The sequence below is a fragment of the Selenomonas sp. oral taxon 149 str. 67H29BP genome, assembly GCF_000146365.1.
Classification (GTDB): domain Bacteria; phylum Bacillota; class Negativicutes; order Selenomonadales; family Selenomonadaceae; genus Centipeda; species Centipeda felix.
The window spans coordinates 756,108-813,090 of record NZ_GL397087.1; the positions used below are offsets into that span (position 1 = coordinate 756,108).

Annotated in this window: 58 protein-coding genes and 1 pseudogene (2 of these 59 only partly in view); 1 reads left to right on the forward strand and 58 read right to left on the reverse strand. The window is 58.5% G+C overall.

Features of this window, described 5'->3' with window-relative positions; all coding sequences use genetic code 11:
- The 8 genes from HMPREF9166_RS03640 to HMPREF9166_RS03670 all read right to left on the reverse strand — a co-directional run.
- A protein-coding gene (locus HMPREF9166_RS03640; protein WP_009442705.1) for a flagellar hook assembly protein FlgD crosses the window boundary here: on the reverse strand, positions 1-336 show its 5' portion. It extends 189 nt beyond the left edge of the window; 336 of the gene's 525 nt are visible here — the first part of the coding sequence; it begins with the start codon at positions 334-336; its stop codon lies beyond the left edge, outside the window.
- A 20-nt stretch (positions 337-356) separates the two neighbouring features.
- Positions 357-2,063: a flagellar hook-length control protein FliK gene (locus HMPREF9166_RS03645; RefSeq protein WP_009442706.1), complete on the reverse strand. Its 1,707-nt coding sequence runs from the start codon at positions 2,061-2,063 to the stop codon at positions 357-359.
- Between the two features lie 48 nt (positions 2,064-2,111).
- A complete protein-coding gene (gene radA / locus HMPREF9166_RS03650; protein ID WP_009442707.1) occupies positions 2,112-3,485 on the reverse strand; it encodes a DNA repair protein RadA in 1,374 nt (457 codons plus the stop codon).
- Positions 3,486-3,808: 323 nt separating this feature from the next.
- Complete coding sequence (locus tag HMPREF9166_RS13240) at positions 3,809-3,940, reverse strand: hypothetical protein (RefSeq protein WP_009442708.1); 132 nt, start codon at positions 3,938-3,940, stop codon at positions 3,809-3,811.
- A complete protein-coding gene (locus HMPREF9166_RS03655; protein WP_009442709.1) occupies positions 3,930-6,434 on the reverse strand; it encodes an ATP-dependent Clp protease ATP-binding subunit in 2,505 nt (834 codons plus the stop codon). The genes HMPREF9166_RS13240 and HMPREF9166_RS03655 overlap by 11 nt, the downstream gene beginning before the upstream one ends.
- 13 nt (positions 6,435-6,447) lie before the next feature.
- Positions 6,448-7,518 (reverse strand): ATP--guanido phosphotransferase, encoded by a 1,071-nt coding sequence (locus tag HMPREF9166_RS03660; protein WP_009442710.1) that lies wholly within the window; start codon positions 7,516-7,518, stop codon positions 6,448-6,450.
- Positions 7,508-8,038: a UvrB/UvrC motif-containing protein gene (locus HMPREF9166_RS03665; protein ID WP_009442711.1), complete on the reverse strand. Its 531-nt coding sequence runs from the start codon at positions 8,036-8,038 to the stop codon at positions 7,508-7,510. The genes HMPREF9166_RS03660 and HMPREF9166_RS03665 overlap by 11 nt, the downstream gene beginning before the upstream one ends.
- A gap of 53 nt (positions 8,039-8,091) precedes the next feature.
- Complete coding sequence (locus HMPREF9166_RS03670) at positions 8,092-8,544, reverse strand: CtsR family transcriptional regulator (RefSeq protein WP_039980962.1); 453 nt, start codon at positions 8,542-8,544, stop codon at positions 8,092-8,094.
- A 76-nt stretch (positions 8,545-8,620) separates the two neighbouring features.
- On the opposite strand from HMPREF9166_RS03670, the gene HMPREF9166_RS12860 reads away from it, so the two are divergent.
- Positions 8,621-8,785, forward strand: coding sequence for a secretion protein HlyD (locus HMPREF9166_RS12860; protein WP_071586072.1), 165 nt, complete (start codon positions 8,621-8,623; stop codon positions 8,783-8,785).
- A 68-nt stretch (positions 8,786-8,853) separates the two neighbouring features.
- On the opposite strand, the gene HMPREF9166_RS12865 is transcribed toward HMPREF9166_RS12860, so the two are convergent.
- From HMPREF9166_RS12865 to ftsH, 50 genes and pseudogenes are all read right to left on the reverse strand, one after another.
- Positions 8,854-9,378 carry a hypothetical protein gene (locus HMPREF9166_RS12865; protein WP_009442713.1) on the reverse strand — a complete coding sequence of 175 codons (525 nt, stop codon included), beginning with the start codon at positions 9,376-9,378 and terminating at the stop codon, positions 8,854-8,856.
- 39 nt (positions 9,379-9,417) lie between these two features.
- Positions 9,418-9,513, reverse strand: a pseudogene (locus tag HMPREF9166_RS13275) (hypothetical protein); the annotation flags it as partial.
- Entirely contained in the window at positions 9,498-10,076 is a 579-nt protein-coding gene (locus HMPREF9166_RS12875) for a cache domain-containing protein (protein WP_039980964.1), read from the reverse strand. The gene HMPREF9166_RS12875 and the pseudogene HMPREF9166_RS13275, both read right to left, overlap by 16 nt.
- A gap of 410 nt (positions 10,077-10,486) precedes the next feature.
- A complete protein-coding gene (locus tag HMPREF9166_RS03685; RefSeq protein WP_009442715.1) occupies positions 10,487-11,467 on the reverse strand; it encodes a lysylphosphatidylglycerol synthase transmembrane domain-containing protein in 981 nt (326 codons plus the stop codon).
- Between the two features lie 24 nt (positions 11,468-11,491).
- Entirely contained in the window at positions 11,492-12,280 is a 789-nt protein-coding gene (folE2, locus tag HMPREF9166_RS03690; RefSeq protein ID WP_009442716.1) for a GTP cyclohydrolase FolE2, read from the reverse strand.
- The gene (gene queC, locus HMPREF9166_RS03695; protein ID WP_009442717.1) at positions 12,280-12,966 is read right to left on the reverse strand and encodes a 7-cyano-7-deazaguanine synthase QueC; all 687 of its coding nucleotides are present in this window, start codon (positions 12,964-12,966) and stop codon (positions 12,280-12,282) included. The genes folE2 and queC overlap by 1 nt, the downstream gene beginning before the upstream one ends.
- Before the next feature lie 18 nt (positions 12,967-12,984).
- A complete protein-coding gene (gene rpe, locus HMPREF9166_RS03700) occupies positions 12,985-13,695 on the reverse strand; it encodes a ribulose-phosphate 3-epimerase (protein WP_009442718.1) in 711 nt (236 codons plus the stop codon).
- Between the two features lie 11 nt (positions 13,696-13,706).
- Positions 13,707-14,576 (reverse strand): ribosome small subunit-dependent GTPase A, encoded by an 870-nt coding sequence (gene rsgA, locus HMPREF9166_RS03705; RefSeq protein WP_039980966.1) that lies wholly within the window; start codon positions 14,574-14,576, stop codon positions 13,707-13,709.
- 10 nt (positions 14,577-14,586) lie between these two features.
- Complete coding sequence (gene pknB, locus HMPREF9166_RS03710) at positions 14,587-16,344, reverse strand: Stk1 family PASTA domain-containing Ser/Thr kinase (RefSeq protein ID WP_009442720.1); 1,758 nt, start codon at positions 16,342-16,344, stop codon at positions 14,587-14,589.
- Between the two features lie 54 nt (positions 16,345-16,398).
- The gene (locus HMPREF9166_RS03715) at positions 16,399-17,802 is read right to left on the reverse strand and encodes a penicillin-binding protein 2 (RefSeq protein WP_009442721.1); all 1,404 of its coding nucleotides are present in this window, start codon (positions 17,800-17,802) and stop codon (positions 16,399-16,401) included.
- On the reverse strand, positions 17,799-19,070 hold the full coding sequence (locus tag HMPREF9166_RS03720) for an FtsW/RodA/SpoVE family cell cycle protein (protein WP_009442722.1): 1,272 nt from the start codon (positions 19,068-19,070) through the stop codon (positions 17,799-17,801). The genes HMPREF9166_RS03715 and HMPREF9166_RS03720 overlap by 4 nt, the downstream gene beginning before the upstream one ends.
- Positions 19,067-19,780 (reverse strand): Stp1/IreP family PP2C-type Ser/Thr phosphatase, encoded by a 714-nt coding sequence (locus tag HMPREF9166_RS03725; protein WP_009442723.1) that lies wholly within the window; start codon positions 19,778-19,780, stop codon positions 19,067-19,069. The genes HMPREF9166_RS03720 and HMPREF9166_RS03725 overlap by 4 nt, the downstream gene beginning before the upstream one ends.
- A gap of 4 nt (positions 19,781-19,784) precedes the next feature.
- The gene (locus HMPREF9166_RS03730; RefSeq protein WP_009442724.1) at positions 19,785-20,222 is read right to left on the reverse strand and encodes an FHA domain-containing protein; all 438 of its coding nucleotides are present in this window, start codon (positions 20,220-20,222) and stop codon (positions 19,785-19,787) included.
- A complete protein-coding gene (locus HMPREF9166_RS03735) occupies positions 20,222-20,965 on the reverse strand; it encodes an FhaA domain-containing protein (protein WP_039981583.1) in 744 nt (247 codons plus the stop codon). The genes HMPREF9166_RS03730 and HMPREF9166_RS03735 overlap by 1 nt, the downstream gene beginning before the upstream one ends.
- A 98-nt stretch (positions 20,966-21,063) precedes the next feature.
- A complete protein-coding gene (rlmN, locus tag HMPREF9166_RS03740) occupies positions 21,064-22,104 on the reverse strand; it encodes a 23S rRNA (adenine(2503)-C(2))-methyltransferase RlmN (protein WP_009442726.1) in 1,041 nt (346 codons plus the stop codon).
- On the reverse strand, positions 22,101-23,450 hold the full coding sequence (gene rsmB / locus HMPREF9166_RS03745; RefSeq protein ID WP_009442727.1) for a 16S rRNA (cytosine(967)-C(5))-methyltransferase RsmB: 1,350 nt from the start codon (positions 23,448-23,450) through the stop codon (positions 22,101-22,103). The genes rlmN and rsmB overlap by 4 nt, the downstream gene beginning before the upstream one ends.
- Complete coding sequence (locus HMPREF9166_RS03750; protein WP_009442728.1) at positions 23,451-24,281, reverse strand: DUF116 domain-containing protein; 831 nt, start codon at positions 24,279-24,281, stop codon at positions 23,451-23,453.
- Positions 24,278-25,216, reverse strand: coding sequence for a methionyl-tRNA formyltransferase (gene fmt / locus HMPREF9166_RS03755; protein WP_175279247.1), 939 nt, complete (start codon positions 25,214-25,216; stop codon positions 24,278-24,280). Before fmt ends, HMPREF9166_RS03750 begins: the two co-directional genes overlap by 4 nt.
- A 5-nt stretch (positions 25,217-25,221) precedes the next feature.
- Entirely contained in the window at positions 25,222-25,692 is a 471-nt protein-coding gene (def, locus tag HMPREF9166_RS03760) for a peptide deformylase (RefSeq protein ID WP_039980968.1), read from the reverse strand.
- An 8-nt stretch (positions 25,693-25,700) separates the two neighbouring features.
- Positions 25,701-26,528, reverse strand: a complete 828-nt coding sequence (locus tag HMPREF9166_RS03765) for an amidohydrolase family protein (RefSeq protein ID WP_009442731.1) — start codon at positions 26,526-26,528, stop codon at positions 25,701-25,703.
- A gap of 138 nt (positions 26,529-26,666) precedes the next feature.
- A complete protein-coding gene (locus HMPREF9166_RS03770; RefSeq protein WP_039980970.1) occupies positions 26,667-27,398 on the reverse strand; it encodes a 7-carboxy-7-deazaguanine synthase QueE in 732 nt (243 codons plus the stop codon).
- Position 27,399: 1 nt separating this feature from the next.
- Positions 27,400-27,780: a 6-carboxytetrahydropterin synthase QueD gene (gene queD, locus HMPREF9166_RS03775; protein ID WP_009442733.1), complete on the reverse strand. Its 381-nt coding sequence runs from the start codon at positions 27,778-27,780 to the stop codon at positions 27,400-27,402.
- A 338-nt stretch (positions 27,781-28,118) separates the two neighbouring features.
- Positions 28,119-29,393 carry a glycosyltransferase family 2 protein gene (locus tag HMPREF9166_RS03780; protein WP_009442734.1) on the reverse strand — a complete coding sequence of 425 codons (1,275 nt, stop codon included), beginning with the start codon at positions 29,391-29,393 and terminating at the stop codon, positions 28,119-28,121.
- 1 nt (position 29,394) lies between these two features.
- The gene (gene pssA / locus HMPREF9166_RS03785) at positions 29,395-30,108 is read right to left on the reverse strand and encodes a CDP-diacylglycerol--serine O-phosphatidyltransferase (protein WP_009442735.1); all 714 of its coding nucleotides are present in this window, start codon (positions 30,106-30,108) and stop codon (positions 29,395-29,397) included.
- A complete protein-coding gene (locus HMPREF9166_RS03790) occupies positions 30,105-30,737 on the reverse strand; it encodes a phosphatidylserine decarboxylase (protein WP_009442736.1) in 633 nt (210 codons plus the stop codon). The genes pssA and HMPREF9166_RS03790 overlap by 4 nt, the downstream gene beginning before the upstream one ends.
- Positions 30,738-30,804: 67 nt before the next feature.
- Positions 30,805-31,530 carry a WecB/TagA/CpsF family glycosyltransferase gene (locus HMPREF9166_RS03795; RefSeq protein ID WP_009442737.1) on the reverse strand — a complete coding sequence of 242 codons (726 nt, stop codon included), beginning with the start codon at positions 31,528-31,530 and terminating at the stop codon, positions 30,805-30,807.
- Positions 31,531-31,605: 75 nt separating this feature from the next.
- The gene (aspS, locus tag HMPREF9166_RS03800; RefSeq protein ID WP_009442738.1) at positions 31,606-33,414 is read right to left on the reverse strand and encodes an aspartate--tRNA ligase; all 1,809 of its coding nucleotides are present in this window, start codon (positions 33,412-33,414) and stop codon (positions 31,606-31,608) included.
- A gap of 1 nt (position 33,415) precedes the next feature.
- Positions 33,416-34,681, reverse strand: coding sequence for a histidine--tRNA ligase (hisS, locus tag HMPREF9166_RS03805; RefSeq protein ID WP_009442739.1), 1,266 nt, complete (start codon positions 34,679-34,681; stop codon positions 33,416-33,418).
- A complete protein-coding gene (gene hemZ, locus HMPREF9166_RS03810) occupies positions 34,681-36,186 on the reverse strand; it encodes a coproporphyrinogen dehydrogenase HemZ (RefSeq protein WP_009442740.1) in 1,506 nt (501 codons plus the stop codon). Before hemZ ends, hisS begins: the two co-directional genes overlap by 1 nt.
- A complete protein-coding gene (locus tag HMPREF9166_RS03815) occupies positions 36,183-36,665 on the reverse strand; it encodes a Fur family transcriptional regulator (protein WP_006691428.1) in 483 nt (160 codons plus the stop codon). Before HMPREF9166_RS03815 ends, hemZ begins: the two co-directional genes overlap by 4 nt.
- A gap of 166 nt (positions 36,666-36,831) precedes the next feature.
- Positions 36,832-38,277 (reverse strand): beta-Ala-His dipeptidase, encoded by a 1,446-nt coding sequence (gene pepD / locus HMPREF9166_RS03820; RefSeq protein ID WP_009442741.1) that lies wholly within the window; start codon positions 38,275-38,277, stop codon positions 36,832-36,834.
- 111 nt (positions 38,278-38,388) lie between these two features.
- Positions 38,389-38,850 carry an FMN-binding protein gene (locus tag HMPREF9166_RS03825; protein ID WP_009442742.1) on the reverse strand — a complete coding sequence of 154 codons (462 nt, stop codon included), beginning with the start codon at positions 38,848-38,850 and terminating at the stop codon, positions 38,389-38,391.
- A gap of 2 nt (positions 38,851-38,852) precedes the next feature.
- Complete coding sequence (locus HMPREF9166_RS03830; protein WP_006691431.1) at positions 38,853-39,512, reverse strand: ABC transporter ATP-binding protein; 660 nt, start codon at positions 39,510-39,512, stop codon at positions 38,853-38,855.
- 15 nt (positions 39,513-39,527) lie between these two features.
- Positions 39,528-40,661, reverse strand: a complete 1,134-nt coding sequence (locus HMPREF9166_RS03835) for an FtsX-like permease family protein (protein WP_009442743.1) — start codon at positions 40,659-40,661, stop codon at positions 39,528-39,530.
- A gap of 3 nt (positions 40,662-40,664) precedes the next feature.
- Positions 40,665-41,948, reverse strand: coding sequence for an ABC transporter permease (locus tag HMPREF9166_RS03840; RefSeq protein WP_006691433.1), 1,284 nt, complete (start codon positions 41,946-41,948; stop codon positions 40,665-40,667).
- Between the two features lie 30 nt (positions 41,949-41,978).
- Positions 41,979-43,244 carry a DUF2318 domain-containing protein gene (locus HMPREF9166_RS03845; protein ID WP_039980974.1) on the reverse strand — a complete coding sequence of 422 codons (1,266 nt, stop codon included), beginning with the start codon at positions 43,242-43,244 and terminating at the stop codon, positions 41,979-41,981.
- A 114-nt stretch (positions 43,245-43,358) separates the two neighbouring features.
- Entirely contained in the window at positions 43,359-43,928 is a 570-nt protein-coding gene (locus tag HMPREF9166_RS03850; protein WP_009442745.1) for an iron transporter, read from the reverse strand.
- Between the two features lie 32 nt (positions 43,929-43,960).
- Positions 43,961-45,157: an FTR1 family protein gene (locus HMPREF9166_RS03855; RefSeq protein ID WP_009442746.1), complete on the reverse strand. Its 1,197-nt coding sequence runs from the start codon at positions 45,155-45,157 to the stop codon at positions 43,961-43,963.
- Between the two features lie 28 nt (positions 45,158-45,185).
- Positions 45,186-45,839, reverse strand: a complete 654-nt coding sequence (locus HMPREF9166_RS03860) for an energy transducer TonB (protein ID WP_009442747.1) — start codon at positions 45,837-45,839, stop codon at positions 45,186-45,188.
- Positions 45,839-46,249, reverse strand: coding sequence for a biopolymer transporter ExbD (locus tag HMPREF9166_RS03865; protein WP_009442748.1), 411 nt, complete (start codon positions 46,247-46,249; stop codon positions 45,839-45,841). Before HMPREF9166_RS03865 ends, HMPREF9166_RS03860 begins: the two co-directional genes overlap by 1 nt.
- Complete coding sequence (locus HMPREF9166_RS03870) at positions 46,239-46,826, reverse strand: MotA/TolQ/ExbB proton channel family protein (RefSeq protein ID WP_039981586.1); 588 nt, start codon at positions 46,824-46,826, stop codon at positions 46,239-46,241. The genes HMPREF9166_RS03865 and HMPREF9166_RS03870 overlap by 11 nt, the downstream gene beginning before the upstream one ends.
- A gap of 194 nt (positions 46,827-47,020) precedes the next feature.
- Positions 47,021-48,217 (reverse strand): pyridoxal phosphate-dependent aminotransferase, encoded by a 1,197-nt coding sequence (locus HMPREF9166_RS03875; RefSeq protein WP_009442750.1) that lies wholly within the window; start codon positions 48,215-48,217, stop codon positions 47,021-47,023.
- Positions 48,218-48,376: 159 nt separating this feature from the next.
- Positions 48,377-49,765, reverse strand: a complete 1,389-nt coding sequence (locus tag HMPREF9166_RS03880) for an aminopeptidase (RefSeq protein ID WP_009442751.1) — start codon at positions 49,763-49,765, stop codon at positions 48,377-48,379.
- 16 nt (positions 49,766-49,781) lie between these two features.
- A complete protein-coding gene (dusB, locus tag HMPREF9166_RS03885) occupies positions 49,782-50,744 on the reverse strand; it encodes a tRNA dihydrouridine synthase DusB (protein ID WP_175279248.1) in 963 nt (320 codons plus the stop codon).
- 5 nt (positions 50,745-50,749) lie between these two features.
- Entirely contained in the window at positions 50,750-51,517 is a 768-nt protein-coding gene (locus HMPREF9166_RS03890) for a type III pantothenate kinase (protein WP_009442753.1), read from the reverse strand.
- Positions 51,518-51,575: 58 nt separating this feature from the next.
- Complete coding sequence (locus tag HMPREF9166_RS03895; protein WP_009442754.1) at positions 51,576-52,547, reverse strand: biotin--[acetyl-CoA-carboxylase] ligase; 972 nt, start codon at positions 52,545-52,547, stop codon at positions 51,576-51,578.
- Positions 52,548-52,637: 90 nt separating this feature from the next.
- Positions 52,638-53,993, reverse strand: a complete 1,356-nt coding sequence (locus tag HMPREF9166_RS03900) for a bifunctional glycosyltransferase/class I SAM-dependent methyltransferase (protein WP_009442755.1) — start codon at positions 53,991-53,993, stop codon at positions 52,638-52,640.
- A 21-nt stretch (positions 53,994-54,014) separates the two neighbouring features.
- Entirely contained in the window at positions 54,015-54,800 is a 786-nt protein-coding gene (gene rfbF, locus HMPREF9166_RS03905; RefSeq protein ID WP_009442756.1) for a glucose-1-phosphate cytidylyltransferase, read from the reverse strand.
- A gap of 147 nt (positions 54,801-54,947) precedes the next feature.
- A complete protein-coding gene (locus HMPREF9166_RS03910; protein ID WP_254655043.1) occupies positions 54,948-56,672 on the reverse strand; it encodes a glycosyltransferase family 2 protein in 1,725 nt (574 codons plus the stop codon).
- Between the two features lie 248 nt (positions 56,673-56,920).
- Positions 56,921-56,983, reverse strand: partial view of an ATP-dependent zinc metalloprotease FtsH gene (gene ftsH / locus HMPREF9166_RS03915; protein ID WP_009442758.1) — the 3' end only. Its footprint extends 1,932 nt past the window's final position; the window shows 63 of its 1,995 coding nt (coding positions 1,933-1,995); its start codon lies beyond the right edge, outside the window; it ends in the stop codon at positions 56,921-56,923.

Consider the following 56,983-nt stretch of genomic DNA (forward strand, 5'->3'; position numbering starts at 1 on the left):
TGGCTGTCCAATCATCGAACTGAGCTGTCCGATCAATACCGAAGAATCGATATTGTCAACAATCTTGCTGACCTTCTCCAGCCCCTTGGAGACATTCGTCATCTGCTCGAGCGCGGAGAACTGTGCCAGCTGCGAGAGATACTCCGCATTGTCCTGCGGATTAAGCGGATCCTGATAGCGCATCTGCGTTACGAGCAGCTGCAGAAACGCATCCTTGCCGAGAGCGCTGTTGTCCTTCTTTCCGGCCTTTGCCTGGTTCTGGGCCGCCTCATAGTCGGAGACCTTCTGGATGACGCCGCCGACATTGATGGTATTCAGTGGGTTTGTACTTGCCACTTTTTTTCCTCCTCACATGGTCAGACGCGATAGTCCACACCGTCTGCCGTTACGCCGCCAACGCTTTCCTGTATCGATGCGGGGGTAACGCCATCATCGACGATTTCCCCGTCGAGATAGTCGTCGGCATCACCGCGTGCGTAGACCTGTGTCTCACTGTGCCCTGCCTGCTGCTGCTGCCATGCTTCCTGCCCTTGTCCCTGGGGCATCTGCCCATCGGCAAGTCCCGTATAGACGCCGACGCGATCCACCTTGATCCCCTGCGTGTTCAGCTCCTGCCGCAGCTGGACGAGCGAGTTCTCGATCACGCTGCGCACGTGGGCGTTGTCGCTGTGGAAGGACGCCTGTACCGCACCGTCCGAGCCGACGGCAACACGCAGTGTCAGCTCGCCGAGATGCTCCGGCTTCAGGCGAATGATCATCTGCGTGTCGTTCAGGGTACGCAGAAGCCGTGCCTGCTCGACAATCTGACGCGGAATCTCGTAGTCGGTCTGCGGGCGCTGCGGCACTTCTGCGGCGGGTGCTACCTGCTCCGTCTGGACGGGAGGCGTCCCCGTCTGCACAGAGGCCAGCTGAACGGGCGTCTCCGCCGTGCGCACTGTCGTCTCAAAGGAGACGTTCTCATGCGTCGGTGCTGCCTGGGGGATGCCGCTCTGCATCGGCTGCTGGTTCTGCTCCGCGTTTTCTCCGCTCATATCACGCTGCATTGCATCGTGGCGCATCGTACGCTGTGCGAGAACATCGAGCGGGCTCGGTGCAGGCTGCGTTTCCTCGGTCAGATGCTCACCGACCAGCGCCGCCGCACTCTTCTCCCGCGGCAGAGTCTGTTGCTCCTGCATCGCGGAAACGGCCGCTGCCTGTACCGCGGGCTGCTGCACAACCGTCGGCTGCTCCGCAGGTGCTGCGGGAACGGGGTCCTCCTGCACGACGAGCTGCGATACAGGGGTCTCATCCGTCACCGCGGCCGGTACCGGCGCTGCATCCTCCGCAGACGGCAATGCTGCTGCCTGAAGTGCCGCACGCAGCTGTGCGGGCATCGCCGCATCGAGCGCTGCGAGACGCGCCGCCGCAGCGGCAGGTGCATCCGTCTGTGCCAGCATGACAGCGGTATTCGCCGTCTCCTGCGTCAGCGGTTCACCGGCTAGGGCGCGGAGAAGCGCGTTTCCCTTCTCATCGGTCTGCGGCATCTGCTGCAGCAGATGCTCGACCGCCGTCTGCAGCTTCGTATCACGCAGCTGCTCAGCGGTCAGCCCATAGCGTTCGAGAATATCCGCCAGAGCCGGCGGCAGCTCCCCCTCCGCCGGGGTGCTCTCCACGGGAACCTGCTCCACATCTGCCGGCAGGAGTGCTGTGAGCACGGTTGCCGCCGCTGCGGAGGCTATGGCTGTGTCCTCGGCGGACACGTCCTTCAAGGCGTCGCTTTGCCCTTTTGCCGCAGGCATGGACGCTGTTTTTTTCACATCCTGTGCGTTCTGCGCCATCCCGTCCGTCCCCGTCGCCGCAGGCTTATCCTGTACGGCAGACAGCGAGGAATCACCGGTCTGGATCTTGGTCGCATCTGCACTCATACCCTTTTTCTGCAGTGCGCCCATCGTATCGCTGAACGTATTCTTCCCTGAGGTTGTCTGCGTACGACTGCTCGCCGCTGCGCTGCGCGCTCCCTGCACGCCCGCTGCCGTCGATGCGCCGTCCGTGGTCGATACCGCCATAAGATTTCCGGCATTCATCTACACATCACCTCTTCAATCTCTTTATCGTGGAAATCTTATCTTTTCTTAAATATTTTTTGGCATCGCACACTTTAAGGCATCGCCAATCGTCTCTGCACCGAAGAGTTCCATCCCTGCGAACTTGCCTTTTAGCTGACGGTAGTTCTTCATGGGGATCACGGCGGCGTGAAAACCGAGCCGCTGCGCCTCGATGATTCTCTGCTCCGCCTGTGAGACGGCGCGCACCTCCCCTGAAAGCCCCACCTCGCCGCAGACGACCATCTGCGGGCGCGGCAGACGTCCTGCAAAGCTCGATGCCATGGCAACACAGAGGGCAAGATCCGCCGCCGGCTCATCGAGACGGATACCGCCCGCGACTTTCACATAGACGTCCGCGGCGCCGATCGGCAGACGTACGCGCTTTTCGAGGACGGCGAGCAGCAGCTGGATCCGCTTGACATCCACGGAGTCCGCCGTACGACGCGGCGGCTGATAGGGTGTCGGGGCGACCAGCGCCTGCACCTCGACGAGCAGAGGACGCGTCCCCTCCACCGTCGGCACAATGACCGAGCCGCTCTCGGGGGCGCGCTCGGAGAGAAACAGCTTCGACGCATCGGGGACATCGACCAGTCCGACATCCCGCATTTCAAAGAGCCCCAGCTCGTTCGTGCTGCCAAAGCGATTTTTTACGGCGCGCAGTACGCGATACTCCGCATTTCGCTCTCCCTCAAAATAGAGCACCGTATCGACGATATGCTCGAGGACACGCGGGCCCGCCAGGCTTCCCTCCTTCGTTACATGGCCGATGACAAAGACGGCAATCCCCGCCGTCTTTGCGACGCGCATCAGCTCCATGGCGCACTCGCGCACCTGCGAGACGCTGCCGGGCGCACTCTCGATGTCGGGACGGTACATCGTCTGGATGGAGTCGATGATAAAGAGCGCGGGCTTAACATTTTCTACGTGTGCGCAGATTGCATCAAGATTCGTCTCGCTGACGACGAGCAGCTCATCGGCAACGGCCTGCAGACGATCGGCACGCATGCGGATCTGCCGTGCGCTTTCCTCGCCCGTCACGTAGAGGACACGGCGTCCTGCCCGCGCTATATCCGCCGATGCGCGCAGGGTAAGGCTCGATTTCCCGACGCCGGGATCACCGACGACGAGCACCATCGCTCCCGGTATCACACCGCCGCCGAGAACGCGGTCGAGCTCCCCCGAGCCCGTCGAAAAGCGCGGCAGATCCTCTGCGCGGATCTCCGCAATCGGCTGCGGCGGCTCACCTGACGAGGCGGTACCGCGCCGCTCCTCCGACGGCGGAGCAACGACCTCCTCCACCATCGTATTCCATGCGCCGCAGCCCGGACATTTTCCCATCCATCGCGTATTGTCGTAGCCGCAGTTCTGACAAACGTACATCGTCTTTTTCTTCTTTGCCATAAGATCTCCATCGAAAGAACACGAAAAAGGGACTGTTCCCCCCATCGCTCGCTATGCTCGCCACTTCCCCCGCAAGCGGGGGAAGCTACATGGCGTTATCCCAGCCTTCCCCGTTATCACGGGGAGCGGTCAACGTCAGCCAATCACACATCGCTGTCGCTCGTGTTCTTGGGACGTTTTCCCATACGACCTGTTACCCAATCAGCTTCGTCTTGTGGACTTGCTTCTTGGACAGGTCAGCAAGGGGAACCGCGCAAGCGGTGGAAGGGGCACAAAGACGGGGCTGTTGCACGAAGTCCCTCGCTTCGTGCAACAGCCCCCATTCACCGCAGTAAAATCATTCGCCGCACTGACCGTGCGAGCCAGAACAGCGACCATGCGAAGTTGACGAGAAAGTCCCCCCAACATCCCATCCGCGAGTGCGGCGCAAGTACGTTGCGTCCCTCACGTTTCATGGCATGGTTCCTTCTTATTATTCTTCTTCGTCCGTCGATTGTGCGTCTTGTCCTTCTTCACGAAGTCCAATCCATCACCGAGCTTTCGCACGGAGATGACATCCCCCGCCGCAAAGTCACGGGCGAGCAAACGCTCTGCCAGTGCATCTTCGAGGTTCTTCTGGATGGCGCGCCGCAGCGGACGCGCGCCGAACTTGACATCCGTCCCCTTTGTGATGAGTACGCGCTTCGCCGACGGGCTGACCTCCATGTTGATCTCCTGCTCCGCAAGACGCAGCTTCACATCGCGTAGGAGAATGTCCACAATCTTCGTCAGTTCCGGCTCACCGAGCGCATTGAATACAATCATATCGTCCACGCGGTTGAGGAACTCGGGGCGGAAGATCTGTCGCACCTCATCGAGGACGCGCTTTTTCGCCTGCTCCTCGTCAGATCCTGCCGTCCCGCCGACGGCAAAGCCGATGGTGCCGCGGGTCGAGCGCAGATGATCTGCCCCCGCATTCGAGGTCATGATGATGATGGTATTGCGGAAATCCGTAACGCGCCCCTGTCCGTCCGTCAGGCGGCCGTCCTCCAGTACCTGCAGCAGCATGTGGAAGACATCGGGGTGAGCTTTCTCCACCTCATCGAAGAGAATGATGGAAAAAGGCTTGCGCCGCACGGCGTCGGTCAGCTGGCCGCCCTCCTCGTAGCCGACATAGCCCGGAGGCGCGCCGACCAGACGTGCCGTCGTATGCTTTTCCATGTATTCAGACATATCGAAGCGGATGATCGCATCCTCGGTGCCGAACACCGACTCAGCGAGTGCCCGCGCCAGTTCCGTCTTGCCGACGCCCGTCGCCCCGAGGAAGAGGAACGAGCCGATCGGACGACGCGGATCCTTGACACCGGCACGCGCGCGGCGGACAGCACGCGCCACGGCATGCACCGCTTCGTCCTGCCCGATAACGCGGCGGCCGATCTGCGACTCAAGTGCCAACAGGCGGTCGGATTCCTTGACCGCGATGCGCTGCACGGGAATGCCCGTCCACTGTGCCACCACAGCCGCAATATCGTCCTCCGTCACGCGGATCTCCATGCGTGCATCCTCGCCCTTGCGGGATGCATCGAGCTTCGCGCGCAGATCCTTCTCGCGGTCGCGCAGGTGCGCTGCCGCCTCATAGTCCTGCTTGCTGACAGCGGCATCCTTCTCCTTGACCACCCCTGCGATCTCACGGCGCAGGCCGACCAGACGATCCGTCCCGCCCGCACTCTTCATGCGCACATGGGAGGATGCCTCATCCATCAGATCAATCGCCTTGTCCGGCAGGAAGCGATCCGTCAGGTACCGCTTCGAGAGTCGCACGGCCGCCGTAATCGCCGTATCCTCGATGCGCGCATGATGAAACTCCTCATAGCGACTGCGCAGACCGAAGAGAATCTGCTCCGCATCCGCAGCATCCGGCTCATCGACCGTCACCGACTGAAACCGCCGTGCGAGCGCGCTGTCTTTCGCAAAGTACTTCTTGTACTCGCTGAGCGTCGTTGCCCCGATAATCTGCATCTGACCGCGCGCAAGAGCGGGCTTCAGGATGTTTGCCGCATCGAGTGCGCCCTCGGCACCGCCCGCACGGATGAGCGTGTGAATCTCATCGATGAAGAGAATGATGTTCTTCGCCTTGATGACATCATCCACCACATTTTTCAGACGCTCCTCAAACTCACCGCGGTACTTCGTACCCGCGACGAGTGCCGTCATCGACAGCGTCACAATGTGCTTGTCCTCAAGCAGAAAGGGCACCTCTCCGGCGGCAATGCGCCGTGCCAGTCCCTCGGCGATGGCCGTCTTGCCGACCCCCGCCTCACCGAGCAGGAGCGGATTGTTTTTCGTCCGCCGTGCCAGAACCTGAATCACGCGATCAATCTCCGCCGTACGGCCAATCACGGGGTCAAGACTTCCTGCCCCGGCCGCTGCGGTCAGATCCGTGCCAAACTTTTTCAGTGAGGCGGGCAGCCCCTTGCGCGTGTCCTTGCCGCTCTTGCGGCGCGCGAATTTCTCTTTGACCTCGTCCTCCGTGTCGTCCATCTTGGCACTCACCTCGCTCTGCAGAGCCTCGATATCGACGTCGAGATCCTCCAGTGTACGGACAGCCGTCCCCTCACCTTCGGAGAGCAGACTGAGCAAAATATGCTCCGTTGTCACGAAGGAGCGCGCTTCACGCGCCGTATCAATCGCCCCCTGCATGACGCGCTGTGCGCGCCGCGTGTAGTAGGGCGTCTCCTCTGGGGTCAGGACGTCTTGAAAACCGTCCCCCTCCCGAATCACCTGCTCTGCGCTGTCGTAGTCCACGCCGAATGTATCCAGCGTCTCGGCGGCAATCGTATCGCGCATGTGCAGAATACCGAGCAGCAGCTGGCCGGTACCGATATACCCCTTGCCGCGCCGCTGTGCAATATACTGCGAAAACTCCACGGCCTTAATCGCCGTCTGCGTAAAAAATTGACGGTAGTTCAAGCTGTTCCCCTCCTTACCCCTGTGTTCTGTATCGATCTAAAATCGCGCGCACACGCGCTGCGCGCATGCCAGCGATCTCCCCCGCGGACTGTTCCGCCCCGCCTGCCATATACCGAAGATAGGCATCGCGCGCCGCAACCATGATCTCACCGTAGCAGTCCCCCGACACCCCGGTGATGATCCCACGGTCTATACCATAACGCACACGCGAGAGCAGGTCAAGTGTTTCCTCCTCTGTCAGTGACCTTGCATACGAAAGAATTCCGAATGCACGCCAAACGCCATCCTCAACACTGTCCTTTCCGACGTAGGAAAGTGCCTTGCGTGCACGCCGCTCATGTGCGGTGATCTCTCCCACGGCAGCGCGTAGGTTCTCGATGATCTCTGCCTCTGCATAACCGAGGGTGAGCTGATTGGAAATTTTATAGAGATGCGCGCCCTCGCCGCCCCCATAAAGCGGCTGAACGGCAAGGCCAAGCTGCGGAAACGAATGACTGATGTTCTCGATGTTGCGCGTATAGACCAGCCCCGGCAGATGGACGACGACCGAGGCGCGCAGTCCCGTGCCGAGATTTGTCGGCTGTGCCGTCAGATAGCCCATGCGCTCGTCGAAGGCAAGATCCAGCTTCGCCTCAATAAAGTCGTCCACCTTCGCCGCCGTGCGAAATGCCTGCGCAACGGAGAGACCGGGCGTCATCACCTGTATCTTGAGATGATCGTCTTCATTGATGAGAATGCTGATTCCCAGATCGGCACTGATGTAGGCTGCGCGCTGCGGCTGCCCCGCAGCGAACTTCTCACTGATGAGCCGCTTTTCGATCAGCACCGCCCGTTCTACATCCGTCAGCGCGTCGACAGCGATGCGCTCAAACGGCTGCCCGAACACTGTGCTGATATTGGCCAGTGCCTCATCCATGATGCGCCGTATCTCCGCCAGCTGATCCTCATCGGCACGTCCCGGAAACGGCAGGCGCAGAAGATTGCGGGCAAGGCGTACGCGACTCGAGAGCACGACATCGGCATCCTGTCCCCCCGCAGCAAACCACGGAAGCCGCTCCGCACGCAGGAGATCCTCAAGCGCCATGACTGCTCTCCTCCATCCGCTGCTCCAGCGAGCGAATCCGGTCGCGCAGCTCTGCCGCCTTTTCATACTCCTCATGGGCGACGGCTTCCTTTAGGCGCGTGCGGAGCTGCTCCGCCTCACGGCGCAGCATGATCCCGCTGCCTGAGCGGCGCGGAATCTTTCCACGGTGAATACTCGCTCCATGGATGCGCCGCAGGAGCGGCGCGAGCTCATGATGAAATGTCTCATAGCAGACCGAGCAGCCGATCTGCCCCGTCTTCGAGAGATCGTCAAAATGCATCCCGCAGTTCGGACAGGTAATGCGCGGTGCATCCTCCTCCTCTGCGTTCTCCTCCTGATTGCTGCCAAACAGTCCCTTCAGGAAGTCATCCGCCGAAACATTCTCCTGCTGCGCGCGAAGGATCGACGCACCGTAGCGCGCGGCGCAGCTCATACATATATTCTTTTCACTCTTGCCGCCCGGCCCGATCTGCACGATGTGCACAATCGCCTCATTGCGGCCGCATTCCTCACAGATCATCAATGTGTCCTTCCCAATGGTCTCCGCCGTCTTCTATCTATGTTATCGAACGGCTACGTAAATTTCTCCAGTGTCAAAAACATCGTCTTTAACATTTGGACGCGCTCCTTCGCATCGAGTGACTCCGCATGAAAGAGCCCTGTTAGCATCTGCAGCATCAATGCTGCTTCACGCGTCTCAATCATCCCATGCTGCATGAGATAGCGCAGCATGGCCTGTACGGACTCGCAGTCCGTATTCTCGTCGATCTTCGACATCATATCCCGGTAAACCAGATCATGGAGCGGCACCTGCACAATGCGGATGAACCCGCCTAGGCCACGCCGTGACTCCACCACGAAGCCCTTATCCTGCGTAAACCGCGTTGAGAGCACATAGCTGATCTGGGACGGTGCACACGAAATCTCATCGGCAATATCCGTCCTGCGCAGTTCGACCTTCCCGTCCTGACGGGCGGCCAGCTGGCGCAGGATATAGGATTCTATCATATCGGCAATGTTGCTCATCATACCACCTTCTTTGTGTTCTTTGCATATTTGATATTATTATATTTGACTTTTTGATTTTTGTCAAATATATCTCATGGAATCGCTGATAAAACAGTCCCTTGGATTGGTGCGGATTTTTTGTCCTGTCAAGGAGACAAACCGGACGCATAGCAGAGGCTATGTGGAGGATTCTAGGGCACAGACAGGGCGAAAAAGATGTACTAAGACGGCGTTGCTGAATTTATCAGTGCTTCCTTAAAAACACGAATGCCGCAGGGCGTCAGCGTTGACGCCCTGCGGCATTCAAATTTCTCTCTCGATCAGTTTTTACAGGTGGAACTTCTGCACCTCGTTCTGGAGTTCCTGTGCAAGCGTCGCAAGCGTATTGCTTGCATCTGCCATCTCGTGCATCGCAGCAGCCTGCTCCTCCACAGCTGCCGAGATGGTCTGCGTATCATCCGCTGCCTTGCGCGAGATGTCTTCGACGCGCTTCAACGATTCGATCATGTCATCCCTTGCCTTGCTGACAACACCAACTTCGTCCGAAGCAAGGCGAATGTTCCTGCCAAGTTCCGTAAAATTCTCCGCCACAGTACGGAACGCCTCACCCGAGGACGCAACGACAGAGGCCCCCTCATCGACGTTCTCATTCCCCTGACGGATGGCGGCAACAGCATCTGCCGTATCTTTCTGTTCCGCTGCTCCCTCTGCAAGCGAGGTGGTGTTCTGTGCGACATGCGTAATGGATTCGAGGGTCTCCTGTGTGCTCGCCGTCAGCTGCTCCGACGACGCCGCAACAGTCTCTGCCGACCGGGAGACATTCGACATGACCTCACGCAGACGATTCTTCATCGCGTTTGCACTATGTGCAAGTATACCGATCTCGTCTTCGCGGGATTCGTCCAGATCAGCAACGCGAAGATCGCCCTTTGCAATCCTTCCCAGGCTCTCGGTGAGATCCTCAATAGGCTTCAGTGATCTGCCGATATTGCCACATAGGAGAGCACACTCAGAATGAGAATGACGAGGATAGAGGCGACGACCGTAACCATGAGGAACTGATGGCGCACATCATCCATGACATACGAGCCGATACCGACGAATAGCATGCCAATCGCCTGACCGCTCGCATTTCGCAAAGGTACGTACGCCCCCAGATAGTCGATGCCGTCAATCGCTACCATACCGCTGTGTTCCTTATTCCCTTTAATGACAATATCGGCCACCTCTGCGCTCGCCTTTGTGCCGACATTGCGTTCTCCGTTTGCCTTCTTGAGGTTCGTCGAGACACCGACATCCTCTGCAAAGAAGGTGACGTGGCCCTGACAGATCTCGCCGAGTTTGTCGGCAACCACCTGATTGTCGCCGAAACGGTGATCGCCCTTATAGAGCTTTCCGTCCTGCAGCGACCAATCCCCCGGGTAGCGGACATCCATGTTTTCAAAGATCAGCTTGACATTTAATACTGCCTGTGTCTGCAGGGCAGAGTTAAAGCCGCTGTTGGCACTCTCCCATCCGATCAGTGCCATGCAGACACAGATCAGCACCACACACAGATCAGCACCACACACAGATCAAAAAACAAGACAGATTTGGTTCTAAGTCCCATTTCTTACACTTCCCCCTTAATGGAATGATGCAGCATTCTCCGGCCAGAGCACCGAAGCCGTCGATTTCCATATCAGCTCCCATGGCCGACATAGTAAGTTAAGTATAGTATATCCATATTTCATACTGCTATAAAGATGTTTATTTTTATTCTTATGGAATTACAGATTGAAACTCCGTCTCTGGATTGACGCAATTTTTGTGATTGAAACGAAAGGAATGCGATTCGTCAACTTTATTGAAGCAATCGTAAAGGAATAGGAGAAAAGAGGTCGTCACGAGCTGAATCCCCCCCACATATTTCACAACACAAAAAATCTGCACGAGCGGATGTCGTGCAGCCGGAGATAGCTCAATACCGCCGTAAAAACTCACGGCCAAAGACGGTAACGGTGTAGTAAAAACCGATGAGAAATGGAAGATACTCGGCGATGAGCCGCCAGCAAACGGCAACGATGCCAACCGTCCCCGCAGGGACGACGGAGGAAAAGAGGAGGACGAATCCGCCCTCAGCGATGCCCGAGCCGCCCGGCGTTGGACTAAAGTAGAGGAGCATATTGAGAAAGATCATGCGCCCCATGACGGTGTACCAATCGGCATCCGTGACGCCGAGCCCCAGCAAGAGACATGGCACAACGGCGTAGATACAAAGGAGGTTCAGCCCGGACTCGACGAATACCACGAGCATCTGACGCGGCGCGTCGAGCAGAAGGGAGATGGCGCTCTTCGTGTCGCGGTAGAAGGCAAAGAGCTTGCGTCGCCGATGGTCGCGCAGGCGTCGCGCGATCCGCACGACGAGATAGTCCAGATAGCCGCGCCGTGCGCTGACGACGATGAGAATGATGCCGACAAACGCGGTGAGGGTAATCGCCATGAGAACATCGTTCGATATCCCCGGGACAATGCCCTCATCGTGCAGGAAAATCAGCGGCATGCAGAGGGCCAAAAAGAAGATCGAGAGCAGCGTGCGCACGATGACGAGCACGGCCGCCTTCCCCGTAGGCACACCCGCATGGCGCAGGAACATGACCTGTGCCACGGCGCCGCCCGTTGCACCAGGGGTCAGAAGGGCGAGAAAATAGTTGCCGAAGATCACCTGCACCGCCTGATAGAGTGTAATCCGTTCATTTGAGATGCGGACGAGATGCATCAGGCGGCTGCCGTCAAAGAACATTCCAAATGCGATAGCGCAGAGCGCGAGGGCGAGCGACCACGGCTGAAATTGATTCAGATTCTGCAGCGTATTGATGTCCACCGTCGTGTAGATGACGGCGGTCGAGATGCCGACGACAAGAATGAAAAGGAGGAGGAAGCGTCGTATGAATTTGCGCATAATCTGCCTCTCCTCCCCTTTTCTCTAATTCAACCATTCTTCATGTGCCGCAAAGGCATTGTGGCTGTGGATGGACTCCTCATTCTCACAGGCGAGCGAGAAGTACGCAAGCCCCGGCAGCTGCCGGAGAGCAAGGACTGTATCACGCAGGATATCCTCGACAAATTTCGGATGCTCGTACGCTTCCTCTGTGACGTATTTCTCATCGGCGCGCTTCAGCAGCGGATAGATGGGCGCAGAGCCCTGCTGCTCGAGAAGCTTCGCCAGATCCTCGATGCAGATGCACGGCACGCTCTCGTGGAAGCGAAGCCGCACGCATGCCCGCGAGCGCTGATTGTGTGCCCCATAGGAGGAAATCTCCTTGCTGCACGGACAGAGCGAGGTGAACGGCATGGACAGTCCCAGCTCAAACTCCATCGGCAGCCCGCGCCGCTTGCGTCCCGTAAAGGACGCATCGACATCGAGGAGGGAGGTGCGTCCGCTGACGGGTGCTCTCTTTTCGAGGAAGTAGGTAAATGCGAGCCGCACCTCTGCCGCCTCGGCGTGGAGACGATCAAGTGCCTCCGTGAGCATCGCATCCATCTCCTCCTCGGCGAGAGGCTTCTCGCTCCACGGAAGCAAAATCTCGAGGAAACGGCTCATGTGCGTTCCCTTGAACTCCATCGGCAGGGAGACGGTGAAGGTAATCGTAGCCAGCACCTGCTGATAGCCGCCCGCCTGTTTTTTGATGAGAAAGGGAAGGCGTACGTCCTTGACCCCGACGCGCTGAATGGCGATGCCGCGCCCGTCCTCCCTGCTCTGTACGTCCTGCATCAGTTCTTCCCCTCAGCATACGGGATGGGATCATGCAGACCTGCCTCAGCAAAGCCGCGCAGCCGCAGAAGGCAGCTGTCACAGACGCCGCACGCCACAGAGCCGCCCTGATAGCAGCTCGTCGTCAGGGCGTAGGGCGCGTCGAGCGCATCGCCGCGGCGGATGATCTCCCCTTTGGAGAGATGCTGGAGCGGCGTCTCGATGACGATGCGCCGTCCATTCTCTGCCGATGCCGCCGTCGCCGCATCGGCCGCGCGCTGAAACGCCGCAATAAATGCGGGGCGGCAGTCGGGATAGCCCGAGTAGTCCACAGAGTTCACGCCGATGTAGACGTGCGCTGCGCCGACGCGCTCCGCATAGCCGACGGCGTAGCTGAGGAAGATGAGGTTGCGAGCGGGCACGTACGTGACGGGTATGTCCGTCCGCTCCGCATCGCCCTGAGGGACATCAATGGCACTGTCGGTCAGCGCCGAGCCGCCGATGGCGTCCATATTCGTTTCGATGATGAGATGCTCTGCCGCATGGTAGTGAGCGGCAATGCTCTTTGCCGCATCCAGCTCACGACTGTGGCGCTGATGATAGTTAAAGCTGATCGGATAGAGCTCCTGTCCCGCCGCATGGGCGATCGCCATGCAGGTACAGCTGTCCAGTCCGCCCGAGAGCAGGATGACCGCGCGTTCTCCCATACTGTCCCCCTCTCTCAATCAGCCGCGCAGCGACGCGATGGCGGCAGATACATCTGCCGCACCGTAGATATACGATCCGGCGACGAGCACATTCGCTCCCGCAGAGCGGACGGACTCCGCCGTCTCTGCATTGATTCCGCCATCGACCTCGATGTCGACATCCAGCTCATTCCCCTCAATCGTATGGTAGAGGGCATGTATCTTCCCGAGCGTGTTCTCGATAAACTTTTGCCCGCCAAGGCCGGGGTTCACCGTCATGAGGAGCACCATGTCGACATCGTCGATCAGCTCCTCGAGCGTGTAGATGGAGGTGCCGGGATTCAGTGCGATGCCCGCACGGCAGCCCGCCGCCTTGATCTGCTGGATGACGCGGTGCGCGTGACGCGTCGCCTCGACATGAAAGGTGATGATGTCCGCCCCCGCGCGCGCAAAGCTCTCGATGTGCGTCTCGGGGTGCTCAACCATCAGATGCACGTCAAAGACCGTCTTGGACACCTTGCGCAGGCTCTCAACCACACATGCCCCCATCGTGATATTCGGCACAAACGTCCCATCCATCACGTCAATGTGGATGTACTCTGCTCCCGCTTCCTCGACGCGGCGCACCTCTGCCCCGAGATTCGCAAAATCCGCCGAGAGGATGGACGGCGCAACAATCGTCGGACGCTCAACGTGGATATGTGCCTCTTCCTCCATGATCTCTTCTTCGTATTCGTGTTCATGTGCCATGGATCTGTCTCCTATTTTCTAGCCGACCGAATTTCTTTGAGAAGTGCGATGTAGGCATCGTACCGCTCACACGCGAGCCGCCCCTCCTCTGCCGCCGCCTTGACGGCACAGTCCGGCTCATGACTGTGGCTGCACGGCGTAAAGCGGCATCCCAGAAAATGCAGGAACTCAGGAAAGCAGCCCGCGAGGTCGTCCGCTGCGACGCCCGTCAGTTCCTGCTGGGTAAAGCCCGGCGTATCGACAACATAGCCGTCCGCAAAGGGAAGGAGTTCGGCGCGGCGCGTCGTATGCCGCCCGCGTCCGATTTTCTCACTGACTGCCCCCACCGCCAGACCGAGGGACGAATCCATCGCATTGAGCAGGGAGGATTTTCCTGCGCCCGATGGCCCCGCAAAGACGGTGATCTCACCGCTCAGTCTTTCCCGCAGTGCCGCAATGCCCGTCCCCTCCGCTGCCGAAACGGGAAGGACAGGATACCCCGCCGCCTCGTACGGCGCGCAGAGGCGCGCTGCTGCCTCCCCGTCGATCAGGTCAATCTTGTTGATGCAGAGCACGATGTTCCGTATGCCGCTGTGTTCGGCGAGCACGAGAAAGCGGCTGACGACAAGCGGGTGCGGGTCAGGTGACGCCGCCGCCGCAGTGATGACGATCTGCGTGAGGTTCGCCACGCGCGGACGCGCGAGGAGGGACGTACGCGGCTCTGTCCCCTCGATCACGCCTTCACCGTCTGCGCCGCACGCTACATGCACAACATCGCCGGGAAGCAGTGCATCCCGCCCGCGCATACTCTTTCCGCGCAGCTTGCATAGCATCTCCGCACCATCCACAGAGACGTGGACAACGCTGTTGTAGACCTTCAGAATCCGTCCGTACTGATGCACAGCCACCTCCCTACTCTGTCTTTTCCGTCTGGATACGTCGTCCCGCAGAGCCTTTATCGCTCTTCTTCGGTTCGCTGTTTTTCCCGCTGCTCTTCGTCTCAGCGCCCTTGCCGCTCGAAACGGTCAGGCGCACAGCTGTGCCGGCCTCCGCCTCCGTCCCCGCCGCAGGCGACTGACGGATGACCGTTCCTTCCGCCTGCGTGCTCGTTTCCTCCGCCGTGCTGCCGACCTTCAGGCCGCTGCCCTCCAGCATCGCGCGTGCGCGATCGAGCGGGACTCCCTGTACATTGGGAACAGCGACCTTCTTGACCTTCTGTCCCTTGCTGACGGTGATATCGACACTCTGCCCCTTGCTGATACGCGACCCGCTGCGCGGATCCTGCGAAATGACCGTACCGCTGTCCTCATCCGAGTACGTCTCGTATGCCGAACCGAGACGCAGGCCCATCTTTTCGAGCTTGCTGATCGCGTCTTCTTTTTTCAGTCCGCGCAGGTTCGGCATCTCAATCTCCTCGCCGCCCTTGCTGACGTAGATGGTGACCGTACGCTCTTCCTTGACCGTCACGCCCGCCTCGGGGGTCTGTGAAACGACGATGCCGACGGGCACGGACGCATCATAGGTCTCCGCCACGGTGACGCGCAGATGCTGATCCTCGAGGATCTGACGTGCGAGCGTCAGCTGCTTTCCCGTTACATCGGGCACAGTGACCTCAACCGAGCTCCAGAACTTGCCGAAGCTGAGGAAAAATCCAGTGAAAAATCCCAGGAGAAGAACGAGAACTATGCCGAACTTAAACTTCTTTTTCTGATAGAACGGACGCTCATTCGTCGGTACGGGTTCCGCATCATCCTCCATCGGCACGGCAGCGTGAATCTCCTGCGCCTCCTGCGGGCTGAGGACGCGCGTCGCATCCGGATCAAAGGCAGGGACGGCGGTCGTCTGATCGCCGTGCAGCAGCTGCTCCGTATGAGCGATATCCACAGCAAGGGTGCTGCTGTCCGGCCGCTGTGCGGGATCCTTCGCCATCATGCGTGCCACGAGGGCCTCAACAACGGGAGAAATGCCGGGCACGAGGCGGCGGAGCGGCTGCGGCTCCTCCTCGAGATGCTTGCGCGCAATGCTCACTGCCGTATTGCCGTCAAAGGGAATATGACCCGAGAGCATCTCATAGAGGACAACGCCGAGGGAGTACACGTCGGACTTCGGCGTGATGATCGTGCCTCGCGCCTGCTCCGGGGAGAAGTAGTGCACCGAGCCCATGATGTTGTCGTTGTATGTCATGGTGGACTCGGTGACCGCGCGTGCGATGCCGAAATCCGCCACCTTGACATTTCCGTCGGGCATGACGAGGATGTTGTGCGGCTTGATGTCGCAGTGCACGAGATTGTTCGCGTGCGCCTGTGCCAGTGCACCGGCAATCTGTTTTGCTATGTGGAGTGCCTGTGCCACAGGCAGCGCTCCCTCTTCCTTGATGCGTTCCTTCAGTGTACGCCCCGGCACATACTCCATGACGATGTAGTGACGCCCTTCAGCGACACCGACATCGTAGACATTGACGATGTTGGGATGCGTAATGCGCGCCGCAGCCTTTGCCTCACGCTGGAAGCGACCGATAAACTCCGTGTCGTGCTCATACTGCTGATGCAGAATCTTTACGGCAACCGTGCGTTCCAGGAGCTGATCTTTCGCCCGATAGACATCTGCCATGCCGCCGCTGCCTACGAGCATCTCCAGTGCGTAGCGTCCATCCAAGACACGCTCGACCATGTTTGTTCCTCCTATCGCCTCTGCCTGTAGGGGGAGGCTCGATGTATGAGGGTGTCAGCCCTCGAAATATGTACGTATGATCTGACGGGCGATGCCCGCTGCGGCTCTGCCGCCAAAGCCTCCCTCCTCCACGAGGACGGAGAGGACGATCTTGCGTCCGCCGCGCTCTGCCGAGCCGATGAACCATGCGTGATCCGTACCGGTGGCGTTCTCCGCTGTACCGGTCTTGCCCGTCACACGCACGCCCGCGACATCTGCCGCCGTGCCTGTCCCGGAGGCGACAACCCCCGCCATGTCCCCGTCGATGATGCCCGCACGCTCGGGGGTCGTCGCCGTCCGCCATACCTTCGGGCTGGATGTCTCCAGTGCGATTCCGCCCGTCGTCAGGACGGCATCCACGAGGTAGGGCTGCATGATACGCCCGCCGTTTGCGAACGCATCGGCAACGAGTGCCATCTGCAGCGGCGTGACGAGCAGCTGCCCCTGCCCGAAGCCGAGCTGAGCGATCTCCCCATCACTTAGCCCGCGCAGGGCGGGAACGTGTGCCGCCGCCATGGAAACCTCCGGCGCGCTTAGCTCTGCCCCGATCCCGAAGCGGTCAAAGGCATCACTGAGCCCCTTGTCCCCCATGCGCATGGCGAGGGTCGCAAAGGTGATGTTGCACGATTCGCGCAGGGCATCCGCCAGACGCAGACGCCCGTGTACCTCGCCGTGCGGCTCATGCAGGACATAGTCCCTGCCGATCGCGAGCTCACCCGTGCAGTCGAAGATCTCATCCGTCGTCGTGACGCCCGTGGCGAGCGCTGCATCGGCGACCAATGTCTTGAAGGTCGAGCCGGGCGGGTAGAGCCCTTGCGCGGCACGATTGACGAGCGGGCTGTCCGCACGCGATGAGAGCGTATCCCATGAGCGCTCGGTCACGGACGGGTCAAAGGACGGCGTACTCACCATCGCTAGGAGGGCGCCCGTCTCCGCATCCATTACGACGACGGCACCACGGTGCTCGCCGAGAGCACGGTACGCGGTCTGTGAGAGCTCCGCATCGACAGTGAGGCGGACATCATAGCCCGCATCGGCGCGGAGCAGTGTACGCAGCGGCCCCATGCCCGCGACATCGTTCGTTACACCGCTGAGCGGCGTTCCCTCCGTCTGTTCGATGCCCGTCGCCCCATGGCGATCCGTGCGGTACCCTGTCACAGGGGCGAGCACAGCGCCATAGGGATAGGAGCGGTTTCCTGCAGCATCGCTCTCCGCGAGAACGCGCCCCGTATGATCGAGGATGCGCCCGCGCCGTATATCCTCCTCCATGAGAGCAGAGCGCATATTGAGCGGATGCGCAGCGAGCGACGCGCCGTCCCACACAGAAATCTTGACCAGATAGAGAATCTGGACGGCGATGAGGACGAGGAGGCAGGCTGCCGCCGCTGCGATATGGCGGCGCATTTTTCCATCCGTCATGATGCCGCCTCCTTGCGTGGGGCAGAGAGCGCAGTCAGAATCCCGAGGAAGACAAAACTCGCCGCCATCGAGCTGCCCCCGTAGCTGACAAATGGCAGGGTAATGCCCGTCAGGGGCAGGAGCTTCGTGACGCCCGCCACAATGATGAACGCCTGCAGCAGGAGCGCGACCGCAGCCCCCGCAGCGAGGAGCGTCTCCTCCATCCGCGTCTGCCGCAGCGCGATCTGAATGCCGCGCCAAAAGAGCAGCGCATACGCCATGAGGACAAAAACGGCACCGATCAGCCCAAATTCCTCAGCAATCGCCGAAAAGATAAAATCGGTGTGCACCTCGGGGATGAGCCCGGGATGACCTTCGGAGAGCCCTGTCCCCCAGATGCCGCCGCTGCCGATGGCAAAGAGGGATTGGACGATCTGATACGACATCCCGTTGGGATCTGCCCACGGGTGCATCCAGATATCAAAGCGCACGCGCACGTGCCCAAAGAGCATATAGCTGAGTGCCGCCGCAGCCAGAATGAACACGCCGGCGAGGAACACATACGACTTGCGCCCCGTCCCCATATAGGTCATGACCACCGCCATGCCGAAGAAGAAGAGCGCCGCGCCAAGGTCATGTGCAATAACAAACATCAGCACCGAGAGCCCCCAGAGTGCCACGAGCGGCGCGATAAAGCGCACGGGCGGCAGATGAAGAAAGGCAACGCGGCGCGCCGGCAAGGTCAGCACGGCATGATGATCGGCAAGATACGCCGCGAGGAAGAATACGAGAAGAATTTTCCCAAACTCCGAGGGCTGCACAGAGAATGCTCCGAACGCCAGCCAGTTCTTATTGCCGCCAATGGAGACGCCAAAGAGCAGCGGCAGGAGCAGAACGATGGTCGTCGCTGCACCGAGCACATAGGGGTAGGCGAGCATCCGACGCAGCCGTGCCCAAAAGAGGAGCACCAGCATCCACGCGGCGGTGCCGACACATGCCCAGCGCAGCTGGGCGGCAAAGAGATCGGGCTTCAGCCGCGCCACCTCGATGAGCCCCACAGCGAGTAGTGTATAGGCAAGGGCAAGCGGTACCGTGTCCAGATGACGCCGCGCCGCCAAGATGTACCCCGCCGCACCGCAGAGCACGAGGACGCCGAGATCGGGCAGATAGGGCAGATCTCGCTGCCAGTCAAAATGCCACCCCGGCTGTCCCGCCCCATGCTTCAGCAGGAGAACACCGAGCCCGCAGAGGAGAATGCCCAGCGGGGCGAGTCTCGTCTTGAGCATCATGACGGATCACAGGCGATGACAATCGCCGTCACATTGTCCGTTCCGCCCGCATCGAGGGCACACTCCACCATCTGCCGCGCTGCATCGTCGGGATTCCCGCCGAGCAGCGCACACAGATCCGCATCCTCCACCATATTGGTCAGACCGTCCGTGGCGAGGAGGAAGCGGTCTCCTGCCATGACGGGGAACGTATCTCCATCCACGTGCAGGCGCTCCTCGACCCCGACGGCACGCAGCAGATAGTTCTTGCGCGGATGATGCTGCGCCTCCGCCTCGCTCAGTTCCCCACGGGCAACCAATTCCTCCACGTAGGAGTGGTCGCGCGAAATCCTGCGCAGCGCCCCGGCGCGCAGGAGATAGAGACGGCTGTCACCGACGTGCGCATAGCACGCCGTCTGCGCCTCCTCGTCGATATGGAGCACCGTCGCCGTCGAGCCCATCCCCTCATAGGCGGAGTTCTTGGCGGCAGCATCCAGCACCTGCTGATTGGCGCGCAGGACGGCACTCTTGAGCGCTGCCGTGTCAATGGGCTCTCCGGCATTTGCCATATCATGCACAGCGGCGACGACGATGCGGCTTGCCACCTCGCCTGCCGCGTGTCCGCCGAGCCCATCCGCCACGACGTAGACAGCGGGCGAAAACACGCCGCAGCTGTCCTCGTTCGATGTGCGCACGCGTCCGATGTCCGATGCGCTTGAAACCTCGATCATGTATTTACCTCTCAAACCGCAGCGACACAGCACCGATGCGCAGGACATCACCCGCGCGCAGATAGGCGCGCCCGCTGAGCTGACCGTCGTTCAGATACGTGTGATTCCGACTGCCGAGATCCTCTGCGATATACGCGTTCTCGCGCTGATAAATCAGGACATGATGATGCGAGACGAAACTGTCGTCAAGAACGATGTCATTGTCCGGACTGCGCCCGATGGACAGCTCATGCCCCACGGGATAACGCCGCCCCTCCAGCCCCTCGCCGGCAAGCACGACAAGTGCCGCCCCGGCGGTCTGCGCCGGCGTGTGCGGTGCTCGTATATCGGCACGCAGCGCCGTGAACATCTGCCGCCCAAGATGCAGGACGGCATAGGCGAGCCAGAGCAGCGCGCCGTATTCTAGGACAACGCGCAGTGCTTTCAGAACCAGTGCCGGCATCAGCGCACCTCATAGCGGAGCGCCGTCGTCCCGAGGCGGATCTCATCTCCATTCCTCAGGCACTGCATCTCTCTCCGCTCTCCGTTGATAAATGTACCGTTGCGGCTCTGCGCATCGTAGAGAACATGCCGATGCCGCTCGTAGGAAACCCACGCATGCACGCGGGAAATATTGCTGTCCGTCAGGATGAACTCATTGCGCGGCATCCGCCCCATATAGATCTTGCGCTCGCCGAGCGGCATCACAACGCCCTCATCCGCCCCGCTGAGTACTGTGAGCTCCGCGAGCTCATGCTCGGGCGGCAGATCGAGACAACGTCCATCGCGCAGGGATGGCCGCTCAAGCACGATGGTCTGCGCGAGCGTGTCATGCGGAACGGCGTCGCTCGGCTCCGGTACGTGATCCTGCTGCATCCGCCCCACCAGACGGTATGAGCCCGCGCGCAGTGACGCGTCGACGTCAAACGAAATGCTGAGCCGCCCTTCCATATAGAGATCCTCACGGATGATACAGCGCTTGAGTGCCGTTCCCAGCTCATCCACCACACGGTGGGAGCAGAGCCGCTGATAGTCCTCCGTCCCGAGAGAGATGATATACGCATTAGCAAGAGAGGCGCTGTTCTGACGCTTCGCCTCTTTTTCCAGCCCCTTGATCAGTTCAACCGGCTCCAGATGACTGCTGAACTTGCGGTTGAAGAATCCCTCAATGTGATCCCCCAGAAACGATTCCACGCGATCCATCATCATGCATCGCTCTCCTTTGGTCGCAAAGCACAGGAAAATCCACATGCTTCATACAAATACAAAACAACTTCTATATCATAGCATAAATCTTGAAAAAATTATAGTCCTGCTTCCATGAGACGGCTGCGCAGCTGTCCGCAGGCCGCCTGAATATCTGTCCCCATCTCGCGGCGCACGGTCGCCGTGACATGATGCGCCTCGAGAATCCGCTGAAAGCGAAGCACCGTCTCGCGCGGCGGACGAAAGAGATGCCGCTCGGCAACGGGGTCGATCGGGATGAGATTGACGCTTGCCAGCTGTCCGCGCAGGAGGCGTGCGAGCTGCTCTGCCTCGCGCACGCCGTCATTCACATCACGGATGAGGATGTACTCGTAGGTCACACGCCGCTTCGTCCGCGCCGCATAGAGCTCTGCCGCCCGCAGCACCTCCGCCATGGGGTACATGCGGTTGACAGGCATCAGCGAGGAACGCAGTTCCTCCGTCGGCGCGTGAAGCGAAATGGAGAGCGAGATTGGAAGCCCCTCCTCCGCAAGGCGCAAAATTCCCGGAACAATCCCCGAGGTCGAGAGCGTCATCCCGCGATAGCTGAGCCCGATGGTCTCCTCCGCATGCAAAAGGCGCAGCGCGCCGATTACGTTATCGTAGTTCTCCATCGGCTCGCCCGAGCCCATGACGACAATGGTATCGACGCGCGCGCCCTCCTGCCGCAGGTAATCCGCCATGCCAATCACCTGCGCGGCGATCTCCCCCACGGTCAAATTACGCGCCAGACCGTGCAGCGTCGACGCGCAGAATGCACAGCCCATGCGGCAGCCCGCCTGCGTCGAGACACAGACACTGTTGCCATAGGGATGGCGCATAAGCACCGTCTCCGCCGTCTGCCCATCGGCAAACGCATAGAGCAGCTTGATCGTCGCGCCGTCTGCCGACGTCAGGCGCGCACCGACCTGCGGCCGCTCGATTGAAAAGCGTTCCGCCAGCTGCGCGCGCAGCAGCTTCGGCAGATTGTCCATGACATCAAAAGAGACCGCGCCGCGCTGATACATCCAGCGGATGATCTGATCGGCACGGAAGCGGGGAATCCCCTCCTCGCGGAGGGCATCGGCAAGCTCTGTCTTCATCCATCCAAAAATATTCATCGGCGTCTCATACGGGCGATAAAGAAGCCGTCCGGCCCGCCCGTCTCCGGCATGATCTGTACCATGCGATCTGCTGTTTTTTGCTCCGGCAAAAATGCCCCCGTCTCCTCGAGGACGAAGTCCTCATGCCCGCGCAGAAACGCCTCTACCACGGCGGCATTCTCGCTGCGCTCCATCGTGCAGGTACTGTAGACGAGGACACCGCCCTGCTTCACTGTCCGCGCCGCACTCGCCAAAATCGCGAGCTGCAGCGGCGGCAGGGTCTTCGCGTCCGACGGGCTTTTGCGCCAGCGTGCATCGGGTTTGCGACGCAGGACGCCGAGCCCTGAGCACGGCGCATCCACGAGAACACGGTCAGCACACACACCATAGTGCGCACCAATCTCACGCGCATCGAGGAGCTGCGTCTCGATGATGGAGATGCCGAGCCGCTCCGCGTTGCGCATGATGCGCCCCAGCTTTTCCTCATAGATATCAAACGCTAAAATGCGCCCGCGATTTTCCATCCGCTGGGCGATATGCGTTGTCTTGCCGCCCGGGGCGGCACAGGCATCGATCACCGTCATGCCGGGCTCTGCGCCAAGGATATACGCCACGAGCATCGAGCTCTCGTCCTGCACCTGCGCCAGCCCCTCGCGCAGGGGTGCGAGCGCATCGAGCGCCCCGTGCGTGCGCAGGAGAATGCCCTCGGGAACGCGCAGCGACGCATCGGCGCGAACGCCTGCCGCCGTCAGTCGCTCCATGAGGGCAGTGCGGCTCGTGCGCAGGGTATTCGTCCGCAACGTGAGCGGCGCGCTCTCATTATCACAGCGGCACAGCCGCTCTGCCTCTTCATAGCCGTAGTCGTGCAGCCACCGCTTCACCATCCACACGGGATGCTGCATCCGCAGAGCAAGCGAGCGCGCATCGCGCCCCTTCGGCAGAGCCGCGCGCTGCGGCTCGCGCAGCGCTGTCCGCAGGACGCCGTTGACAAAGGACGCCGCGCCCTTTCCGCCGTGTTTTTTCGCGAGCTCCACCGCTGTGTGACAAACGGCGGACGACGGAATTTTATCCATGAAGAAGATCTGGTAAAAGCCAAGGCGCAGAAGCTCTCGTATGGGCGGCTGCGCCTTTTTGAGATCGGCGACATAGCGGCGAATCATGACGTCGAGCGTCTCGCCCGCCTTCACCGTGCCGTAGACCAGCTCCGTCAGAAAGCGGCGGTCGCGCTCTGCCATCGCCGCACCGCGCAGCGCATCGACGAGAGCGACATTCGCGTATGCGCCCTCACTGTGCACGCGCAGGAGTACCTGCATCGCACGCTCGCGGATGCGGTCGATCTTTTTCTCATCGTACTGCTTTGGCATCTATGTGTCCTTTGGGTTGGATTCAATAATCTCTTCGAGCTGGCGGCGTACCTCCGCCATATCCACACTCGTATTGTAGCAGGGGCCGTTCGGGCGGATGTTGAGCACCCCGACAGCGGGGAGCGGAAAAACGTCTTGAATCCCGCTCATCAGATCGCGCTCACACGCAATCGCGAGCACCGCCTTCGGCCGCGTGTTGTAGACGACCTGCCGCGCCAGTGTCCCGCCTGTCGCGACAAAGAAATGGAACCCCATCTCCTCAGAGAGCGTGACGAGATCGCCAATGTTGCAGCCGCCGCAGCGCTTGCAGTTGTTTGGGTCGCGCGTCACCTTGTGCGGGCAGCTCGCGAGCTGCAGGCAGTGCGGTGTTACGACGAGCAGGCGGTTGGCGGGCACGCGGATGTGCATGCGGTGAAAGAGCAGATTGCTGACCGCGATAAACGAGCCCTCCAGCCGACGACGCTTGACGCCAAAGAGCGCTCCAAGGCGTACGGCAGCAGGAAAGAGCAGATTGATCAGCTCATAAGTCTGTCGCTTCATCCACGGGAGGTACGGCAGCCCCGCGACGGCAAGCACCATGTTGAAGATGCCGAAAAAGGACAGGAGTACCGCGCCCGTCAGCAGAGCACCGATCGCCCACGGCAGAAGCGGCTGGATGCGCTCGAGCCCCGGCACGCCGATGTACCAAATGCCAAAGAGAAGTACGGCAGCAAGCAATGTCACGAGCAGGAGCATTCCGATGAAGAGACGCTTCTTTGGCCGTGAGGGCAGGCGAATCGTCTTCTTCTCCCCCGCCTTGCCGCCGTTGACCGTCAATGTCTCCGTACTCATGATGTAAAACGTGCTCCTGTGGTCAGTGCAAAGCCGTTCAAAAAGTCGGATGCCGCCATCATCCGTTTCCCGGGTGCCTGAATCTCTGTCACCTGCACGATCTCATCGCCCGCTGCGACGCGCAGGCCTGCCCGCCGATCTGCCGTGAGAATGGTGCCGTGCGGCGCATCGGTCCGCTCCCCTGTGAGGGACAGCATACCGATCTTATACCGTGCGTCCCCCAGATGCGTCTCCGCGTAGGGCACAGGGTTCAGCCCGCGCACGAGAGCATCGAGCTCCCGTGCCGTACGCGACCAGTCGATCTGTGCCGTCTCGCGCGTAATGCGTGCGGCATAGCTGCTCTCCCCCGTCTGCGGCGTACGCGTGAGCACCCCTGCGGCAAGCTGCTCCAGCGTCTCCACGAGGAGCGCCGCTCCCGTCTTCATCAGGGCATCGTGGAGCGTTCCGTACGTCGTATCCCTATGGATGGGAACCTCGCGCCGCAGGAGCATATCCCCCGTGTCGAGCCCCGCATCCATCTGCATGGTCGTAATCCCCGTCATTTTGGCACCGTCCATCACCGCGTGCTGAATCGGTGCAGCACCGCGGTACAGCGGGAGCAGGGACGCGTGCACATTGATGCAGCCATGCACGGGGATATCCAGAATCTCCTGCGTCAGGATCTGCCCGAATGCCGCCACCACCGCCACATCGGGACGGAGGGCGCGCAGCTCTTCGGCAAATGCCGCATCACGTGCGCGCGCAGGCTGGAGGACGGGAATGTCATGTGACAGCGCCCACGCCTTGACCGGAGAGGGGCTGAGTTTCTTCCCGCGCCCGCGCGGGCGATCCGGCTGCGTAACAACGGCGACGATATCCGTGAGATCGCGCCGCTCTGCCATCGCCGCAAGAATCGCCACGGCAAAATCCGGCGTCCCCATAAAGACGGTACGCATCGGCGTCATTCCTCTTCCTCCCCCTTGCGCAGGCGCACGGCAATATCGATGAAGAGGCGCCCCTCAAGATGATCGCACTCATGCTGAATGCAGCGCGCCAAAAGCCCCTCCGCCGTCAATGTGCGGCGGCGGCTGCGGCGGTCGGTATACTCCACCGTCACGCGCTCCGCGCGCTCCACATCACCGTACACCTTCGGCACGGAGAGGCACCCCTCCGACTCCGTCACGCTGCCCTCACGCATGGTGATGACGGGATTGACGAGCTCCAAGAGCCCGTGCTCATCCTGCACGTCGATCACAACGATGCGCAGAGACTTCCCCACCTGCGGCGCAGCAAGGCCCACGCCGTCAGCAGCATACATCGTTTCCGCCATATCGTCGAGCAGCTGCCGATGCCGCTTCGTGAGGCGTTCGATCGGCTCCGCCGTCTGTTTCAGGACGGGATCCCCCGCCTTCTTGATGTCAAGTATCGCCATAGTATTCCTCATGTCAGGCGCAGATGATAGATCCGCACCGCATTCTCATAAAACACAGCATCCCAGTGCTCCTCGGGAATGAGGAGCTTCGTGAATGCGACATAGTCGCCGAAGTTTGCCAGCGGCCAATCCGTGCCGAACATCAGCCGATCGTACGCATTCAGGTACGCGAGCCAGCCGCGCAGCTGCTCGATATAGAAATGCTTCCGCGCACAGAAGCGCTCGAAATCCACAATCTTTCCCTCAAGCATCCCCGAGAGATCGGCGGTGACATTCGGATTCTTCTCCATCACCGCAATGGCATCAACGAAATACGGCTCCCCCAGATGGCACATGACGAAATCCACCTGACGGAACTTCGTCGCCGCCTCATCCATGACATTCGGATGCGCATACTTCAGCAGCGCCTTTTCCGTCGCAGTCAGTCCCGTGTGTACGGCGACGGGCTTTCCGTACCGTGCCGCGAGTTCGTAGACGGGGGCAAGCATATCGTCATAGAGATAGAAATAATTGTAGCCGGGATAGAGCTTGATGCCGACGCAGCGCTCGCTCCGAAGATGCTGCTCGAGGGCAGGCAGGAGCTGCTCAATGCGCGCAGCACTCATCTCCGTCTGTCCGCCGTCGCCCGCGATCCCGACACAGTAGTGAAAGAGATCGGGATAGTTCGGCGCGAGCTCCTCCACGGGGAGATTGCCCATGATAACACCGTGGACAATCCCCGCTGCACGGCAGTCGCGCCGCAGAGCCGCCTCTGTGTTCTCGTGCCCCGCCGCACGTGCGACGGTATCAAAATACTCCCCTCTGCCATAGTGCAGATGGGCGTCAATAATCTTCATCGTCTGTTGTTCTTTCCTCAAAGAAATCGCTGATACGTTCAGCGATCCCTTAATTCCTGTGATCGTTTTGTTTTAGTTTACCATATCCGTCAATAGTTTTTGTGGGAATCATGTACCGAGGTCTTTATCCGTGCGCCCCTAAAGCATATCCATCATCCGATGGGTCTGCGGGATCACACGCACATGCGCAAGGCGCCGCAGCGCGTTCTCCTGCCATGCGAGCAGCTGCTCGGGCGAGGGCTTCGTACATCCGCCGTAGGGCGTCACGGGCTGCAGAATCAGCATCGTCTCCGGGGCGATATCCGCCACGAGGCGAATGGCGGTATCGACTTCGCCGTCAGGGCTCTCCCCCGCGACGACAATCTTGACCCACGTATCCTTCGCCTTTGCGATCTCCAGAAAGCGCACATGCGCATCCCAGACGGGATGTGTCGTCGCAGAGGGCAGCTTGATGTCCATGCTGATGCCCGCCACGCAGTCAACGCACTTTTTCAGTTCCTCATGGAGCGTTCCGTTCGACTCCAGATAAATCGGCAGATGCACATGCGGCGCCAGGGCGTGGATGAACGCAGCGTGCAGCAGCGGCTCGCCGCCCGTAATGTTGAGCGCCTGATGCGGTACGCCCGCCGCCGCGATCTCCACCAGCTCCGCCGCACGCTGCGGCGAGATGGGATTCGGGTAAGGGACGAGATGATACGTCCCCGCTCCCTCCTCCACGACACAGTCGGGGTGCATTCCGACCGCGCTGTTCGTATCGCAGTAGCTGCAGTGGAGATTGCAGCCCTCAAGGCGGAGGAACACCTGCCGGCAGCCGACGTACTTCCCCTCGCCCTGAACCGTCGAGAAAATCTCGATGATATTCTCGTTCATTTCAGTCCCTCTCATACGTGACAGATGATTTTGGCGTCTCCCAGACGGTCAGCGCAGCGAGATGCGCCGCTGTCGCCGTAACCTCAGGACGCACGGCAAGACGCTCAAAAATAATCCGTGCCAGATTCTCCGCCGTCGGATTCGCCGCGGCATCAAACGGCGGAATTTCATTGATATAGCGGTGGTCGAACTCATCCAATACCGCCATCAGCGCTGCCTTTGCAGTCTTAAAGTCGATCATCATTCCGAGATCGTCGAGCTCCGTGCCGCGAAACACCGCCTCAACGACCCAGTTATGCCCGTGCAGGCGGTCGCACTTCCCAGGATACCCGACAACGCGGTGTGCCGCCTCGAATGCACCTTCAACGCGCAGTGTATACATTCTGTTCTCCTTCGTTTGTCAAAAGGGGCTGTTGTACGAAGCAAAACCTCGTACAACGCCCCTTCTTTGTGCCCCTTCCACCGCTTGCGCGGTCCCCCTTCCCCGTGATAACGGGGAAGGCTTTAGGAAATAATGGCATAATAGCTTCCCCCGCTGCTGACCTGTCGAAAAAGCAAGCCCCAAGGGGCGCACAGCTTATTCGGAAACAGGTCGCATGGGAAAACGTCCCAAGAACACAAGCGTCAGCGATATGTGATTGGTTGACGTTGACCGCTAGCGGGGGAAGTGGCGAGCGCAGCGAGCCGATAGGGGGACGTGCGAACCCCTTCTCGATGCCATTATTTCACATCGCTCATCACTTCATCCATGCTCATGGCACGTGTATGCTTCGTATGGCTCCACTCATGCTCATTGCGGTGAATGAATCCAAGAAAAATGATCGGAATCCACGAGTAGATGAACACGGGATAAAGGAGCAGATAGAACCATGCCTTCAGCTTGGCACGCACCTTGATAAGGATAATCATGGGCAGGAGATACTGTCCGATCATGATCGCTGTCATCAGCTGTGACGGCAGAAATTTATAAATGCTTGTGTAGAAGGGTGGAAACGCCAGCTGTACATAACTGATGATGATGAAGAACGTCGAGATCATGAGAAAATGCGGCTGCAGGAGATAGATGCAGCCATCCCAGATGCGTATGTCGCGGCGTTTCCATCCCTCGCGGATCATGGTCGGGATGAAGCGGTGCGCCACGTCAAACTGTCCCTGTGCCCAGCGTCTGCGCTGGTTCCACGCCTGCTTGAACGTGAGCGGCTTCTCATCGTAGACCACGGCGTCATGCGCCCACGTCGTCTTGATGCCCTCGGCAAGCAGCTTCATCGTGAACTCCATGTCCTCGGTAAGGCAGGTCGCGCGCCAGCCGTGCCGCTTCAGCACGTCCGTCGTAATGCACATGCCCGTACCGCCGAGGCACGCCGAGAGACCGATGTTCGTCTTTGCGAGATGCGAGATATGGTCGATGACCCAGAACGCGATGGCAAATGTCCCCGCCACCCATGTGTCGTATGGATTCTTCGCATCCAGATAGCCCTGAATGACCTTGTCGCCCTTGAGGAGGCGGTTGTTCATCTCCTTGAGGAAATTCGGGTGCACGAGGTTGTCCGCGTCGAAGATGGCGACGGCATCGTACTCCTTGTCCATCGCAAAGAGCTGCTCAAACATCCACTCAAGGGCAAACCCCTTGCTCTTCTTCGTTGGATGCGTGCGCGTGCAGACAATGGCGCCCGCCTTCTCCGCGATCTCCCCCGTATTGTCCGTACAGTTGTCCGCAATGACATAGATGTCGTACAGTTCCTTGGGATAGTCGAGCCGCTGCAGATTTTCGATGAGCTGCCCGATGACCGCCGCCTCATTGTGCGCGGCGACGACGACAGCAAACGTCTTCTCCGGTGTCAGGATTTTTTTCTCCCCATGCCGCCACAGACAGCAGAAGCCGATGAAGAAAAAATACAGCGTGAAGAGCAGAAGGAGGATCTGCATTGGCACCATAATGATGTCAAAGACATGTGCCGGCAGATAAGGCGAGAGTGCATGAAAGATCTCTGTCATATCAGCTTTCCCTCGTCCGCATCGTCAGCGCAGTCACATGGTTGACGATGCCAAAGAGCGCATACGCCGCAAAAATCGCCGTAAAGACAGCGGGCAGAACAGCCGTCCGCCCGACATAGAGGATGCCGGCGAACACGATGAGTGCGGCGAGCTTCGATACAAAGTAAATCCGTTCTCCGTCCCCCTTAAAGTCCGGATAATGGACGTGACTGACCATCAAATAGCCCGTCACGGCGACCGCGGCGGGATAAAGGAGCCCATAGCCGGCAGGGTTGATGCCGAGCGAGAGAAAGAGCCACGCCGACATGGCGACGAGATTCCCGCCCGCCGGAATGGCGAGCCCCATAAAGTAGCCATGCACCACATTGGCGTTCACATTGAAGCGCGTAAGACGCCACATCCCGCAGAGTGCAAAACAGATCGCCGCCGCTGCACCGACGAGCCCGTAGGAGAAGAGAGCCAGTTTCCACGCGAGCAGCGCGGGGGCGATGCCGAATGAGCCGAGGTCGCAGAGGGAGTCCATCTCCTTGCCGAACTCACTGGAGACGCCGAGCGCACGCGCCACGCGTCCGTCCATGCCGTCCGCGACCAGCGCGAGCAGAATGAAGATCGCCGCCCAGTCAAGATGGCCTTCTGCCGTTGACAGGATGGAACACATACCAAAGAACAGATTCATCGCCGTACACAGATTCGGCAGAAATCGTCTGTAATTCATTCGCCTTCAAGCCTCCCCAGGACAGTCCTGCCGCCCTGCACCTTTTCGCCCTCCCGCACGAGGATCTGCGCCCGCTCAGGCATCACGATCTCAAGGCAGGAGCCGAAGCGGATCATGCCGTAGATGTCTCCTTGCTTCATGCGGTCGTCGAGCGTCACCCACGAGACGATGCGCCGCGCGAGGATGCCCGCGATCTGCTTTACCGTGATGCGCAGATCACCACGGTCAATGCCGATCAGATGGTGTTCATTTTCAAAGCCGACCTCGTCCTTGTAGGCGGGACGAAAACGACCGCAGTAGTATTTCTGCAGCTTGATTTCCCCATTGATCGGACTGCGGTTGACGTGCACGTTAAAGACCGACATGAAGATGACGATCTTGTTGCACGGCTCTCCAACGAAATCATCCACGCCCACAGAGGAGATCTCCGTCACCGTGCCGTCGGCAGGCGACAGAATATGATGTTCGTTTGCGGCGATCGTACGTGTCGGGCTGCGGAAGAAATAGGCAAAATAGCACGCCAGCACGACGAACGGAAGCGCGGCATACGGATGCGCAAAGTATCCAAAAATAACCGCCAAAACGAGTGCGGCGCCAATAAACTTATAGCCTTCACTGACAATGACCACGCAGACGCGCCTCCTTTTTCTCTCACATTATAATGGAAAGCCTATTCTTTGTCCACAGATACGGCTCTTATTTTCGCGATGCGTGCACTTTCAGGACGAATTTCGGCAGCGCCAGCAACCGACCTGCACGTTTCGGCTGCATCAGCCCGCGGAAGAGCCATTCCAGTTTTGCCTTCTGCATCCAGTGCGGTGCGCGCTTCATCACGCCCGCCATGACGTCGAGCGTCCCGCCGACGCCGATGGCGACGGGAACGTCAAGCTCTGCGAGATGCGCGGCGATCCACTTCTCCTGCTTCGGCACACCGAGCGCGACGAGCAGGAGGTCAGGGCGTGCTGCGCGAATCTCCGCAATGATCGTCGCATTGTCCGCAGGGGAAAAGAACCCGTTGCGCACCCCCACGATCTCGATGCCGGGATAAAGCTGCTCCGCCTTTGCCTTTGCCTTCTCCGCAACGCCGGGCGCAGAGCCGAAGAAGTAGACGCTGTGCCCCTCGGCAGGGGCACAGCGCAGCAACTCCTGCGCCAGATCGTAGCCCGCGACGCGCTCGGGCATCGCGTGCCCGAGGTGACGTGCCGCCCAGACCGTCCCTGCCCCATCGGGCACAACGAGTGCCGACGCATTCAGGATACGGCGCAGCTCCTCATCATGCGTCGCACGCATCAGCATCTCGGCATTCGCCGTCGCAACCATAACGCCCGCACGCGTGTCCATGGCACGGCGCACGACATCGACAGCCTCCGCCATCGTGACGGCATCGACATCGACCCCCAGGATATTCACCCGCTCTGCCAAGCGCAATTCCTCCTTCTGTCTCGCGAAAAGAGAGCGTCCGCATGGGACGCCCTCGAAATGCTTCGTCGTACCGTTTTACCGTGCAGCTTCGTCTGCCTTCTTCTTCGGCACAGCCGTGCGGATATAGAGCTCACGCAGCTGCTTCTCATCGACGGTAGCAGGTGCTTCGCTCATCACATCCGATGCGCTCTGTGTCTTCGGGAACGCAATCACGTCACGGATGGAGCGGCGCTTTGCCATCAGCATCACGAGACGATCGAGGCCGAAGGCGAGTCCGCCGTGCGGCGGCGTGCCGTACTCGAAGGCATTCATCATAAAGCCGAAGCGTGCGCGTGCCTCCTCCGGCGTGAAGCCAAGTGCCTCAAAGACTTGTTCCTGCAGATCACTGCTGTAGATACGCAGACTGCCGCCGCCGATCTCGACGCCGTTCAGCACCATGTCATAGGCATTTGCCTTGACGCGGCCGGGGTCGGACTTCAGGAACGGCACGTCCTCATCACGCGGCGCGGTGAACGGATGGTGCATCGCCTTGTAGCGCTTCTCCTCCGCACTGTACTCGAACATTGGGAAGTCCACAACCCAGAGGAAACGCAGCGCATCGGGATCGATCAATCCACGGCGACGGCCCATCTCAAGGCGCAGCTCGCCGAGTGCCTGTGCCACAACGAGCGGCTGGTCGGCGACGACGAGGAGCAGATCCCCCGTCTTTGCCCCGACGGCATTCTTGATCGTCTCAAAGGTCTCATCGGAGTAGAACTTCTTGAAGGGCGACTTTACCCCCTCCTCCGTGTACTGAATCCACGCTAGTCCCTTTGCACTGTAGCCCTGCACATAGGAGACGAGGCCGTCCAGCTCACGGCGCGGAATATTCGCATAGCCCTCGACGTTGATGACCTTCACGCGGCCGCCTGCCTCCATGACGGCGTTGAACACCTTGAAGTCCGAGCCGCCGACATAGTCCGTAATGTCCTGCAGCTCCATGCCGAAGCGCAGATCGGGCTTGTCCGAGCCGAAGCGATCCATTGCCTCATCCCACGACATGCGCTGGAAGGGCGTCTCGATCTTCGCGCCGATGCTCTTTTCAAACAGCTCTTTGACCATCCCCTCCATGAGCGTGAGGATGCTGTCCTGATCCATAAAGGACATCTCGATATCGAGCTGCGTGAACTCAGGCTGACGATCGGCGCGCAGATCCTCATCGCGGAAGCAGCGCACGATCTGGAAGTACTTCTCAAAGCCCGAGACCATGAGCAGCTGCTTGAAGATCTGCGGGGACTGCGGCAGCGCATAGAACTCGCCCGGATTGAGACGGCTCGGCACGAGGAAGTCGCGTGCCCCCTCGGGCGTGCTCTTGCAGAGCATCGGCGTCTCGATCTCAAGGAACCCGCTGCGGTCAAAGAAATCGCGCATGATCTTCGTCACGCGATGACGCAGGATCATATTCGCCTGCATTTCGGGGCGGCGCAGATCGAGGTAGCGATAGCGCAAACGAATCATCTCGTCCACATCGACGCCATCCTGAATATAGAACGGCGGCGTCTTTGCCTTGTTGAGAATCCGCAGCTCGCTGACGACGATCTCGATCTCCCCTGTCGCCATGTTCGGATTGACCGTCTCCGCACTGCGTGCGCGCACCGTGCCGCGCACGCAGAGAACGAACTCCGAGCGCAGCGTCTCCGCCTCGTGGAACGTCCCCTCTGCCATTGCCGCCTCATCGAAGACGATCTGCACAAATCCCGAGCGGTCACGCATATCGACAAAGATCAGCCCGCCGTGGTCACGGCGGCGCGATACCCAGCCGCACAGCGTTACTTCTTCACCCACCTGCTCCTTGCGCAGTATGCCGCAGCCATGTGTCCGTTTCATTCCCTGCATCGTTTCCATCTCAGACCTTCACCTCAGAAATCATCTTTTCTACCAAATCGTCAAGCGCACAGGTCTCCTGCGCACTCTCCGCCATATCGCGCACGAGTGCCGTATGCGCTGCCAGCTCATCCTCACCGAGGATGACGGCATAGCGCGCACCGGATCGATTCGCCTGCTTCATCTGCGCCTTCATGCTGCGCCCCGCGTAGTCCATGAGGGCACGCACACCGCCGTGACGCAGCTCATGCAGCAGGGGGAATGCCGCCTTTGCCGCCGCATCACCGAGCGCGATGAGGAATACATCCGCGGCAGGCGGCTGCACCGGCAGGAGATTCTGCTGCTCCAGTGCGAGCAGGACGCGCTCCAATCCGGCCGCAAAACCGACGGCGGGGGTGGGATTCCCTCCGAGCTCCTCGACCAGTCCGTCATAGCGTCCGCCCCCCGCCACGGCACTCTGTGCACCGAGCGGCGGATAGGCAATCTCGAACGCCGTCCGCGTGTAGTAGTCGAGTCCCCGCACAAGGCGCGGGTCGAGCTCATAGGAAACGCCTGCCGCCGTCAAATGCTGCTGCACCTGCTCAAAATGCTCGGTGCACGCAGGGCACAGGCAGTCTGTAATTGCGGGAGCCCCCGTCATAAACGGCTGCTCCGCATCCCGCTTACAGTCAAGGATCCGCAGCGGGCTGCGTGTATAGCGATCCTTGCAGTCATCACAGAGCGTGGGCAGATACTCCTTAAAGTACGCCTGCAGACGCTCCCGATAGACAGGGCGGCAGGCGGGACAGCCGACGGAGTTCAGCTTCAGCGTCAGCCCCGTCAAACCAAGTACCGTCAGAAAATCATACGCGAGGAGGATGACCTCGGCATCCAGCGCGGGGCTCTCCTCGCCGAGTGCCTCCACGCCGAACTGATGAAACTCACGCATCCGCCCTGCCTGTGGGCGGTCATAGCGAAACATCGATCCGATGTAGAAGAGCTTCTGCAGACCGCCATCCGCATAGAGTTTGTTTTGCAGATAGGCGCGTACGGCAGACGCCGTGTTCTCGGGACGCAGCGTCAGGCTGCGGTCGCCGCGGTCGGAGAAGGTATACATCTCCTTGTCCACGACATCCGTACCGTCGCCGATCCCACGCTGAAAGAGCTCCGTGTGCTCGAATATCGGCGTGCGGATTTCACCGTAGCCATAGCGGGCACAGAGATCGCGGATCACATGCTCGACATGTGTCCACGCACCGACCGCGTCAGGCAGTATATCCTTCGTGCCGCGCGGCGCATTCGTCAGCATCAGTGCTGTTCCTCCTCGTATTCCGCGCGCAGGAGCGCACGGCGCTTTTCAATATAGACGTCAATATCGCGCAGATAGGTCACAAGATCCTTTGCATGAAAAGCAGAGTGCAGGCGTCCGCTGCGCACGCCGATCACCTTTGTCGCGGCAGCGCCGCCGATGCCGATGATCGTCTGCCGCTCCTCCATGATGCGGATGTTGTAGATGCTCTCCGCACCGGGGCGGGCATAGCCGACGTTCTCCAGATCGCCGCTCATATAACCCTGCCGATAGAGATAGTAGGGATGGTAGCCCGCCGCACGGACGGCAGCCGTCGCCGCCGCATTCATGCGCATCGTCTCCGCATCAGACGGCAGAGCGACATGCTCCGTCTCCATCATAAGGCGCAGCCGCGAGCCGCGCTTCAGTGCAAGTGCGTGGAGGGTGATGTCGTCCGGGCGGAGGGCTGTCACCGCTGCCATCGTCGCACGGACATCCTCTGCCGTTTCGCCCGGCAGACCGAGGATCACGTCCATATTGATGTGCACGTCCATCGACGCACGGATGTCCTGCACCATGCGCACAATATCGGACGGCGTATGATGCCGTCCGATGCGCTCGAGCGTCCGCTCCTGCATCGACTGCGGATTGACACTGACGCGCGTCACCCGATATGCCTTCATCGCTGTGATCTTCGCCGCGCTCATGCTGTCGGGACGTCCTGCCTCCACCGTGAACTCACGGACAGAAGATCCATAGAAAGCATTATATACCATTTTGAGCATTTCGGCAAAAAAAACATCGGGCAGGCTCGTCGGCGTCCCTCCCCCGATGTAGATGCACCCGACGGTCAGCCCCAATGTGCGCACATCCTCTGCAGCAGCGGCAAGATCGCGCACGAGCACATCCATAAATGCACGCAGCGTATTCTCCCCCGGCAGGAGATGCGAGGGAAAGGAACAGTAGAGGCAGCGCGAGAGACAGAACGGAATGCCGACGTAGATGCCCACCGTCCGCGCGTCCTCATGCGCAAGAAACGGCAGCTGACGCACGGCAACCTCCGTCATGAGACGTGCCTTCTCCGCACTGCAGAAATAATCCTCCTGCAATCGCTGCACGGCAGCGTCGGGCGTCATGCCGCCCCTCAGCCAGCGGTGCACGATCTTCGTTGGGCGCACCCCATGCAGGATGCCCCACGGGGCAGGCGGCAGGGCAAAGCGGACACGGAAAAACTCGTAGAGATTCCGCTTGATCGTGCGGTGCACCGCTGCACGCGGCAGTTCATCCGTGCGCCCCGCAGAGGAGAACGAAAGGCACTCACAGCGCCCATCCAGCGCATAGAGCCAGACCTCCGTCATAACAGAAGGCGGCTCACTGCCCGACGGCCGGTTCACCACCGACAGCTGGGCGTAATCCGCCTCTCCTGCTGTTCCGACGATCTCCACCTTGAAGAGGTTCAGTACCTCATGCACAACCTTGACGATGACCTCGCTGGGATGATTGATGGTGAGCGATCGTATTTTCACGCTTTTTTCTGCTTCTCCCGGCACTTCTTGCAGATGCCGAAGAACTTCGCCTGATGATTCTCCACCAAGAAGCCCGTCTTTTCGAGAATATCCTGTTCCAGATGATCGAGCATATCTTCCTCGAACTCCGAGATCTCCTTGCACTCCGTGCAGATGAGATGATGATGGAAGTGCTGGTTCGGGTCGATCGGATTCAGCTCGTAGGAATACGACCCCTTGTTGCGCTTGTCGAACTCCTTGCCGAACTCGATCTTCTGCAGAATGCCGAGCGAGACCAGAATCTCCAGACTGCGATAGACCGTCGCGAGTCCGATCTCCGACTCCGTCCCGCGCAGAATGTCATAGATCTTCTCCGCGCTCAGATGCTCGCTCGGATGATCCAAAATGACCTGCAGCACAATCTGCCGCTGCGGCGTCATCTTGCGCTGTGTCGCCTGCAGACGCTTCTTCAGATCTTCCATGGTATATGTCTCTGCCATATCTCTTCCCCCTCGATCCACCAAATGGGTCACAATGTATTATCACAATCAATGAGAATAGTATATCACAGTGCGCAAGTTTTTACCATAGTTTATGAAGATAAGGTTTTATGATAAACGTTGCAGACAAGACTATGGCCGCAGACAAGACGATGAAGATCTGCCCTCACTCCGCGATGCGGCGCAGCGTCTCCATGAGGAGTTTTGCCTCGGGAACGATCGTCGCGATTTCGATGCGCTCCTCGGGCGTATGGATGCCGTGTGCCGTCACGCCGACAGACACCATGTCGAGCGCAGGATTTTTCGATGCATGCCAGCTCGTCTCAAGCCCCGCATGGATGCTCTCGATCTTCATCGGTGTACCGCCGTTCTGCGCCGCATAGACCTCCGCCATGATCGTCCGCAGTTTGCTCTTGGGGTTCTCACGCCATGCAGGAGATGCCGTTCCAACAACGAGGGAAAAGCCCGTCAGTGCCGCCAGCGTCTCTGTCTCGCAGACGATCTCGTCCAGTCGCTCATTGACCGAGGAGCGCGGGAAGAACGCGACGTGCACCTCGTTCTCATCCATGCGGACAACGCCGAGGTTTGCCGAGGTCTCCACCCCGCCCGTCTGCGTATGTGTCATGACATGAACCCCCGTGCGAAGGAGGACGAGGAGGTCGATGAGGGCGCGCTGTTCCTCCTCGCCGATGACGCGCCCCGCCTCATGTGCAGGATGCAGCGTAAATTTCATCGCGGGATCGGCCTCACCATAGATGGCATGAAAGCGTTTTTCCTCCGCCGCCAGCAGACGGGCAATGCTGCGCTCATCCATCGCCGTGCGAACGATTGCCTCTGCCGTCGGCGGAATCGCGTTGCGCGCCGTCCCGCCCGTGAGGGAAACGAGTTCCACGTCCCCCTCCTGCGCCAGCGCATGAAGTACCAGTGCCAGCGTGCGGATCGCATTGCCGCGCCCATCGCCGATGCGCTCGCCCGAGTGACCGCCGCGCAGCCCCTCAGCCGTAATGCGATAGGCGGGCAGATCGGATTCTCTTCGCGTCAGCGCACGCGTATAGTCAAGATTGACACTGCCCGCACTGCCGACCGTCATGATGTGATAGTCCTCCGAGTCGCAGTTGATCAGGTACTGTGCATTCTTCAGATGATCTGCCGAAAGATGCCGTGCCCCCGTCATGCCCTGTTCCTCATCCACCGTAATGATGGCGCGCAGCGGACCATGAGCCTCCGTGCACTGCATCGCCGTCAGGATCTCCGCCACGCCGATACCGTCATCTCCGCCGAGACTTGTCCCATCTGCCGTGAGATACTCCGTCGTCCGCTGCATCTTGATCGGATCGGTCAGCGGGTCATAGGAAACACCCGGCTCAGCCACGCAGACCATGTCCATGTGTCCCTGCAGGATCGTGCGCGGCGCATTCTCCTTTCCCTTCGTCGCAGGAAGCTCCGCGATAATATTGAAGTGCTCATCCTGCGTCACCGTGCAGCCAATCTCCTCAAAGTGTTTTTTCAGATAGTCACTGACCGCCTTCTCGTGCCCCGAAGGACGTGGGATATGCGTCAGTGCCTCGAACTCCGAAATGACCTTTTCCAGCAGCTTTGCATCATCCATCATAAATTCCTCCCCTCAAAATTCCTTCCCATTATAACACAGAATGCAAAAAATGGGGCTGCTGCATGAAGTGACAAACTTCGTGCAATAGCCCCTATGTCATATTCGTCTCTTTTACTTCTTCGCCTGCTCTACCGCCTTCGTGACCGCTTCCTTGAACTGGTCATAGCTGACGGTCGCTCCTGAGACAGCATCCACCTTTGCGAGATCCTTCGTCGCGGTGAGCTGCTCGCCGTAGGACACAATCGCCTTGTAGGCGTTCTGTGCCTTCTTCTGTGCGCCCGGCTCCTTCCCCTCGCCGTAGTGCTCGTCCTTCTGCTTGCCCTCTTTGTCAATGCTCGTGTGAACGACCTTCTCGATCGCGCCGTTCTTGATCGTCAGTTCCACGTGCGAATGCCCAAGCTTTTCGTGCTCTGAACTGTCCGCCGTATAGGTGCCGTCCTTCACGCCCGTCATATCAAGCGCGGCAGCCTGCTGCGGCTTCTCCTTCGGTGCCTGCTTCTCCTCACCGCAGCCCGCTGCAAGGACACTGACCCCCAGCAGAAGTGCAATCCCGAGGCTAAGTTGTTTCTTCATCGTTATTCCTTCCTTTCCCGCATGTGTCCATGCTCAATGATGACACAGCGCTCCGCCTCTTCACCGACTTCAGCAGAGTGTGTGACCGTCAGAATCGTGTGGCCCTCATCGTGCAGCTCATGGAAGATCTTCATGACAAGGTTCTGGTTCTTCTCATCGAGGTTGCCTGTCGGCTCATCCGCAAGGATGAGGACAGGATAGTTGATGAGTGCACGCGCAATGCAGACGCGCTGCTGCTCGCCGCCCGAAAGCTGACTCGGCAGATGGCTCGCACGGTCAGCGAGTCCGACGCGCTCAAGTGCCGCCATGGCTTCATCGCGATCGGGCATGCTGTGGTAATACTGCGCGACCATGATGTTCTCGACTGCCGTCAGATAGGGAATCATGTGGAACTGCTGGAACACGATGCCGATCTTGTCGCGGCGGAAGCGTGTCAGCTCCTCGCGTGTGGCGTTCGTCAGCACGTCGCCGTCGAGAATGACCTCGCCGCTCGTCGGGCTGTCCATACAGCCGATAATGTTCATCAGTGTTGACTTGCCAGAGCCGGAGGGACCCATAACCGCAAGCCATTCGCCTTTTTCAACGTTCAGATTGACGTCATCCAGGGCGAGCACCTTTTCGTTGTACGCCTTGGAGACGTGCTTCAGTTCAAGCAAACTCATTGCTTCGTTCTCCTCTCATTCGCCGCGCAGGATGATCGCGGGGTCAACATTGGTCGCAATACGTACAGGCAGCAGCGACGCAAGACCTGTAACAAAGATGGACATAACGAGTGCGACAACGACAATCGTCGGCGAAAACTCAATGCCGCGTCCAAAAACGTTCACACTGACGCTCTGGGCAAAGAGATATCCAAAGCCCGACCCAAGAATGCCGCCAAGCGCACCGAGGAGGCAGCCCTCGCCGAAGAACTCTGCAACAATGTGGCGGTTATCCGCACCGAGAGCCTTCTTGAGCCCGATCTCACGGCGGCGCTCCGTCACAATCGCCATCATCGTGGTTGAGACGCAGATCAGCGTCAATACAAGGACGACAATGGTCACGATGAGGACGAGTGCCTGCAGTTTTCCAAGCACGGTGCCCTCCGACTTCGCGATCTGCTTGACGAGCTGCGGCTCAACATTCGGCACCTGCTCATGAATTTTCGTCTCCGCGCGTGCCAGCTCATCCTGGCCCGCCACAACAGAGACCTGCGCGAGGCTCAGTTCCCCGGCACGCCCCTTGATACGCTGCAGATCGGGCAGACTGACGAAGACGAAATTCTCCTCGTTGCCGCCCGTGCGTACGATGCCGGAGACGCGGTAGTCGCTCACAATCGAGCCCTCACCGCCCGAGACACTGATTGTATCCCCCGGATTCACGCGCAGTTTCGATGCGAACTCCGCACCAAGCAGGATCTCCTTCTCCCCCGGCGTCGGCCACGCACCGCGCACCTGCCAGTAGGGGCTGACCTCCTGCAGGACATCAAAGTCCGTGCCGCCCGCCATGACGGTCTGATGATTGATGAGCAGGGTGTCGTAGAGGAACGGTGTAATGCCGACTACCTCGTAGTCCGAGAGTGCCTTGCTGACCGCACTGACATCCTCCTCGTGAATCACGCCTGCATCCTTCCCCGGCAGAATGAGAAGGTTTGCCCCATAGGCACGGAATGCACGTCCCATCTGCTCCGGGACTTCCTTGTAGACGGTAATCATCCCCGAAATAATCGTCGCGCCGACGGCGACGGCGAGAAGAGCGATCGCCATGCGTGCGCGGCGGCGCAGCAGAGAGTTGGCGACCATGATAAAAAACATTTTATAGCGACTCATCATTTATCACCTGCCATACAGAACCTCTGCCGGCTGCAGCGACAGCAGCATGCGAATTGCAGGCACGCTCCCGATGATCAGCACGAGCGACATCAAAACGGCAATAATCGGAATGACATACGGGTTGACCGCAATGCCGGAACCGAAAACGTTCTCCCCAATGAGCTGGGCGAACCCAATTCCCACGACATAGCCAAGGATGCCGCCGAGAATGCCCGCGATAAAGATCTCCGCGAGGACGGAGAGAACGACGGCGAGATTGGTCGCGCCGAGCGCCTTCAAAAGGCCGATCTCACGGCTGCGCTCCATGATGTTTGCGCTGATGAGGTTGCTGACACCAAGGCTCGAGGAGAGCAGGGACAGCACCGTGATCAGCAGCATAAGGAGCTGCGTCTTGTCAAGGATCTTCCCCTCGGACTCCGCGATCTGACGCACGGGGTGCGCCGCCGCGTTGTGCATGACCTCCTCGATCTGATAGGCAATCGATCCGACGTAGCTCGTGCAGTACCAGATATCATACTCCGCCTGCGAGAGCGACTTGGGATTCTCCGCCGCCCTGCGGGCAAGATCATTCTCCGGTGTCGTCATGGCACTGACCTCCACCTGGTCGATCTTGCCCTGTGCACCTGCGAGTTCCTGTGCAAGCGCGAGAGAACCGACCAGCTGGTTCTCCTCGTCACCGCCGCCCGAGACTGTGCCCGTGACGTGCAGTGCCCCCTGCGTGCCGTCCGGCTTCTGATAGGTGAGTGTGCTGCCGGCTGAGACGCCAAGTTTCTGTGCGAGCTTCATGCCGACGAGCACCTCATCCGTGTGCGTATCGTCTGCCCAGTCGCCGTCCACCTGCCACCACGACTTCATGAACTTCACGCCTGTCGTGTAAACCTCATCCGTCGGCAGTTTGAGCGTATGCTCGAACCACGTACCAAAGAACGGCACACTCTCACCATCTCCGAGCGTCACCTGCGTCGTCAGTGACGGCGCAAAGGCGACGATGTTGTTCGTCCAGAAAATCGTTTTGATATTACCGAGATCTGCCTCTTCCAGATACTCGCGATGTCCGCTCTTCGACGTCTCCACACCGTAAAGGTCCTTCAGAACCATCGAGTTGCGCGGCGTCACTGTAATATTTGCTCCAAACGCCTTGAGCTCCTGATTCACCTTTTCGCCGATGTCAAACATGACGTTCAGCATGGCAGTCGCAAGCGAGACGCCAAGGGCGACCGTCAGCGCGATGAGGATAAACCTCCCGCGCTGGCGGATGAGCGCCCCTTTTACCATTTGCCAAAACATGGCTTACCTCCTCTCATGCCATCCTGTCCGTCAGCGGAAATGAATCCGCGCTGCCTCAAGCGTGTCAGCAGAAATCTGCACCGCACCATTCTGCACGTGGTACTCCACGGGGATCGGATTGCAGCCGCCCGGCAGACCAATTGTCGCCTTGTTCATGACGACATCACAGAGCCGGCAGACGATCTGCCCATCACGCTCAAAATAGCCCGTTGCACCGCAGATATCGCAGGCATCGAGACCGACACCAAATGCGGAGCCGCCCTTCTGCACAATGATAACGCGCACCGTTGTTCCGTCTGAGGCGTGGAATGCATAACGATGGAGGTGGCCGTCGGAGACCTGCTCGAGCGGGATCTGCACGAGCCCGTTCTCCGCCTTAACGTCAACCGCCGGCACAAGCTGTTCTTTTTTATTCGCATACCATCCGCCGACACTCGATACGAAAATCGTCAGAATGAGGATTGCAAGGAGCCCACTGCCCCAACGCTTGCGGCGGATCGCGCTCGAGACGATCTGACGGTACTGCGCAGGATTTGCCCACACAGGACGCTCGGGCCGCGGCTGAAGAAACAGTGTAAAAGGGACGAGCACAGAAACAAAGTAGATCGCATAGATGACCTTGCCCTGATTGTCAATAAACCATGCCATGTACGGAATGAGGTTTTCCGCACCGAACATCTGCCGCGCCATCAGCACCGTCAGAACGAAGATCACCTGCTGAATGGCGGTCGCCACGACCTGCACGGTAAACACGAAGACGAGGCGCCCATGATTGAGCGCCGCCGCCGCTTTATACGCCAGATAGCCCGAGAGGAAGCCGAAGAATATGCCTCCGAAAAATCCGAGCATCTTGACGAGAAATGTCAACGTCAAATAGTTCCCCATCGCTACCTGTACGGTTGCGACAGGAATCAGCCAGAGTTCCAGCCCGTGATAAAGGCACAGCCCCAGCGTCAATGCCCCCGTGCCGAAACGGAAAAAACGCTCCTCCTGCGGCGACCATTCCCGATGGAGACTGCGCAGAAGAATTGCACAGAGAAGAATCGCGCCGATGATATCGACGGTGATTGCCATACTCTCGAAGATCTCGCGGTTGACTGCCGACTTCGTGCCGACACGCACCGCTGTCATAAAGAGCGAGAGGAAAAAGCCCCATTTGAGCACGCGCGTAAAGGTACGCCGTATGCTCTGATCGGGCAATGGCAAAATGATTGCAAGCAAAATACCGAGCGGCACGGCGAGCTTAATGCTCTCCTCCAGTGCCGGCACCAGCTGTTGAAGAAATGCCTGTAACATGTGTGAACCCTTTCCTATGAGAAAAGCCGCCGTCCCCCCCGGGGCGGCAGCCATTCTGTGATTGGGAGGGCACGAAGAACAAACGTATGCCCTTGCTGCCCATACGGAATTAAATTACCACTTGCGCGGAACGTAGTTGAATACCCAGTGCAGCTTAACCGGTTCCGTCCAGAAATGACCCCGGACACCCGTCTCCTTGTCCGTGTGGAGGAGGTAGTTCTGACGTGCAGGGCTGTCGATCGAGAAGTCGCAGTCGTACGTGCCTGCGCCAAGCATCTTGACATTTGCGCCATAGTGCGGGCCATCATCTGCGCTCATCGGCATGAACACCCCCTCGATGCTCTCGCCCGTCTCACGCTTCGTGAACTTGTAGTGCACCGTCAGGTTCGGGATCCACTCGCCGACGCCGAAGCCGCACTCATTGCCCTCGGTTGCATGGATATCCGTCTCGATGTGGATATCTGCCTGGTCTGCCGGAAGGCTCATACCGGCAGGCTCCATCGTCACCGGCTGGAAGTAGACGAGCGCCGCCTTGAAGTGGTTCGTCGTATCCTCGATCTCATCGCCGATCGGGAACTCCTCGAACGCAGCTTCGCTGACGTGCGCGTTGATCGCGAACGTAGAGAACGCGACTGCACCGACGGCGAGAGCCTTTTTGAGCATACTGAGACTAGATTTCTTCATGGGAAAATCCTCCTTTGAAAGATGAACCTGACTTACGCTTCTGCCGCAGCAGAGCGTTTTTTATATGATACCATTGCAACTGCCGCGAGAACCAAGAGGATCTGCGGGACAATGGTTTCATAGGTGGGATAAAGGCCGAGCAGATCGATGCTCGGAATGGGGATGGCCTCAATGATCGTGGTGGAGATGGTATCTGACTCCTGCAGCTCCTTCAGACCGCCGCCAAGGAAGGTAACCGCGAGCACAAACATGAATGCACTCGTAACCTTGAAGAACGGTCCGATGGGGATGCGCAGCGCACCGCGCTGGATGAGGAAGAAGATAACCGCGAGTGCCGCACACGCGGCAACGAAGCCCGCCCAGATCATGTCGGTATCGCCGACGGCGTTGTTAAAGAGCGCCTGATAGAAGAGGATGACCTCCGCGCCCTCGCGATAGACCGCAAGGAATGCGGCAAAGCCGAGCGCACGCGACTTGCCCGTCGAGAGTGTGATCTTGACTTGGCTGTCGATGTAGTTCTTCCATGCCTTTGCATTGGATTTGCCGCCCATCCACGCCGACGTTCCGAGAAGGACCAGGACGGCGAAAAGCGCCGTGAAGCCCTCGATCATCTCGCGGCTCGCGCCCGTCGTCGTCGTACTGTCGAGCACCTCGGCAAAGAGATAGGCACTGATAAAGCTGCAGATAATGCCTGCAATCGCCCAATTGTAGACGGTCGAGAGCTCCTTCTCATGGCCGGCGCGTCCGAGATAGGCAATGATGCCGACAAGGACGAGGATCGCCTCAACACCCTCACGCAGGAGGATGAGGAACGCCTGGAGGAACATCCCCCAGCCGCCCGACTGAGCACCTGCCGTCTCGAGCTGCGTCACCTCGGTCTGAACCATATCGAGGAGCTTTGCGCCCTCGGCCTCGACCTCTGACTGCGGAGCGCCCGAACGGATGACTTTTTTCAGCGTGTAGAACTGATACTCCGTGAGGTTCGCGCTCTTGGAGGAGATGCTGCTGCGCACAGCGCTCTCCAGACCGTCTTTCTCGTAGATGCCATAGTAGATATTGTTGACGGCATCCTTTGCACCTTCTGCATCCCCCGACTGATAGATGGCATAGACACCGTCCATCTCCGTCGCGATATGGTCGTGAATCTGCTGCCATGTCTGTGCGGCGTTCGTCGACGCCGCCGGCAGGAGCAGAAAGAGTGCCGTAATGAATGCAAACAGCTTTCTCATTGGATTGTCTGCGTTCCCCTTTCCTCGATCATTTAATATTACGTGCCGGTTTCATATTGAAGTACACAGGGCACTGCATATTCGATTCCATCGGCTGCCCATTCATGTCCTTGGCCGGTTCGAACTTCCACTGCTTTTCAACAATACGCCGCGCCAGACGGTCATAGACGAGATTCCCCGAGCTGATCTGAATCTTCGTCCACACGACACGTCCGTCCGTGCCGATATGGGCTGACACGGCAATACGCCCCGTGAACGGAATCACACCGTAGGCAGGCTGCTCGGCATGGATGATCTTGCCGGGCTGCCCGATCTGCTTTCCGTCGCCGGATTTCAGGACATGTTCTTCTTCGGGCTTATTCGCCGAATCCTCGGCTTCCTTCAGCAGTGCCGTCGTCGCCTCCTCGGGAATCTCCGCCTCAACGACGGCGGGCTCTTCCTCTGCCTCCACAGGCTCAGGCGGTGGTGGGGGCGGCGGAGGCGGTGGTTCCTCCGGCTGCGGTTCCTCCTCGGGAGGTCCATCGTCGTCAGCGAGCTCCACCCACTCCATCGGTTCGTCCGGCGGCGGCTGCTCGATGTGCTTAAAGACATGGGGAATCAGCACCATCAGAAAGAGCCATGCGACGATGTGGAAGAAGAATGCGATGAGAAAGGCAAGCCGCCAATGTGTCTGATAGCGCATCAGACGCCCCCCGTCTCCGTCGCGATGGACACGTGACGCGTCCCCGCTTCCTTCAGTGCATCAAAGACACTGACGACAAACTGATAGTCCGCCTTCTTGTCGCCGCGCACGACAAACACCGTATCCGGATCACTGTTGAGCTGTTCCTTGACGCGTGAGGTCAGCTCACGCGTCGGCTCATCATCGCGGTCGAAGAGCACCTTGCCGTCCTCCGTCACTGTGATGGAGACAATGTGCGGGCGTGTGTCCTGCTGTGCGCTTGCCGCCTGCGGCAGGCTGACCTGTACCGTGCTTGCATTCACCATGTACATGGTGCTCAGCATGAAGAACACCAACAGAAACAGCATAATGTCGATCATCGGGACGATCATGACGAGCGGCTCGCGCATATCATGAAAATTACGACGCATGAACCTTCCCTCCGTCCGCCGCCGCGAACCCCGCCAAGACGGTATTCATCGTCTTTTCGAGGAGCGTCAGCATCACATCCAGGCGCTGTGCAAAGTAGGTGTGCACGACGAGCGAGAAGATCGCGACGAAAAGTCCTGTCGCTGTTGCGACCAGCGCCTCACCGATGCCGCCCGTGATCGCCATGGGCTGACCGGCCTGCAGGTTGAAGATGCTGAACGACTGGATCATGCCCGAGATCGTTCCCAGAAGTCCGAGGAGCGGTGCGAGCGTAACGATCATCGAGAGATAGTTGAGACGTGCACGCAGGAGCATCGCCGCCTCACCGTAGGCCCCCTCGAGCGTCATCGGGACATCCTCCCCTGCCTTGCGGGCATCCAGTGCACTCCTCACGAGATGGGCGACCATGTTGTCCTTGCCCTCAACGGCGGGGGCAACCTCGTCCATCTTGTGCTTGCGGAGCGACTCAGCAACCGTCGCCTCAAGTTCCCTTGCGCCCTGCGATGCACGCCGATAGAGCAGAAAACGGTCAACCGCAATCGCCGCCACCGTCAGCGAGCACAGGAGCAGCAGGTACATGACCGGACCGCCCTTTTCAAATAGTTCTGCACTGGTCACAAAAACACCATCCTTATCTTCTCAAGCCGTGGGAAACCCCCATCTTTATACCACATGGAGAATGAAACCCATCCCATATTTGAATCGATTCTCAGTATATCTCCAAGGAAAGTGATTGTCAATATTCTTTCCAATAAATGTGATCTAAATGAATTTTATTCACTTATTGATTTGTATGATTTTGCAAGTTCTTCAAATCGTGGCAGTGATTTCTCGATCATTTTTGTGTGAACACAGTACGCCGCACGGAAGTAGCCGGGACAGCCGAAGTCCCGCCCAGGCACAAGCAGGAGATCATACTTCTGTGCGCGGCGGCAGAATGCCGCATCGTCCGGCTCAAGCGCCTGCGGGAAGAGATAGAATGCCCCCTGTGGGCGCACGCAGGAAAAGCCGAGTGCCGTCAGGCCATCATAGAGGAGGGCTGCATTTCTCGCGTAGGTACTGAGATCGGCGGCTCGTCCGGCACAGCGTGCGACAACGAGCTGCCAGAGTGAGGGCGCATTGACGTGGGTGAGGACACGCGCTGCCCCCGCGATCGCGCCGTAGATGCGAGCGAAGTCCGCCGCCGTGTCCGGCACGACGATATAGCCGATGCGCTCGCCGGGAAGGGAGAAGGATTTGCTGTAGGAATAGCAGACAATCGTATTGTCATAAAAGAGAGGAATGCAGGGGACGACGGCACCGTCATAGACGATCTCGCGATACGGTTCGTCTGCGACGATGAAGATCGGGCGCCCGTACTCCTGCTCCTTCGCGCGAAGGAGATCGGCAAGGCGGCGGATCGTTGTCTCACTGTAGACTGCACCGCTCGGATTGTTCGGCGAGTTGACAATGACCGCCTTGGTCCGTGGGGTCACTGCCCGCTCAAGTGCCGTAAGGTCAATCTGAAAATCGTCCGTCTTGGCCGGGACGACGACGAGCTTGCCGCCGCACGCCTCGACAAAGACGCGATACTCCGGGAAAAAGGGTGCGATGGTAATGAACTCGTCCCCCGGCTCGGTGAGTGCCTTGAACGTGATCGTCACCGATGCCGCCGCGCCTGCCGTCATAAAGAGATTTTTTCCCGTGACGTCCATGCCGAAGCACCGCTTCAGATCGGCGGCAAGCGCCTCACGCACGGCAGGCTTTCCCGGTGCAATCGTGTAGCCGTGCACCTCGGTCGGGTCGCCGTGCATAAGAATGTCGACCGCCGCATCCCGAATAAAGTCCGGCGCAGGCACATTCGGATTGCCAAGGCTGAAATCAAAGATATTTTCCGCGCCGACCTCTGCCGCACGCTTCTGTCCAAACTCAAAAATCGTGCGAATCGTGGACTTTTTCGTCCCGAGCACATACATTTCCTCTGAGACCATCGTACTCCTCCCCCTATGTGAGTGAAAACAGATGCTATTCTATCATATTGTGAAAAAAAATACTACACATTGAGTTGCACTCTCACAAAGCTTTCATGGAAACAAAAAAGCTGCCGCAGTATGGTCTCCCCACGCTGCGGCAGCCTCGATATGCGATAGTTACGCATTCCGCAGGAATACGTCATACCCTTTTTTCATCTCATAGATGTCCGCCTTGCTCGTAACCTCCCACGGCGCATGCATGCTCATCACCGCAACGCCGTTGTCGATCACGTTCATCCCGTAGCGCGCCATAATGTAGGCGATGGTTCCGCCGCCGCCGAGATCGACGCGCCCGAGCTCCGCGAGCTGATAGCGGACGCCGTTTTCATCCATCATGCGGCGCAGTTCGCCCAGATACTCTGCACTCGCATCACTGGAGCCGGACTTGCCGCGCGAGCCTGTGAACTTGTTGAACACCATGCCGCGCCCGAGATAGGCGACGTTCTTCTTCTCGAACGCGTCTGCATAGAGTGCGTCATAGGCGCTCGAAACATCCGAGGAGAGCATCCGCGAGTGCGCGAGCGTGCGGCGCAGCGCGAGCTCCGTATACTGGCCGCAGGCAGAGAGCACCTCGGCGACCATGTTTTCAAAGAAGCGCGACTGCATTCCCGTCGCTCCAACGCTGCCGATCTCCTCCTTGTCAACGAGGAGACAGCACGCCGTACGCCGCACATCCGCCGTCCCAACCATGGAGCGGAGTGCCGTATAGGAGCAGACGCGGTCATCCTGTCCGTAGCCGAGCACCATGCTGCGGTCAAAGCCAAGCTCGCGCGCACGGCCTGCCGGAACGAGGGTCAGCTCTGCCGACTGGAAATCCTCCTCTGCAATGCCGTACGTCTCACGAATGAGCGCCAGCACGCCATCCTTGACGGACTCCTTTTCCTCCTTTGCGAGAGGGATTCCGCCGATCAACACATCGAGTTTCTCGCCCTCGATCACCTTTGCCGCCTTTTTCTCCAGCTGCTCCTGCGAGAGATGGACGAGCAGATCCGTCACGCAGAACACGGGGTCGTCCGCCTTCTCCCCGAGCGTGATTGTGACCGTTGTGCCGTCCTTCTTGACGACAACACCGTGCAGGGCAAGCGGTATTGTCACCCACTGATACTTCTTGATGCCGCCGTAGTAATGCGTATCAAAGTACGCCAGTCCGCCGTCCTCATAGAGCGGATTCTGCTTCACATCAAGGCGGCACGTGTCGATGTGTGCACCGAGGATATTCATGCCGTGTTCCATCGGCTCTGTGCCGAGATGAAAGAGTACAATTGCCTTTTTCATATTGACGGCGTAGACCTTGTCCCCCGCGCGGAGCTGCGTCCCCTCAGCGATAATGTCCGCCAGATCGCGGTAGCCCGCCGCCTCAGCAGCACGTACCGCCTCCTGCACACTCTCACGCTCCGTCTTGCAGTCCGAGAGGAAATCAATATAGCCGCGTGCGAGCGCATCCACCTCTGTGCGTTCCTCTGCCGAATAGCCCGTCCAAACGGACTTTTTCTTATCGTCACTCATAATGGTTCCTTTCTACCTATATTCCCCATGCCCCATGGAGAATTTCTGCAAACTCTGTCCGCGACGCCGCGCGGTTAAATCGCTCACGCAGCTCTGCGCTGCCCTTCAGACCGCGCGTATACCATGCCGCATGTTTGCGCATCTCGCGGGTTCCGATGTACTCGCCCTTGTACCCGACTAAGAGATCGAGATGGCGCAGAATCACCGCCGCACGCTCCGCCAGCGTCGGCGGCGGCAGCTCCTCCCCCGTATGCAGCCAGTGAATCAGCTGCGGGAAAATCCATGGATTTCCCTGCGCACCGCGCCCGATCATCACTGCATCTGCCCCCGTGATCTCAAGTGCACGTTTGAGATCGGCAGGACGGCGGACATCCCCGCTCACGATGACGGGAATCCCGACCGCACGCTTCACCGCGGCAATCGCTGCATAGTCCGCGCTGCCGCTGTAGAACTGCTCGCGCGTTCGTCCGTGCACGGCAACTGCATCCACGCCGACTGCCTCCGCCATGCGTGCGATTTCCACTGCGTTGCGCGAGGCATCGTCCCAGCCGAGCCGCATCTTCACCGTAAACGGCAGACGCGTCGCACGGCGGATCGCCGTCAAAATCTCCTCCGCCCGCTTTGGGTCACGCATCAGTGCTGATCCTTCGCCGTTCCTGACGACCTTCGGTGCGGGACATCCCATATTGAAATCGAGGATATCCGCCGTTCCAAGCTCCTCGATATACGCCGCCGCCTCGGCTGCCATCGCCGCCGACTTGGCAAAGATCTGCATCGCAATCGGACGCTCATCCGGCTCCGTACGCAGCATGTTCATCGTGTGCTCATTGCGATAGTGGATCCCCTGACTGCTGACCATCTCCGCGAAGGCGAGCGGGCAGCCCATTCCATGCGCAATCACGCGGTAGGCAGTATCCGTGACCCCCGCCATCGGCGCGAGAAAAATCGGATCGTCAAAGGCAAACGCGCCGAGTTTCATCGGGTTCACGGCAGATTCCTCTCATAGAGGACGCGCAGACCCGTCAGCGTCAGAAAGTGATCGACCTTGTCGATGGTCTGGGACTCCTTTGCTACCATACGAGCAAACCCGCCCGTGGCAACGACCTTCATCTCCATCGCGAGCTCCGCCTTGATGCGGCGCACGATTGCATCAATCTGACCCACGTAGCCATAGATGATGCCCGCCTGCATGCCCTGAATCGTACTGTGGCAGACCACCGTCTTGGGCGGTACGAGCTCGATGCGCGGGAGCTGCGCTGCCCGCTGAAAGAGCGCCTCGGCACTTGAGCCAAGTCCCGGTGCAATCACGCCGCCGAGAAAATCTCCGTTCTCTGCCACAATGTCAAATGTCGTCGCCGTTCCAATGTCGATCACGATCAGCGGGCCGCCGTACTGCTCATGTGCACCGATGACATTCACAATACGGTCTGCACCGATGGACCGCGGATTCTCGTAGTTCAGCCGAATCCCCGTCCGTATCCCGGGACCGACGATGAGCGGGCGGATGTGGAAATATCGCTCGCACATCTTGCGCAGTGGGACGACCAGCGGCGGTACAACCGACGAGATAATGACGGCCTGAATATCCGACAGAGAGAGCCCCTGATAGTGAAAGAGCTCATTGATCAGGATGCCATATTCATCTCCTGTCTTCTGACGATCTGTCGAAATGCGCCAATGCCGCAGGAGCTTCGCCCCCTCATAGGCACCCATCACAATATTGCTGTTTCCGATGTCCAGTACAAGCAGCAAATTCTTTCCTCCATACAGTCATTTCATTATCGGCTGCTCCATGCAGCCATATCGAAACTCATTTCTTCGGACGAATCGAAACATCCCCAGCGAGCACGCGCCGCCGTCCCGTCGCCGTATCGACAAAGAGCGCACCATCGGCGTCAATATCCGCCGCAACGCCCTCAAACTCCTCACCTGCAGGGCCGATGACGCGTACCGTCTGCCCAAGGGTCACGGCGTACGTCCGCCACGCCGCGAGCACAGGAGCAAATCCGTCGCTCTGTACCACCCGGTAGAGTGCATCGAGCGCGCGCAGGAGCTCCTGCAAAAATGCCACACGCGGCAGCGGCGTCCCCTTCATCTGCATCAGCGATGTCGCCGTGTCCTGCAGCTCCTCAGGGAAATCCTCGCGTGCAATATTCACGTTGATGCCGATACCGATCACGACATAGTTCACGCGATCCATCTCCGCGCTCATCTCCGTCAGAATGCCGACCAGCTTGCGTCCTTCATGGAGAATATCGTTCGGCCACTTGATGGCGGCACGCAGGCCGAAATGCTCCATCGCACGTGCAACGGCAACCGCCGCCATCAGTGTACACTTTGGTGCATCCTGCGGCAGAAACGTCGGGCGCAGGAGAATACTTACCCAAATTCCTTTGCCCGGCGGTGAGAAAAAATGCCGCTCCATACGCCCGCGTCCCGTCCCCTGGCTGTCGGCAACAACGACCGTGCCGTCCTCTGCGCCCTCATGTGCCAGCTGTTTCAGGACAAGATTCGTCGAATCCACAGCATCATAGCAGATGATCTTTTTCCCAACGAGTGCCGTTCCCAGATCCTTTGCGATCTCCGCCTCAATCAGCCGATCCGGAGCAGCCCGCAGGATGTATCCGCTGCGCGGTGCACTTGCAATGTCATAGCCCGCCTCACGCAGTGCCGCAATCTTCTTCCACACTGCTGCGCGCGTCACACCGAGCCGTGCCGCAATCTTCTCCCCCGAAACACAGCCCCCTGCCTCACGCAGCAGTTCCAATACATCGCTCCGCATCGCCGCACCTCCAAACAAAAAGTGATCTGCCCCATTATACAGCAGATCACTTTTCCACGCTACAAAAACATTGAACGATACATCCGATCTCTAAACACGCTTCGCCCGAACAAGCCACTGATAGGCATCGAGGTCCTCCGCATCCACAGAGATCGTTTGGAGTGACAGAAGTTCTTCGCGCAGCCGTTTCCCTATCTCAGGATATGGAACTGTTACGTATCTCATGTCCTGGATATCAAATTGAGCTTCCTGAAAGAGCCTGATGATCTCCTTTTTCGTAAAAAATCGGAAGTGCGTCCGATCCAAAATTCCCATATCTTCGTAGGTCCAGCGGCCGGAAAGAAGACCATAAAACGTGCTGATATGGGCCACATTGGGAATACTCGCGATAACTTCTCCGCCGGGAGCGAGCAGTTCCCGCATATTCTCGATTGCCTTCCATGGATTCTGTAAGTGCTCAATGACATCGCCCATGACGATATAGTCAAAGCGTTCGGCCACTTGTGATGGATCAAGACACTCTACATCCATCGAAAGAATCGTCGCGTACGGCGCCGCAATTTCTGCCGCCTTGTCGTTCAGTTCCACGCCATAAAGGCATGCTGATGGACTTCGTGCACCGATTTCCCGCAGCGTCGCCCCACAGGCACAGCCGATCTCTAGGACACGCAAACCGGCTTTTGAGAAGTCCATCAAAGACATAATATCCCTGCGCGGGAAAAATGAATAGTCCAGTGAAACGCCCCATTTTTCATGGAAGAAATCGCATTCCCGTCGATAGCTGTCCGACGTCGTATCGGAATTTTCTCCATCACGATGCACATAGGTGCTCGGCAAGGTCGCTAGCCCATAGCCTGCCCGTGTCATACGCACCGTAAAGTCATAGGACGCGAGTGCGGGAAAAGAGTATCGCTCATCGAGCTTTCCTGCCGCTGATACGGCATCTCTCCTCGCCATCAGTGCAAACATCTCCGCAAGAATTTCCGGACAAGGAAGCGCTGCCTGTGCACGAATCTCCTCCGCCACATGCACATAGTCATCCCATGAGAGATAGTCATTCGGCGGAATCAGCTGCGCCCTCCGATATGCCACAGGGGCAACGGCAGTCACTGCCCCAACGTTTGGGTCCGCAATGAGCACATCCAACATATCCTCCACCGTATGCGGCGCGAGCATCACATCTGCATGAAGGAAGAGAAGAACCTCCCCCTCTGAGGCTCGAATCCCCTCATTCACCGCATGTGCATAGCCATGATGCTCCTCACTGCGAAGTATACGAACATGGTCCATCGCATCAGACGTAAAAATCTGCTCATCTGCCGACGAACCATCATCGACAATGATCACTTCATACGGAATACGCACTGTATTCCGTACAGAAAAGAGGCAGCGTTCCAGCTTTTCCCGCATGTTGTAAAGCGGAATGATAATGCTTAATTTTGCCACCTGATTACCTCACAATCTCTGCTATGCCCACAGCTTCCACGGTGCATCGCCCTGACTCCAAAGATCGTTCAATCGGACTTTATCTCGCTGCGTATCCATGCACTGCCAAAAGCCGTCATGCTTATAGGCAAATAAGCCGCCATCCCGTGCAATACTCTCAAGTGGCGTCGTCTCAAAGATGCACTGATTGTCATCACGTAGATAGTCAAACACCGATGGCTCAACAACCATAAATCCGCCGTTAATCCAGCCTCCATCCTCCTTCGCCTTTTCAACAAAACGATTGATCTCATTTGATCCATGATCGATATCGAGGACACCGAATCTTCCCCCTGGCTGAATCGCTGTCATGGTCACAATGGCATTTTTGTGATTCTGATGGGCATCAAGCAATGATTGAAGATTTACATTGCTCACCCCGTCGCCATAGGTCAGCATAAAGGCCTCATTGTCAATATACTTCTGAATCCGCTTGATACGCGCACCTGTCTGTGCATCCAGCCCCGTATTGACAAGCGTTACCTTCCACGGCTCTGATACATTGTTGTGCACGGTCATGCGATTTCCCTGGGTAAAATCAAAGGTGACGTCCGATGTGTGCAAATAGTAGTCAGCAAAGTATTCCTTAATCATATAGCCCTTATAGCCGAGACAAATAACGAACTCATGGAAGCCATAATGGGAGTAAATCTTCATAATATGCCAGAGGATCGGCTGCCCGCCGATCTCGATCATGGGCTTTGGGCGAAATACAGACTCCTCAGTAATACGGGTGCCATAGCCGCCTGCTAAGATTACAACCTTCATATAAAATCTTCCTCCTATTCACAAAAGCTCTTAGAGCTCCATTTATACCGACCAAAGAATATTTTCCAAACTAGATTTTACACCGAAGTGCGCGTGAAAAAGATGCGTTAAGATGGCAGTGCTGAATTTATCAATGCTTCCCTAAGATTACCGAATACATAAGGCGACCATATCACCTGACAGAAGATAATGCAGATCATCGGATGCACCAAGAATCTCGTTCGTGGTCTGCTCGAAGAGAGAAATATCTCCGAAATAATGTGACTGGACACCGTACCCGACCCACACGCTCTTATTAGAAAATTCTTTTTTCAGCGCATGAACAAGACGAGGAACAGGAAAAACACGCTCTCCATTCAACGGCAAAATGCTATCATATATTAAATGAGGAACATCATTCGGAAGATTCTCCATCACATGCTCGAAACTATTGTAATTCAGTAAGGATACATAGAGAACCCCCTTGGCGTTCAATAAGCCATACGTTTCCTTAAAAAAAGAGATAATATCCGAAATCGGCACGACATTAAGAAACGCACCTAAAATGACCATATCATACGTCCCGTTTACTCGATCCGGCAAGTGATCGAGTGACGTCAACCGTATGACAGAATCCGCCATGTACGCTGCTTCCATCATATATTGCTCACGCGTAACAATGGCGTCAATAATAACAGGTGTTTGGAGACGTCGAAAATGATTGCGAACCGTCAGAAGCCCCTCCCCAAACATCGGTTCAATAAACAAAACGCGTGACGGAGTTTCTCCGGTGGAAAAATCTTTAATTATCTGCTCTAAAAACACGAGATGTCCACGTGATGTCCATGGATCAATGCCCCACTTATGCTGGAATACAGGGCGCATTTCTATAATGGTCTTATAATTCCCATGAGTCGTGCGGACTTCATTCAGTGTTACGCCCCCGAAATGATGGACAAAGGTATCCTTGGCGAGAATTTGGCGGAAACCTGACCGGCGTAGTGTTGCAGAAAAATCATCGTCCTCAAAATCACAGAGGACATAGCGATAGTCCGCACGTATCTCAGGCACATCAAAAAGATTCGGCACAACGCTCACAAAGGGCATAAGAACAGCCCGTTTCTCCCAGAGGAGCGGGTTCGACACATTATGCACGGCGGCAAACGCCTCCATTTCCGGCATTGCCTCAAACCGATTTTCATAGTCTACCGGAATTCCTTGGCGATTGGAAATGCAGTTCTCATTGCATGTGGGAACGACCCAAAAGACATCCTTCTCCGCCTGGTGTACGGCGAGGAGATTTTCCAGCCAATGCGGTGTGGCGACGGCATCGTTGGAGAAATAGACGACGTACTCGCCCTCTGCGTTATGACGGGCAATTCCCCACCCGAGGTGATTGTATACGTTGTACTTCAGATTGATTTTCTTCTCGTGAGGCAGGCTGTTAAAATATGCCTCTGTCCCATCCAATGATCCATCGTTGATCGTAATGAGTTCAATATCTCCATGTGAAAAGTCCGTATGGCGAAGGAGGCTGTCGATGGCACAACGCGAATACTCCACTTTGTTGTAGGCAGGGACGATGATCGACACGCGGTATTTGAAGTCCGTCCGGCGCGGCCTCTTCCGCGCTGCCTCAAATGCCGCAATCGTCTGCGCCAGATAGGCATCCTGTACTTCCGGATGCTGCAGGACAAGGTATTCCAGATCCAACTGATAGCTCAGATCCAAAAAGAGTGGCCGCAGTTCGTAGAAAAAATACTTCCACGCATCTCGTGCGTCTTCCGCAGTCAACGCTTTCTGTCCACTCCACGCAGCATTCAGCGCATAGCGACGGCACTTTTCCATGAGCGTTCCCTTCTCCTGGGATAGACGCTCCGCAACACCGTTCATCGCCACAGCAAAATCCGTCAACACCTGACGCGTCGGTTCTTCCATGCTGCCGTCTGTGGAAAGCATACTGCCGATGTAGTCCACAGCTTCCCGCGCTGTGTCCATGATCTCCTCATACCACTGCATACAAACCTCTCTCTGACTCCCTGCTGAACCCTTTTTCCTATATTATAACTATCGGAAAAATCATACATAAGCTAAAGAAAAAGGCACTGCCGCTCATCTTTCCTCGCGGCAATGCCTTTCCATCATTTATCCCACTGGGTTACGTTGAACTTCGGTTCCGGCGCAGCGACAGGTGCGGGACGCTT

What these genes read in the sequence shown, in the direction of transcription:
- HMPREF9166_RS03725 (WP_009442723.1), bottom strand. Translation starts at nt 19,780, where the DNA reads ATGATCGAGGTTTCAAGCGCATCGGACATCGGACGCGTGCGCACATCG.
- queD (WP_009442733.1), bottom strand. Translation starts at nt 27,780, where the DNA reads ATGTATACACTGCGCGTTGAAGGTGCATTCGAGGCGGCACACCGCGTT.
- rpe (WP_009442718.1), bottom strand. Translation starts at nt 13,695, where the DNA reads ATGGCACATGAACACGAATACGAAGAAGAGATCATGGAGGAAGAGGCA.
- HMPREF9166_RS03875 (WP_009442750.1), bottom strand. Translation starts at nt 48,217, where the DNA reads ATGGTCTCAGAGGAAATGTATGTGCTCGGGACGAAAAAGTCCACGATT.
- HMPREF9166_RS03830 (WP_006691431.1), bottom strand. Translation starts at nt 39,512, where the DNA reads ATGAGTTTGCTTGAACTGAAGCACGTCTCCAAGGCGTACAACGAAAAG.
- HMPREF9166_RS03735 (WP_039981583.1), bottom strand. Translation starts at nt 20,965, where the DNA reads ATGATGGATCGCGTGGAATCGTTTCTGGGGGATCACATTGAGGGATTC.
- HMPREF9166_RS03765 (WP_009442731.1), bottom strand. Translation starts at nt 26,528, where the DNA reads ATGAAGATTATTGACGCCCATCTGCACTATGGCAGAGGGGAGTATTTT.
- HMPREF9166_RS03750 (WP_009442728.1), bottom strand. Translation starts at nt 24,281, where the DNA reads ATGAGTACGGAGACATTGACGGTCAACGGCGGCAAGGCGGGGGAGAAG.
- def (WP_039980968.1), bottom strand. Translation starts at nt 25,692, where the DNA reads ATGGCGATACTTGACATCAAGAAGGCGGGGGATCCCGTCCTGAAACAG.
- HMPREF9166_RS03910 (WP_254655043.1), bottom strand. Translation starts at nt 56,672, where the DNA reads ATGAACGGTGTTGCGGAGCGTCTATCCCAGGAGAAGGGAACGCTCATG.
- HMPREF9166_RS03825 (WP_009442742.1), bottom strand. Translation starts at nt 38,850, where the DNA reads ATGAAGAAACAACTTAGCCTCGGGATTGCACTTCTGCTGGGGGTCAGT.
- HMPREF9166_RS03860 (WP_009442747.1), bottom strand. Translation starts at nt 45,839, where the DNA reads ATGCGCTATCAGACACATTGGCGGCTTGCCTTTCTCATCGCATTCTTC.
- HMPREF9166_RS03870 (WP_039981586.1), bottom strand. Translation starts at nt 46,826, where the DNA reads ATGTACCTGCTGCTCCTGTGCTCGCTGACGGTGGCGGCGATTGCGGTT.
- HMPREF9166_RS03645 (WP_009442706.1), bottom strand. Translation starts at nt 2,063, where the DNA reads ATGAATGCCGGAAATCTTATGGCGGTATCGACCACGGACGGCGCATCG.
- pssA (WP_009442735.1), bottom strand. Translation starts at nt 30,108, where the DNA reads ATGAATTACAGACGATTTCTGCCGAATCTGTGTACGGCGATGAATCTG.
- HMPREF9166_RS03850 (WP_009442745.1), bottom strand. Translation starts at nt 43,928, where the DNA reads ATGAAGAAATCTAGTCTCAGTATGCTCAAAAAGGCTCTCGCCGTCGGT.
- dusB (WP_175279248.1), bottom strand. Translation starts at nt 50,744, where the DNA reads ATGAAACTCGGCGCGTTTGCCTTTGACGATCCGATTTTTCTCGCGCCG.
- pknB (WP_009442720.1), bottom strand. Translation starts at nt 16,344, where the DNA reads ATGGTCGAGCGTGTCTTGGATGGACGCTACGCACTGGAGATGCTCGTA.
- aspS (WP_009442738.1), bottom strand. Translation starts at nt 33,414, where the DNA reads ATGGAAACGATGCAGGGAATGAAACGGACACATGGCTGCGGCATACTG.
- HMPREF9166_RS03730 (WP_009442724.1), bottom strand. Translation starts at nt 20,222, where the DNA reads ATGCCGGCACTGGTTCTGAAAGCACTGCGCGTTGTCCTAGAATACGGC.
- fmt (WP_175279247.1), bottom strand. Translation starts at nt 25,216, where the DNA reads ATGCGTACCGTCTTTATGGGGACGCCGGATTTTGCCGTGGCGATTCTT.
- HMPREF9166_RS03855 (WP_009442746.1), bottom strand. Translation starts at nt 45,157, where the DNA reads ATGAGAAAGCTGTTTGCATTCATTACGGCACTCTTTCTGCTCCTGCCG.
- rlmN (WP_009442726.1), bottom strand. Translation starts at nt 22,104, where the DNA reads ATGAATATTTTTGGATGGATGAAGACAGAGCTTGCCGATGCCCTCCGC.
- HMPREF9166_RS03840 (WP_006691433.1), bottom strand. Translation starts at nt 41,948, where the DNA reads ATGTTTTGGCAAATGGTAAAAGGGGCGCTCATCCGCCAGCGCGGGAGG.
- HMPREF9166_RS03895 (WP_009442754.1), bottom strand. Translation starts at nt 52,547, where the DNA reads ATGCGGAGCGATGTATTGGAACTGCTGCGTGAGGCAGGGGGCTGTGTT.
- HMPREF9166_RS03865 (WP_009442748.1), bottom strand. Translation starts at nt 46,249, where the DNA reads ATGCGTCGTAATTTTCATGATATGCGCGAGCCGCTCGTCATGATCGTC.
- pepD (WP_009442741.1), bottom strand. Translation starts at nt 38,277, where the DNA reads ATGATGGATGATGCAAAGCTGCTGGAAAAGGTCATTTCGGAGTTCGAG.
- HMPREF9166_RS12865 (WP_009442713.1), bottom strand. Translation starts at nt 9,378, where the DNA reads ATGAAGAATCGTCTGCGTGAGGTCATGTCGAATGTCTCCCGGTCGGCA.
- HMPREF9166_RS03815 (WP_006691428.1), bottom strand. Translation starts at nt 36,665, where the DNA reads ATGGCAGAGACATATACCATGGAAGATCTGAAGAAGCGTCTGCAGGCG.
- HMPREF9166_RS12860 (WP_071586072.1), top strand. Translation starts at nt 8,621, where the DNA reads ATGGAATCGCTGATAAAACAGTCCCTTGGATTGGTGCGGATTTTTTGT.
- folE2 (WP_009442716.1), bottom strand. Translation starts at nt 12,280, where the DNA reads ATGCAGGACGTACAGAGCAGGGAGGACGGGCGCGGCATCGCCATTCAG.
- HMPREF9166_RS03720 (WP_009442722.1), bottom strand. Translation starts at nt 19,070, where the DNA reads ATGATGCTCAAGACGAGACTCGCCCCGCTGGGCATTCTCCTCTGCGGG.
- HMPREF9166_RS03670 (WP_039980962.1), bottom strand. Translation starts at nt 8,544, where the DNA reads ATGAGCAACATTGCCGATATGATAGAATCCTATATCCTGCGCCAGCTG.
- HMPREF9166_RS03770 (WP_039980970.1), bottom strand. Translation starts at nt 27,398, where the DNA reads ATGAACGAGAATATCATCGAGATTTTCTCGACGGTTCAGGGCGAGGGG.
- HMPREF9166_RS03665 (WP_009442711.1), bottom strand. Translation starts at nt 8,038, where the DNA reads ATGATCTGTGAGGAATGCGGCCGCAATGAGGCGATTGTGCACATCGTG.
- rsmB (WP_009442727.1), bottom strand. Translation starts at nt 23,450, where the DNA reads ATGCCAAAGCAGTACGATGAGAAAAAGATCGACCGCATCCGCGAGCGT.
- HMPREF9166_RS03880 (WP_009442751.1), bottom strand. Translation starts at nt 49,765, where the DNA reads ATGAGTGACGATAAGAAAAAGTCCGTTTGGACGGGCTATTCGGCAGAG.
- queC (WP_009442717.1), bottom strand. Translation starts at nt 12,966, where the DNA reads ATGGGAGAACGCGCGGTCATCCTGCTCTCGGGCGGACTGGACAGCTGT.
- HMPREF9166_RS03835 (WP_009442743.1), bottom strand. Translation starts at nt 40,661, where the DNA reads ATGATGAGTCGCTATAAAATGTTTTTTATCATGGTCGCCAACTCTCTG.
- HMPREF9166_RS03715 (WP_009442721.1), bottom strand. Translation starts at nt 17,802, where the DNA reads ATGACGGATGGAAAAATGCGCCGCCATATCGCAGCGGCGGCAGCCTGC.
- HMPREF9166_RS03660 (WP_009442710.1), bottom strand. Translation starts at nt 7,518, where the DNA reads ATGGCGCTTGAGGATCTCCTGCGTGCGGAGCGGCTTCCGTGGTTTGCT.
- rfbF (WP_009442756.1), bottom strand. Translation starts at nt 54,800, where the DNA reads ATGAAGGTTGTAATCTTAGCAGGCGGCTATGGCACCCGTATTACTGAG.
- HMPREF9166_RS03845 (WP_039980974.1), bottom strand. Translation starts at nt 43,244, where the DNA reads ATGTTACAGGCATTTCTTCAACAGCTGGTGCCGGCACTGGAGGAGAGC.
- hisS (WP_009442739.1), bottom strand. Translation starts at nt 34,681, where the DNA reads ATGCTGACGAATGCGCCGCGCGGCACGAAGGATATACTGCCTGACGCG.
- HMPREF9166_RS03685 (WP_009442715.1), bottom strand. Translation starts at nt 11,467, where the DNA reads ATGCGCAAATTCATACGACGCTTCCTCCTCCTTTTCATTCTTGTCGTC.
- HMPREF9166_RS03780 (WP_009442734.1), bottom strand. Translation starts at nt 29,393, where the DNA reads ATGACAGAGATCTTTCATGCACTCTCGCCTTATCTGCCGGCACATGTC.
- HMPREF9166_RS13240 (WP_009442708.1), bottom strand. Translation starts at nt 3,940, where the DNA reads ATGAAACGTGAGGGACGCAACGTACTTGCGCCGCACTCGCGGATGGGA.
- radA (WP_009442707.1), bottom strand. Translation starts at nt 3,485, where the DNA reads ATGGCAAAGAAGAAAAAGACGATGTACGTTTGTCAGAACTGCGGCTAC.